Annotated in this window: 44 protein-coding genes; 10 read left to right on the top strand and 34 right to left on the bottom strand. The window is 64.4% G+C overall.

Features of this window, described 5'->3' with window-relative positions; translation table 11 throughout:
- Positions 1-153 precede the first annotated feature (153 nt).
- From NKJ20_RS27805 to NKJ20_RS27785, 5 genes are all read right to left on the bottom strand, one after another.
- On the bottom strand, positions 154-1,092 hold the full coding sequence (locus tag NKJ20_RS27805; RefSeq protein WP_352748472.1) for an ABC transporter substrate-binding protein: 939 nt from the start codon (positions 1,090-1,092) through the stop codon (positions 154-156).
- 86 nt (positions 1,093-1,178) lie between these two features.
- A complete protein-coding gene (locus NKJ20_RS27800; protein ID WP_502894527.1) occupies positions 1,179-2,156 on the bottom strand; it encodes an ABC transporter permease subunit in 978 nt (325 codons plus the stop codon).
- Positions 2,157-2,176: 20 nt separating this feature from the next.
- Complete coding sequence (locus tag NKJ20_RS27795; protein WP_352748469.1) at positions 2,177-3,721, bottom strand: sugar ABC transporter ATP-binding protein; 1,545 nt, start codon at positions 3,719-3,721, stop codon at positions 2,177-2,179.
- Positions 3,718-5,097, bottom strand: a complete 1,380-nt coding sequence (locus NKJ20_RS27790) for an FGGY-family carbohydrate kinase (RefSeq protein WP_352748466.1) — start codon at positions 5,095-5,097, stop codon at positions 3,718-3,720. Before NKJ20_RS27790 ends, NKJ20_RS27795 begins: the two co-directional genes overlap by 4 nt.
- Positions 5,094-5,876 (bottom strand): DeoR/GlpR family DNA-binding transcription regulator, encoded by a 783-nt coding sequence (locus NKJ20_RS27785; RefSeq protein ID WP_352748463.1) that lies wholly within the window; start codon positions 5,874-5,876, stop codon positions 5,094-5,096. Before NKJ20_RS27785 ends, NKJ20_RS27790 begins: the two co-directional genes overlap by 4 nt.
- Before the next feature lie 228 nt (positions 5,877-6,104).
- On the opposite strand from NKJ20_RS27785, the gene NKJ20_RS27780 reads away from it, so the two are divergent.
- The 3 genes from NKJ20_RS27780 to NKJ20_RS27770 are packed head-to-tail and all read left to right on the top strand — an operon-like array spanning position 6,105 to position 9,284.
- On the top strand, positions 6,105-7,148 hold the full coding sequence (locus NKJ20_RS27780; protein ID WP_352748461.1) for a class II aldolase/adducin family protein: 1,044 nt from the start codon (positions 6,105-6,107) through the stop codon (positions 7,146-7,148).
- Between the two features lies 1 nt (position 7,149).
- On the top strand, positions 7,150-8,436 hold the full coding sequence (locus NKJ20_RS27775; protein WP_352748457.1) for an FGGY-family carbohydrate kinase: 1,287 nt from the start codon (positions 7,150-7,152) through the stop codon (positions 8,434-8,436).
- Positions 8,433-9,284, top strand: a complete 852-nt coding sequence (locus NKJ20_RS27770; protein WP_352748454.1) for a TIGR01459 family HAD-type hydrolase — start codon at positions 8,433-8,435, stop codon at positions 9,282-9,284. The genes NKJ20_RS27775 and NKJ20_RS27770 overlap by 4 nt, the downstream gene beginning before the upstream one ends.
- A gap of 20 nt (positions 9,285-9,304) precedes the next feature.
- Here NKJ20_RS27770 and NKJ20_RS27765 read toward each other — a convergent pair whose 3' ends face one another.
- The 6 genes from NKJ20_RS27765 to tesB form a co-directional block, all read right to left on the bottom strand.
- On the bottom strand, positions 9,305-10,111 hold the full coding sequence (locus NKJ20_RS27765; protein ID WP_352748451.1) for an exodeoxyribonuclease III: 807 nt from the start codon (positions 10,109-10,111) through the stop codon (positions 9,305-9,307).
- Positions 10,112-10,432: 321 nt separating this feature from the next.
- Positions 10,433-11,116, bottom strand: a complete 684-nt coding sequence (locus NKJ20_RS27760) for an outer membrane lipoprotein carrier protein LolA (protein ID WP_352450147.1) — start codon at positions 11,114-11,116, stop codon at positions 10,433-10,435.
- 134 nt (positions 11,117-11,250) lie between these two features.
- Complete coding sequence (locus NKJ20_RS27755) at positions 11,251-13,908, bottom strand: FtsK/SpoIIIE family DNA translocase (protein WP_352748448.1); 2,658 nt, start codon at positions 13,906-13,908, stop codon at positions 11,251-11,253.
- A gap of 340 nt (positions 13,909-14,248) precedes the next feature.
- Complete coding sequence (locus NKJ20_RS27750; protein ID WP_352540949.1) at positions 14,249-15,571, bottom strand: ammonium transporter; 1,323 nt, start codon at positions 15,569-15,571, stop codon at positions 14,249-14,251.
- 49 nt (positions 15,572-15,620) lie between these two features.
- Positions 15,621-15,959, bottom strand: a complete 339-nt coding sequence (locus NKJ20_RS27745; RefSeq protein ID WP_023679755.1) for a P-II family nitrogen regulator — start codon at positions 15,957-15,959, stop codon at positions 15,621-15,623.
- 219 nt (positions 15,960-16,178) lie between these two features.
- Complete coding sequence (gene tesB / locus NKJ20_RS27740) at positions 16,179-17,054, bottom strand: acyl-CoA thioesterase II (protein WP_031212697.1); 876 nt, start codon at positions 17,052-17,054, stop codon at positions 16,179-16,181.
- A gap of 100 nt (positions 17,055-17,154) precedes the next feature.
- Between tesB and NKJ20_RS27735 the strand changes: the two genes are divergently transcribed.
- A complete protein-coding gene (locus NKJ20_RS27735) occupies positions 17,155-18,399 on the top strand; it encodes a ubiquinone biosynthesis hydroxylase (protein ID WP_352748475.1) in 1,245 nt (414 codons plus the stop codon).
- A 138-nt stretch (positions 18,400-18,537) separates the two neighbouring features.
- Here the strand turns inward: NKJ20_RS27735 and NKJ20_RS27730 are convergent, their stop codons facing one another.
- The 3 genes from NKJ20_RS27730 to NKJ20_RS27720 all read right to left on the bottom strand — a co-directional run bounded on the left by NKJ20_RS27730 (position 18,538) and on the right by NKJ20_RS27720 (position 19,808).
- Entirely contained in the window at positions 18,538-19,065 is a 528-nt protein-coding gene (locus NKJ20_RS27730; protein WP_352748445.1) for a hypothetical protein, read from the bottom strand.
- 144 nt (positions 19,066-19,209) lie between these two features.
- The gene (locus NKJ20_RS27725; RefSeq protein WP_352748442.1) at positions 19,210-19,566 is read right to left on the bottom strand and encodes a YciI family protein; all 357 of its coding nucleotides are present in this window, start codon (positions 19,564-19,566) and stop codon (positions 19,210-19,212) included.
- A gap of 2 nt (positions 19,567-19,568) precedes the next feature.
- Positions 19,569-19,808, bottom strand: coding sequence for a hypothetical protein (locus NKJ20_RS27720; protein WP_352450153.1), 240 nt, complete (start codon positions 19,806-19,808; stop codon positions 19,569-19,571).
- A gap of 222 nt (positions 19,809-20,030) precedes the next feature.
- On the opposite strand from NKJ20_RS27720, the gene NKJ20_RS27715 reads away from it, so the two are divergent.
- Positions 20,031-20,456 carry an OsmC family protein gene (locus NKJ20_RS27715; RefSeq protein WP_352748439.1) on the top strand — a complete coding sequence of 142 codons (426 nt, stop codon included), beginning with the start codon at positions 20,031-20,033 and terminating at the stop codon, positions 20,454-20,456.
- 214 nt (positions 20,457-20,670) lie between these two features.
- Here NKJ20_RS27715 and NKJ20_RS27710 read toward each other — a convergent pair whose 3' ends face one another.
- The 7 genes from NKJ20_RS27710 to NKJ20_RS27680 all read right to left on the bottom strand — a co-directional run bounded on the left by NKJ20_RS27710 (position 20,671) and on the right by NKJ20_RS27680 (position 26,054).
- The gene (locus tag NKJ20_RS27710; protein WP_352748436.1) at positions 20,671-21,312 is read right to left on the bottom strand and encodes a YceH family protein; all 642 of its coding nucleotides are present in this window, start codon (positions 21,310-21,312) and stop codon (positions 20,671-20,673) included.
- A gap of 238 nt (positions 21,313-21,550) precedes the next feature.
- Positions 21,551-22,330, bottom strand: a complete 780-nt coding sequence (locus NKJ20_RS27705; RefSeq protein ID WP_292663232.1) for a succinate dehydrogenase iron-sulfur subunit — start codon at positions 22,328-22,330, stop codon at positions 21,551-21,553.
- Positions 22,330-22,770: a DUF3052 family protein gene (locus NKJ20_RS27700; RefSeq protein WP_352685320.1), complete on the bottom strand. Its 441-nt coding sequence runs from the start codon at positions 22,768-22,770 to the stop codon at positions 22,330-22,332. Before NKJ20_RS27700 ends, NKJ20_RS27705 begins: the two co-directional genes overlap by 1 nt.
- Before the next feature lies 1 nt (position 22,771).
- The gene (gene sdhA / locus NKJ20_RS27695; protein ID WP_352748433.1) at positions 22,772-24,610 is read right to left on the bottom strand and encodes a succinate dehydrogenase flavoprotein subunit; all 1,839 of its coding nucleotides are present in this window, start codon (positions 24,608-24,610) and stop codon (positions 22,772-22,774) included.
- A 4-nt stretch (positions 24,611-24,614) separates the two neighbouring features.
- Complete coding sequence (sdhD, locus tag NKJ20_RS27690) at positions 24,615-25,010, bottom strand: succinate dehydrogenase, hydrophobic membrane anchor protein (RefSeq protein WP_292663226.1); 396 nt, start codon at positions 25,008-25,010, stop codon at positions 24,615-24,617.
- 1 nt (position 25,011) lies between these two features.
- Positions 25,012-25,431, bottom strand: a complete 420-nt coding sequence (sdhC, locus tag NKJ20_RS27685; protein WP_292663224.1) for a succinate dehydrogenase, cytochrome b556 subunit — start codon at positions 25,429-25,431, stop codon at positions 25,012-25,014.
- A gap of 242 nt (positions 25,432-25,673) precedes the next feature.
- Complete coding sequence (locus NKJ20_RS27680; protein WP_352470792.1) at positions 25,674-26,054, bottom strand: hypothetical protein; 381 nt, start codon at positions 26,052-26,054, stop codon at positions 25,674-25,676.
- Between the two features lie 255 nt (positions 26,055-26,309).
- Here NKJ20_RS27680 and NKJ20_RS27675 point away from each other — a divergent pair, with 255 nt between their 5' ends.
- Positions 26,310-26,669 (top strand): hypothetical protein, encoded by a 360-nt coding sequence (locus NKJ20_RS27675; RefSeq protein WP_352450158.1) that lies wholly within the window; start codon positions 26,310-26,312, stop codon positions 26,667-26,669.
- On the opposite strand, the gene NKJ20_RS27670 is transcribed toward NKJ20_RS27675, so the two are convergent.
- Positions 26,653-27,873, bottom strand: coding sequence for a GGDEF domain-containing protein (locus NKJ20_RS27670; RefSeq protein WP_352470793.1), 1,221 nt, complete (start codon positions 27,871-27,873; stop codon positions 26,653-26,655). The two genes, NKJ20_RS27675 and NKJ20_RS27670, sit on opposite strands and share 17 nt — an antisense overlap.
- Positions 27,874-27,949: 76 nt before the next feature.
- The gene (locus tag NKJ20_RS27665; RefSeq protein ID WP_352748429.1) at positions 27,950-29,146 is read right to left on the bottom strand and encodes a GGDEF domain-containing protein; all 1,197 of its coding nucleotides are present in this window, start codon (positions 29,144-29,146) and stop codon (positions 27,950-27,952) included.
- A gap of 161 nt (positions 29,147-29,307) precedes the next feature.
- Here NKJ20_RS27665 and NKJ20_RS27660 point away from each other — a divergent pair, with 161 nt between their 5' ends.
- Positions 29,308-29,619 (top strand): hypothetical protein, encoded by a 312-nt coding sequence (locus NKJ20_RS27660; protein WP_352748426.1) that lies wholly within the window; start codon positions 29,308-29,310, stop codon positions 29,617-29,619.
- 58 nt (positions 29,620-29,677) lie between these two features.
- On the opposite strand, the gene leuC is transcribed toward NKJ20_RS27660, so the two are convergent.
- The 5 genes from leuC to rplS all read right to left on the bottom strand — a co-directional run bounded on the left by leuC (position 29,678) and on the right by rplS (position 34,857).
- Positions 29,678-31,087, bottom strand: coding sequence for a 3-isopropylmalate dehydratase large subunit (gene leuC, locus NKJ20_RS27655; protein WP_023679774.1), 1,410 nt, complete (start codon positions 31,085-31,087; stop codon positions 29,678-29,680).
- Between the two features lie 406 nt (positions 31,088-31,493).
- Positions 31,494-32,129, bottom strand: a complete 636-nt coding sequence (locus NKJ20_RS27650; RefSeq protein ID WP_352680587.1) for a class I SAM-dependent DNA methyltransferase — start codon at positions 32,127-32,129, stop codon at positions 31,494-31,496.
- A 52-nt stretch (positions 32,130-32,181) separates the two neighbouring features.
- Entirely contained in the window at positions 32,182-32,997 is an 816-nt protein-coding gene (locus tag NKJ20_RS27645; protein ID WP_352748423.1) for an amino acid ABC transporter permease, read from the bottom strand.
- A gap of 266 nt (positions 32,998-33,263) precedes the next feature.
- Positions 33,264-34,061 (bottom strand): transporter substrate-binding domain-containing protein, encoded by a 798-nt coding sequence (locus NKJ20_RS27640; RefSeq protein WP_031212709.1) that lies wholly within the window; start codon positions 34,059-34,061, stop codon positions 33,264-33,266.
- A 256-nt stretch (positions 34,062-34,317) separates the two neighbouring features.
- Positions 34,318-34,857, bottom strand: a complete 540-nt coding sequence (gene rplS, locus NKJ20_RS27635) for a 50S ribosomal protein L19 (protein WP_023679779.1) — start codon at positions 34,855-34,857, stop codon at positions 34,318-34,320.
- A gap of 382 nt (positions 34,858-35,239) precedes the next feature.
- Here rplS and NKJ20_RS27630 point away from each other — a divergent pair, with 382 nt between their 5' ends.
- Positions 35,240-35,992, top strand: coding sequence for a sulfite exporter TauE/SafE family protein (locus NKJ20_RS27630; RefSeq protein ID WP_352456323.1), 753 nt, complete (start codon positions 35,240-35,242; stop codon positions 35,990-35,992).
- Here NKJ20_RS27630 and trmD read toward each other — a convergent pair.
- Positions 35,974-36,672 carry a tRNA (guanosine(37)-N1)-methyltransferase TrmD gene (trmD, locus tag NKJ20_RS27625; protein WP_352748420.1) on the bottom strand — a complete coding sequence of 233 codons (699 nt, stop codon included), beginning with the start codon at positions 36,670-36,672 and terminating at the stop codon, positions 35,974-35,976. The two genes, NKJ20_RS27630 and trmD, sit on opposite strands and share 19 nt — an antisense overlap.
- On the bottom strand, positions 36,669-37,268 hold the full coding sequence (rimM, locus tag NKJ20_RS27620; protein ID WP_352748417.1) for a ribosome maturation factor RimM: 600 nt from the start codon (positions 37,266-37,268) through the stop codon (positions 36,669-36,671). The genes trmD and rimM overlap by 4 nt, the downstream gene beginning before the upstream one ends.
- A gap of 115 nt (positions 37,269-37,383) precedes the next feature.
- On the opposite strand from rimM, the gene NKJ20_RS27615 reads away from it, so the two are divergent.
- Together NKJ20_RS27615 and NKJ20_RS27610 are read left to right on the top strand one after the other, a co-directional pair.
- A complete protein-coding gene (locus NKJ20_RS27615) occupies positions 37,384-38,322 on the top strand; it encodes a tyrosine recombinase XerC (protein ID WP_352456326.1) in 939 nt (312 codons plus the stop codon).
- A gap of 85 nt (positions 38,323-38,407) precedes the next feature.
- Positions 38,408-39,475 (top strand): TraB/GumN family protein, encoded by a 1,068-nt coding sequence (locus tag NKJ20_RS27610; RefSeq protein ID WP_352748414.1) that lies wholly within the window; start codon positions 38,408-38,410, stop codon positions 39,473-39,475.
- 929 nt (positions 39,476-40,404) lie between these two features.
- Here the strand turns inward: NKJ20_RS27610 and lpdA are convergent.
- Genes lpdA through odhB form a run of 4 tightly spaced genes read right to left on the bottom strand, consistent with a single transcriptional unit; the run spans position 40,405 to position 44,431 of the window.
- Positions 40,405-41,811, bottom strand: coding sequence for a dihydrolipoyl dehydrogenase (gene lpdA / locus NKJ20_RS27605; RefSeq protein ID WP_352748411.1), 1,407 nt, complete (start codon positions 41,809-41,811; stop codon positions 40,405-40,407).
- Between the two features lie 18 nt (positions 41,812-41,829).
- Complete coding sequence (locus NKJ20_RS27600; RefSeq protein ID WP_352450168.1) at positions 41,830-42,585, bottom strand: SDR family oxidoreductase; 756 nt, start codon at positions 42,583-42,585, stop codon at positions 41,830-41,832.
- A complete protein-coding gene (locus NKJ20_RS27595; protein WP_352450169.1) occupies positions 42,582-43,109 on the bottom strand; it encodes a hypothetical protein in 528 nt (175 codons plus the stop codon). The genes NKJ20_RS27600 and NKJ20_RS27595 overlap by 4 nt, the downstream gene beginning before the upstream one ends.
- Before the next feature lie 23 nt (positions 43,110-43,132).
- Positions 43,133-44,431, bottom strand: a complete 1,299-nt coding sequence (gene odhB, locus NKJ20_RS27590; RefSeq protein ID WP_352450170.1) for a 2-oxoglutarate dehydrogenase complex dihydrolipoyllysine-residue succinyltransferase — start codon at positions 44,429-44,431, stop codon at positions 43,133-43,135.
- Between the last annotated feature and the right edge of the window lie 227 nt (positions 44,432-44,658).

Here is a 44,658-nt window from a genome sequence, read left to right as displayed (position 1 = left end):
CCCGCCCCCCGGCGCGCCCGCGGCCGCGCGGCCCCCCCCCCCCACCTCCACCACCCCAAATTCCTCTCCATAACCCGCGTCCCCCCCCCCGCCCCCCACCCCCCCCCCGGCGCGGCCCGCCCTCCCCCCCCCCCCCCACCAGGCTTGGGAGGCTTAGCGAGCCGCGGTCCAGCCCTTGTAATCCTTCAAATTGTCGGCCGTGATCAGCTTCGGGTCGAGCAGCACCGTCGGCTCGGCCGGCTTCTTGCCGGCAAGCAGGTCAGCCGCCATCGTCAGCGACTGGCCGGCCATCACATAGGGATCCTGCGAAGCCGAGGCCTTGATCATCGACGTGCCGGAGGCGAGTTCCTTCTCGATATCGGGTGCACCGTCGACCGCGGTGAAGATGAACTCCGAGCGGTTGAGCTGCTTGGCCGCAAGCTGGGCGCCGATCGCCGTCGGATCGTTGATGGCGAAGACCGCGTCGACCTTGTCGAAACGCGTCAGCAGCGACTGGAACACTTTCAGGCCGCCGTCACGCGAGCCTTCGGCGTTCTGGTCGTCGGAAAGGATCCTGATGTCGGGGTGCTTTGCCAGCACGTCCTTGCAGCCCTTGACCCGCTCCAGGATCGACGACGAGGCCGGGCCATTGAGGATGACATAGTCGCCCTTGCCGCCGGTATGATCGACCAGATACTGGCACGCCTCTTCGCCGGCCTTGACGTTGTTGGTCATCACGGTGACGTCGGCGCCCGGCGCCGAAACGTCGAAAGCGGCAACGACGATGCCGGCCGCCTGCGCCTTCTTCACCGCCGGCGCGATCGCCTTGGCATCGACTGCGTTGAGCATGATGACGTCGACACCGGCAGCGATGAAGGAATCGACCTGCGATACCTGCTTGTTGAGATCGTAGTCGGCCGATACCGAGGTCACCTGCACATTCGGGTTGATCTTCTTGGCCGCGTCCTCGATGCCCTTGATGGTGGCGACGAAGAACGGGTTGCCGAGCAGTCCGACCGAGATGCCGACTTTGTTCAGATCCTTTGCCGATGCCGGCGCGATGACGGCGGCCGCAAGGGCGACGCCGCAGAGCAGTTTAGCGATGGTCTTCATTGTTTTATTTTCCTCCTGATGCCCCGCGCCTCTCACGGTGCGTTACACATGAAACCGGCTCGTTGGATGCCGGCGACTAAGGGCCATCACGTTCTTGCTCCTGCCTGGAGCCGGTAACGGTCGAGGGCGACCGCCACGATGATGACCAATCCCTTGATGATGTACTGCCAGATGTCCGAAACACCGGCGAGGATGAGCCCGTTGGACAGCACGGCGATGATCAGGCCGCCGATCAGCGTGCCCCAGATCGAGCCGACACCGCCGACGAAACTGGTGCCGCCGAGGATGACTGCGGCAATGGCGTCGAGTTCGTAGGACTGGCCGAGCTGAAGCCCGTTGGCGGCATAGAGCCGGGCCGCCGACATGGCGCCGCCAAGGCCGGCCAGAAGGCCGGAAACGCCGTAGACGAAGAGCAGCACCAGCGGCACCTTGATGCCGGTCAGCCTGGCGGCCTCGGCGTTGCCGCCGACGGCGTAGATCCAGGTGCCGAGCACGGTGCGCTTGAGCACCAGCCAGGACAGGACGACGACCGCCAGCGCGATGATTACCAGCCACGGAATGCCGAACAGCGAACCGTTGCCGATGAAGTCGAACGGCAGGTCCGCGTTGAACACCGTCGTGTCCTGGCCGAGCAGGCGGGCGACGCCGCGCACGGCGGTCAGCGATCCCAGCGTGACGATGAAGGGCGGCAGCTTGATATAGGCGATCAGCAGCCCGTTGATGACGCCGAAACCGAGCCCGACGAGAATGGCCGCAGGCACGCCCAGCAGTCCCCAATCGGGCACCAGCGACACCATCACCGCCACCATCGCCGAGGCGGCAAGGATCGAGCCGACGGACAGGTCGATGCCGCCGGTCAGGATGACGAAGGTCATGCCGGCGGCCAGCACGATGTTGATCGACGATTGCTGCATGACGATCAGCAGATTGGTCTGGGTGAAAAAGCGCGGATTGATGAACTGGAAGCCGACCGCCAGCAGGATCAGGATCGGCAGCATGCCGAGTGCGGCGATGGCGGTACGCCATCTCGTGCTCCTGCCGACCGCCCGGTCGTCCGCTTTCATCGTGTCGGCCACCTTGTCGGTCATCGCTGAGCCGCTCCCGTTGCAAGTTCCATGATCGCTTCCTGCCGCAGCGGCTCGCCCTCCGACGCCGTCACCTCGCCGGCAATGGTGCCGTCGCGCATCACCAGCACGCGGTCGGCGATGCCGATCACCTCCGGCAGTTCGCTGGAGATCATCAGGATGGCGATGCCTTTCTTGGCCAGATTGTCGATCAGCCGATAGATTTCCGACTTCGCCCCGACATCGACGCCGCGGGTCGGCTCATCGAGGATGACGACCTGCGGCTCGGTTTCCAGCAGGCGGGCGAGCAGCACCTTCTGCTGGTTGCCGCCCGACAGCGAGCCGGCATTGGCCTGCACCGAGCTGGTGCGGATGGAGAGGTCTGACACCGCCTTGGCGGCGCGCTTTTCGGCAGCCGTGAAGTCGCGCAAACCGCCGGCCTTCGCGTCCTTTGCCAGCACGCCCATGCTGATATTGTCGGAGATCGACATGTCGAGAAACAGGCCAAGTTGCTTGCGGTCCTCGGTCAGGTAGGCGATGCCGGCATCGAGCGCCTCGCTCGGCGAACCGATGGATATCGGTTTGCCGCCGAGCTCCAGCATGCCTGATGTGTGCCTGTCGGCGCCGAAGATCAGCCGTGCCAGTTCGGTGCGGCCCGAGCCGACCAGGCCGGCCAGTGCCAGCACCTCGCCCTTGTGGAGGTCGAAGGAACAATTCTTTATGAGATTGCCGTCCGACATGCCGCGCACCGACAGCGCGATGGCGCGCTTGCTGTCCGGCGGACGGTGATCCTTCTTGTAGAACGTCGACAGATCGCGCCCGACCATCATCGATACCAGGCGCGAGGCGTTCAGGTCGGCGCGGTCGAGCGTGCCGACATAGCCGCTGTCGCGTAGCACGCTGACGCGGTCGGCGAGCTGGTAGACCTCTTCCATGCGGTGGCTGATGTAGATGATGGCGATGCCTTGCGACTTCAGCGTCGCGATCACGTCGAACAGCCGGTCGGTCTCACGCGAGGTCAGCGACGTGGTCGGCTCGTCCATGACGATGATACGCGCATTGGTCGACAGCGCGCGGGCGATTTCCACCAGCTGTCGCTCGCCGAGCGACAGGCTTGCGACCGGAGTGCGCGCCGAGAAGGTCACGCCGAGCCGCGCGATGATCTCGCTGGCGCGCCGATTGCACTGCTCGCGGTCGACAACGCCGAACCGTCGCGGCTCGTTGCCGAGAAAAATGTTCTGCGCTACCGACAGATTAGGCGCCAGCGACAGCTCCTGATATATGACCGCAATGCCGGCGGCGCGCGCCTTGATCGGGTCGCCCGTCGCGGCCGGCACGCCGTCGATCAGGATTTCGCCGCCGGGGTCCGGCCGGTAGGCGCCGGACAGCACCTTCATCAGCGTCGACTTGCCGGCACCGTTTTCGCCCATCAGCGCGTGCAGCTCGCCGGCGTGAACGGTCAGCGACACATCGTGCAAGGCGCGGATCGCAGCGAACGTCTTGGAGATGTGGCGCATCTCCAGCACCGGCTGGCGCACCGTCTCGATCCGGGCGGCGGCGCTCATCGCGCACCTCCTGCAGCTGCGCTGGCCACAGCCCGGTCGGCGGCAAGGCCGCGCCAGTCGTTGCGATAGCCGGCAAGGCCGCTGAAACTTGCCGCATGCACCGCCTCCGGCGCTTCGGTGGCAAACTCGCGTCCGACGCTTTCGAAGGCAAGTGCGGCAGCACCGGTGGCGCTGCCCTCCAGCGTTGCGCCCTGCAGGAAAGCCTGCCCGGGCCGCAACTGCGCCAGCAACGCGGCAAGCAGCCCGCCATTGTTCAGGCCGCCGTCGACGATCACTGTGTTGTCCGAATGGATCAACTCGAGGCACAGATCGACCATCAGCGCGACATAGAGCAGCGCCATGGCCGCGCGTTCCTCGGCATTGGGCGTACGCCCGACCAGTTCGCCGCGGCGGTGCGGCATCGGGCCGCCGGGCGCGAAGCTCGGCAGCGCCATAATGCCGGCGTCGATCACCCGTTGTATCGATGACGGCGCGATTGCGCCCTGCCAGCCGGCGCTGATCGTGGCGAATTCGCGCCCGCCCATGAAGCGGACGGTTGGCACCGGGCCGCCATCGACATCGACATTGACCAGCATGTCGCGCTCGCCGTCGAGTGCGTCGAGCGGGCAGTCGGGATTGAGCACGACCACCCAGGTGCCGGTCGAGACCACGGTCACCGGCCCGAGCTGCTGCCGGCGGTAGGCATGGAGCGCGGCATTGCTGTCGTGGACGCCATTATGGATGGCGACTGGCTTCGCGGCCTGGCCGAAGCGCTGCTCGCCGATCACCGCGCCGGCGCGCTCGAAGGCGGGCATCTGGCCGCGCCAGCCCTCGGCATCGACCAGCGAGCTGAAATCGCGTTTGCGCGGCGCCCATAAATGCGAGTGGCAGCCAAGATACGACACTTCCGATACCGGCCGGCCGCCAAACCGCCAGCTCCAATATTGGGGGTAGCCGAGGATCGATCTCGCTGCGGCGAAGGCACCGGGCTCCACCTCGTTCAGCCACAACATGTGGCGGCCGTAGTTGAAGCCAAGCGGCAGGCGCGGCGAAAAGGTCTCGGCAAAATCCGGAATGCGGCGGTCGATCTGCGCGGCGATTTCAGCTGGCGGTTCCTGCTCGTAATCGAGGATCGGATGCGTCAGCGCGGCTTCGTCGACCAACGCGAAGGTGCAGCCATGGCCGGATACCATCAGCCCTTCCACGCCATGCGTGTCGACTGCAGCATCGATGGCGCGAGCCGCCCAGTCGTGCAGCGCTGGCTCGTTGAGCACGCTGAAGCCGCCTTTGTGGATCCAGCTCGGCTGGCTGCGGCGCTCGTCGAGGATCTGTCCGTCCTGGCCGAAGACGAACAGCTTCGAATTGGTCTTGCCGAAATCGAGGACGGCGATGTTCACTGGGCGCCTCCCGAGGAAGCCGCGATCCGCACCATGACGCCGGCATCTTCGAGCATGCGGGCATCTGTCTCGGACAGGCCGTCATCGGTGACCAGCGTGCCGATCCGCGACAGCGGCAGTGCCACATTGCGCGCGTGGATCGACAGTTTTCGGCTGTCGGCCAGCACGACGATCTGGTCGGCGCAGAGGCTGAGCTCGACGATCGAGCGGACCAGCAGCGGGTGCGATTCCAGAAGGCCTTCCTGGCCGATGCCTTGCGCGCCGAGAAAGAACTTCGAGGCGTAGAACGGCACCGTCTGCGTCAGCGAATGGATGATGCCCGGCTCGCGGTGCAGTTCGCCGCCGGCGACGGTGAGGCCGCAATGGCCGTGGTCGCTGAGATAGGCCGCGAGCGGCATCGAGTTGGTGTAGAGCCGGATGTTGCGGTCGGCGAGCTTGACGCCGAGATGGAAGCAGGTCGAACCGCCATGCACGATGACCGCGTCGCCGTCGCGCACCATGGTGACGGCGAGAGCGGCGATCTGCCGCTTGGCCTCGACGGCGAGGTCGCGGTTCTCGTCATAGGGCCTGGCATAGGCGACGCCGGCTTGCGAAGCGCCATCGAGCGCCGAGATGCCGCCATAGACCTTGCGCGCTTCGCCGGCCTCGTCGATCTTGTCGATGTCGCGCCGCACTGTCGCCGCCGACACGCCAAGCCGCTCCTGCAGCTCGCGCACCGATGCGAAAGGCCGGTCCCGCAAAAGCTCGACAATCTGGCGCTGGCGGCCGGAGTCGCTCAACCCTTACCTCCCAATGCGCTTGCCTCCCAAGCATTTTGCACGGCATTGCCATTTTGCACGGCAATTGGTGCAACTTACTCAACACGCCTCGGATTGCAAGCCTGATCTGACGCGATAACATCACTGTTGACGTAACTTACTCGCATCTGCGATACCAGCGTCGGTCTTCGTCCCGGCACCGGGACGTCCAAAGCCGTGGCCACGCGGCCGGTTTGTGGAGGAATTTCGATGACGATCAGTGCGGATGCGCAGGAACTGGCAGCGCTGCGGTCGCTTTCGGCCGCCATCGGCAGCGACCCGCATCTGACCCAGGCCGCCGGCGGCAACACCTCGCTGAAAGCCGGCGACACGCTCTGGATCAAGGCCTCCGGCACCTGGCTGAAGGACGCGCTCATCGCGGACATCATGGTGCCGGTCGGCATCCCGCCATTGCTCGACGCCATCGAACGGCGCGACCCGGCCGCCGAACAGCCGCAGGCCTTCACTGTCGGCGCCCTCAACGCGCGCGGCTTGCGCCCGTCGATCGAGACCACCGTGCATGCGCTGATGCCGCAGCGCATCGTTCTGCATGTTCACTGCGTCGAGACCATTTCGCTGGCCGTGCAGGCCGACTGCGAGGCCGAGGCCGCCAGGCGGCTCGACGGCCATCAATGGGCGTATGTTCCCTATCGCCGGCCGGGACTGCCGCTCGCGCAGGGTATCGCCGAGCGCCTTCGGCCAGGCGTGGATATCCTGATCCTCGGCAATCACGGCCTGGTCGTTGCAGCCGAGACCGTCGCCGCGGCCGACATGCTGCTGCGGCGCGTGACACGACTGTTGGCGCGGCCGCCGCGCCGGGTGGCGGAACCGGACATCGCGGCATTGACGGCGCGCGCCGGCGACAGCGACTACAGATTGCCGGCGGACGTTGAGGCGCATGCGGTGGCGATCGACCCCGAAAGCTGCCGCATGGCTTCGGGTGGCAGCCTCTACCCCGACCACGTCATCTTTCTCGGCGAAGGCTCGGTCGTGGCGAGACCGGACGAGGGTGTGAAGCGCGTCATCGAGCGCTGCGGCGCCGCACCCGTGGCGATCCTGTTTCCTGGACTCGGCGTGTTGATGCGCGGCGACGCCGGCGCCGGTGCCGACGCCATGCAGCGCTGCCTTTCCGACGTGACAGCGCGGATCGATGTCGCGGCGAAGCTGAATTATCTGACAGCGGCGGAGAATGACGAGCTGATCAACTGGGACGCCGAAAAATATCGCCAGAAACTCAATGCCGGAGGCAGCTGACATGCCGCGTTCGTCTGGTCCGCTTGCCATCGGCATCGACATCGGCACATCCGGCGCGCGCGCCGTCGCCATGCGTCCGGACTTTTCCATTGCCGCGCATTCCGCTATTGCCCTCGAGCGATTTGGGCCGAACGGCCGCGACCCCGCCATATGGTGGGAGGCGGTCGGCGCGACGTTGGCGGAACTGCTCAAATGTATCGATCGCGCGGCAGTGCGCTCGATCGCCGTCGACGGTACGTCGGGCACGCTGCTGCCGGTCGACGGCGCCGGGCGGCCGCTGGCCGAACCGCTGATGTACAACGACAAGGTCGCTGACGACACTATTCTGACAGCAATAGCCGGCGCGGCACCGGCAACGAGCGCTGCACTTGGGGCGACCTCCGGTCTCGCCAAGGCGCTGTCTTTCCAGCACCTGCCCGGCGTCGCCACTGTGCTGCACCAGGCAGACTGGATCGCCGGACAGTTTTCCGGCCGCTTCGATGTCAGCGACGAGAACAACGCCCTGAAGACCGGCTACGACGTCGAGGCCCGGCGCTGGCCGGACTGGATCGCGGCGACCGGCGTGCGCATGGAATTCCTGCCCCGCGTCGTGCGGCCGGGCGATGTCACGGACACGCTCACCGCCAGCGCTGCGAAAATGTTCGGCCTGCCGCGCGACGTGGTTATCGTTGCCGGCACGACGGATGGCTGCGCCTCATTCCTGGCGACCGGTGCGAGTGCCGCGGGCGACGGCGTTACCGCGCTCGGCTCGTCGCTGACCATCAAGATCCTCTCCGACCGGCCGATCTCGGCGCCGCAATTCGGCATCTACAGCCATCGGCTGGGTGACACCTACCTGGCGGGCGGCGCCTCGAACTCCGGCGGCAAGGTGCTGGCCCAGCATTTCCCCGTCGCCCGCATTGTCGAACTCAGCAAAAAAATCGACCCGGCGACGAAGACCGGCCTCGATTATTACCCGCTGCCGGCGCCGGGCGAACGCTTCCCCATAGCCGATCCGGCGCTGCCGCCGCGCCTCGAGCCGCGGCCCGCCGACGACGCCGACTATCTGAAAGCGATGTTCGAGGGTATTGCGGCGATCGAAGCGCTCGGCTATCGCCGGCTTGCCGAACTCGGCGCCCCCCGGCTGACATCGGTCAGGAGCGTCGGCGGCGGTGCGGCCAATCCGGCCTGGACAGCGATCCGGCAGCGCAAGCTTGGCGTCGCTCTCGTGCCGGCTCTTTCGGAGGAGGCCGCTGCCGGCACGGCGCGGCTGGCGCTGATGGGCGCAAGCGCAGCGGGGCTTTTATGACGGCCAAGGCAATTCAACACCTCGACGGCATCGCCGCGCTGACCGACCGCTATCAGGTGTTCCTGCTCGACCAATTTGGTGTGCTGCACGACGGCACCAGCGCCTATCCAGGTGCTGTCGAAGCGTTGTCGGCACTCAAGCGCGCCGGCAAGACCATCGTACTGATCTCGAATTCCGGCAAGCGGGCGCAACCCAATGAGCGCCGCCTGCTGAAGCTCGGCTTCGAACCGGGAAGCTGGGATCACTTTGTCTCCTCCGGCGAGGTGGCGTGGCGCTCCTTCCACCAAATGGCAGCATCCGGAGCCCTGCGCCCGCAGACAAAATGCCTGCTGATCCGCCGCGACAATGACCGTTCGGCTGTCGACGGCCTGCCCTTCGTCCTGGCCAAGGACGGCGACGATGCCGAACTGGTGCTGATTTCCGCCAGCGAGGGCGATCGCTACGACCTCGACCATTATCGCCGGCTTCTTGGTCCGGCGGCGGCGCGGCGGGTGCCATGCTTCTGCACCAATCCCGACAAGATCATGCTGACTGCCGTCGGCCCTCGCTTCGGCGCCGGCCGGCTCGCCGATCTCTATGAGAGCCTCGGCGGCAGCGTGGTGCGCATTGGCAAGCCCAATCCGCAGATATTCGAGGCAGCGCTGGCACTGGCGGGCCACCCGGAGCGCGACAGCGTGATCTGCGTCGGCGACAGCGTCGAGCACGACATCGCCGGCGGCAACGGCGTCGGCGTCGCGACGACGCTGGTCCTGTCGGGCATATTGGCGGGGGCGCCTGACCTGGAGGACGTTTTCGCCACGCTGAACGCCCGTCCCGACTACATCGCGGATAGCTTCAGGTTTCGCTGAGTTGTTAGGGCGAGACAAAGCTAATCCAGGTTGAAACGCCCGATCACCGGCACATGGTCCGAGGGCCGCTCCCAGCCGCGCGCCGGCCGCAGGATTTCAGAGCCGGCAAAATGCGGCACCAGGTTTGGCGACGACCAGACATGGTCGAGGCGGCGGCCGCGATTTGAGGCCTGCCAATCCTGGGCGCGATAGCTCCACCAGGTGTAGAGTTTCTCCTCGTAGGGCACATTGAGCCGCATCAGGTCGATCCAGTCGCCGGCGAGCCGCATTGCCTCGAAGTTTTCCGTCTCGACCGGCGTATGGCTGACGACATTGAGGAGCTGCTTGTGCGACCAGACATCGTGCTCGAGCGGCGCGATGTTGAGGTCGCCGACCAGGATCGAGCCGGAGTGCTCGTCATGCTCGGCGCGGACGGCGTTCATCTCGGCAACGAAATCGAGCTTGTGCTTGAACTTGCGGTTGACGGCCGGGTCGGGCTCGTCGCCGCCGGCCGGAACGTAGAAATTGTGCAGCAGGATCGTTTTGCCGCCGGCGTTGACGGTGACCGACAGATGCCGGCTGTCGTCGATCTCGCAGAAGCGGCGCTTTTCGACCACCTCGATCGGCCGCCGCGCTATGGTGGCAACGCCGTGATAGCCCTTCTGGCCATGGAAGGCGATGTGCTCGTAGCCGAGCTTGCGGAACGCCTTCTCCGGAAACAATTCGTCCGGAACCTTGGTTTCCTGCAGGCAGAGCACGTCCGGCGCCTGCTCGACCAGCAGGCGTTCGACGATCGGCATACGTAGCCGGACGGAGTTGATGTTCCAGGTAGCGACTGAAAACGGCATGTGGGTTCCGGACAACGCGAGATCCGCCGGATGGGTCCGGCGGAAGTCAATCGCGGAAACTACTGCCAGCCGCGCACCGCAAAGACAAGCCGGCGCTTGGCCGAGCCTGTCATGGTCGAGTCCGGTGCTGCCCCTCATCCGTCTGCCGACACCTTCTCCCCGTATAGTGACGGGGAGAAGGGGCTGGCCGCACGCTTGGTGCTCTTTTTGCAATGCGAAAAATTGGCGAAACCGACGATGAGAGCGCCCCTCTCCCCGTCACTATACGGGGAGAGGATGCCGGCAGGCAGGTGAGGGGCGGCGCTGACGCCCGAAGAGAATTTACCGCGTCTTGGTGTTCAGCTCGCGGTTCGCCGTATAGTCGATGGCGAAGGTGTCGGGGGCGAAGCTGACGCCCTCCTTGGTGTTGAAGATCATCACCGTCGTATCCTTGCCTTGCGCATCGGTGATGGTCCACTGCCGCAATTCATAGGATTTCGGATCGAACATCATGGTGATCTTCGAATTGCCGAACACCGATTTGTCGGCAAGCTGGATGGTGGTGAGATCGTCCTCTTCCTTGACGCTTCTGACGCGTCCACCCGACAGATCGATCTTGTCGTCGAGCAGCAGCTTCAGCGGCGTCTTCGACAGCGGATAGAGGTCGGAGGTCCGCAGCTTCTTGTTGAGGATGACCACCGACTTGCCGTCGGAAATCACCCTGAAATTCGAGGCGCCGTCATAATTGAAGCGTATCTTGCCCGGTCGTTCCAGAAAGAACTTGCCGCCGGTCTGCTCGCCCTTGGGCCCGAACTGCACAAACTCGCCGCTCATCGATTTGACCGAGGAGAAATGATCGGCGATCTTCTGCGCCGTCGCCGGAACCGCTGCTTGCGCCGACGCCAGCAGCTGGAAGCCGGGCACGACATTGGCGGCCGCCGCACCGGCCAGGACCAGGCCGAGGCCGAGCACCTGCCGGCGGGTTGGGGCGAAATCCCTGCTTTGGGCGAGAGTTGCGTTTTTCATGCCGGTCACCATCATCTGATTGCTTGCTCGTTATATTGGTCTGGCCCCCCAGTTGGGCTTAAGTTTGGCGGACCGCACGGCGCCCGTCCGTTGCAACGCGCCAAAAGGTTCAAAGTTGCCGGCGCGGATGCGCTCTAGAACTTGTCGTCCTCCGTCGGCACCAGGATTTCGCGTTTTCCGGCATGATTGGCCGGGCCGACAATGCCTTCCTTCTCCATCTTCTCGATGATCGAGGCGGCGCGGTTGTAGCCGATGCCGAGCCGGCGCTGGATGTAGCTGGTCGAGGCCTTGCCGTCCCGCAGCACCACCGCAACCGCCTGGTCGTAGGGATCGTCGGAATCCTCGAAATTGCCGCCGTCGCCGCCGCCACTGCCTTTGCCCGACGGCTCATCGTCATCCTTGTCGTCGTCCTCGGTGATGGCGTCGAGATATTCCGGCACGCCCTGCAATTTCAGATGCGCGACGATCTTCTCCACCTCGTCGTCGGAGACGAAGGGACCGTGCACGCGCTGGATGCGGCCGCCGCCGGCCATGTAGAGCATGTCGCCCATGCCGAGCAGCTGTTCGGCGCCCTGTTCGCCCAGGATGGTGCGGCTGTCGATCTTCGATGTCACCTGGAAGGAGATGCGGGTCGGGAAATTCGCCTTGATGGTGCCGGTGATGACGTCGACCGACGGCCGCTGCGTCGCCATGATGACATGGATGCCGGCGGCGCGCGCCATCTGCGCCAGGCGCTGCACCGCGCCTTCGATGTCCTTGCCGGCGACCATCATCAAATCGGCCATCTCGTCGATGATGACGACGATGTAGGGCATCGGCTCGAGGTCGAGGTTCTCCGTCTCGTAGATCGCCTCGCCGGTTTGGCGGTCGAAGCCGGTCTGCACGGTGCGCGAGATCCTTTCGCCCTTTTTCTCGGCCTGCTGCACGCGCGCGTTGAAGCCGTCGATGTTGCGGACGCCGACCTTGGACATCTTGCGGTAGCGGTCCTCCATCTCCCGCACGGTCCATTTCAGCGCCACCACCGCCTTCTTCGGATCGGTGACGACCGGCGTCAGAAGATGCGGAATGCCGTCATAGACCGAGAGCTCCAGCATCTTTGGATCGATCATGATCAGCCGGCAGTCCTGCGGCGTCAGCCGGTAGAGCAGCGACAGGATCATGGTGTTGATGGCGACGGACTTGCCCGAGCCGGTGGTGCCGGCGACCAGCACGTGCGGCATTTTGGCGATGTCGACGATCACCGCCTCGCCATTGATGGTCTTGCCCAGCGCCAGCGCCAGCTTGGCCTTGGTGGTTTCGAAATCGCGGCTGGCCATGATCTCGCGCAAATAGACCGTCTCGCGCCTGGCGTTCGGCAATTCGATGCCGATCGCGTTGCGGCCGGGCACCACGGCGACACGGCAGGCGATGGCGCTCATCGAGCGGGCGATGTCGTCGGACAGGCCGATGACCCGCGACGATTTGATGCCGGGCGCCGGTTCCAGCTCGTAAAGCGTGACGACCGGACCCGGACGGACATGGATGATTTCGCCCTTGACGCCGAAATCCTCCAGCACGCCCTCGAGCAGGCGGGCGTTCTGCTCCAGCGCGTCCTTGGACAGGCTGGCGTCGCGCACCACGTTCTTTGGTTCCGACAGGAAGTGCAGCGACGGCATCTCGAATTTTTCCGAGCCGATCAGCGAAGTCTGCGCCTCGCGCTGGACGCGGGCGCCGGGGGCCGGCCGCGGCGCCGGCGCCTCGACGCGTGTCGCCGCGTCGGAACGGAAGTTCTGCACCTTGACCGTTGGCGCGGCGCGGCGCTGGCCGGCCGGCTCGGGCGCGAAATCCATGTCGTCGTCATTGTCGTCGTTATCGAAGACGTCGGCATCGTCAGGGTCGATCGAGGCACTGCGGTCGTTGACCATGGCGGCGAAGAATTCCGGCTCGACGCGGGCGCGCCCGCCCGGGCTCATCCGCGCCTCGGCGAACTCGGCCGATTCGACCCGTTCGGCCGCCCGCCGCCAGGCGCTGGGGCGCGGTTCCATCTCCGGCTCGAAATCGTCGCGCTCGCGCCGGCGCGCGGCGCGGCGGCGCAGATAGGCCCGCAGCGACAGCCACCAGTGGGTGATGGCGCCAAGCGCCAATATACCTTCGTCGCCCTCGTCCTCTTCATTGTCGAAAAGCAGGTCGTCCTGCGGATCGGGCACTGCAGGCTGTTCGAGGACGGCAAAACCGTTCTTGCGCGAAATCAGCGCCGAGCCATACAAGAATACCCACAGCGCCGGCGCTGCCAGGAGCACGGCGAGCACGCTGGCGACGAGGCCGGTCGGATAGCCGCCGATGACCAGGCCCGGGATATTGAGCACCATGTCGCCGAAGACGCCGCCGAGGCCGGTCGGCAGCGGCCAGGTCTTGGGCGGCACGACGCAGCCGGCAATTGCCGCGCCAAGCAGCGAAAACCCGAACCAGGCCAGCGCCCGTTTCGGCAGCCGGTCGACGCCGCGCGCGGTAAACAGCAGAAATCCCCAGATCACCGCCGGCACCAGCGCCGCAACGGCGGCAAGTCCGAAGAACTGCATGGCAATGTCGGAAAAGACGGCGCCGGCATAACCCATTGCATTGGTGACGATATTGTCGGTGGCGTGCGAAAAGCTCGGATCGGCGACGTTCCAGGTGGCAAGGGCGGCGACGCCGAAACCAACCAGAGCAAACAGCCCGGCACCGACCAGCCGCCCGACCTGGCGCCTCGCGAACGACCGGATGCCGTGCTCCGTATCGGCCAGCGCAAGCGGTGCTGAAGCCCCTAAACGCATGCTCTTCCTCGTCTGTCGTTGCCCGGCCGGGCGCGGACGCGCAACACGGCAGATTCGGCTGTCAGACTAGCGGCGGGAAGGTTAAGGGCGCATTAACCATGGGCATTCTGCGTCACCGGAACGGGCGACCGCCACCACAGTTCGGAGCCGCTGCGGCCGCTGTTGCACGCCGCCGGCGGATCGAGCACCTTGGTCAAGCGATCGTGATCGAGCCATAACGGCCGCCTACGCACAAAAAAGAGGCCCGGAAGGTTTCCGGGCCTCAAGGCGTGAGCCCTTTCGGGAGCATCACGACGGGATCTTCCCGGCACCGGCAAACGCCGGTGCCAGCCAATAAACCTCACGGCACCACTTCGCCGTGCTGGCTGATGTCGAGGCCTTCGACCTCTTCCTGGGTCGAAGGACGCAGGCCGACCAGCGCCTTGACGATATAGAGGATCACGAAGCTCGCGATCGCCGTCCACAGGATGGTGAAGACGATACCGTAGAGCTGCTTGCCGACAGAGGCACCCGAGCCAAGGCTGTTGATCGCCGGATCGGCGAGCACGCCGGTCAGCAATGCACCGATGATGCCGCCGATGCCGTGCACGCCGAATGCATCGAGCGAGTCGTCATAGCCGAAGGCGTGCTTGAGCTTGACGGCCGAGACGTAGCAGAGCACGCCGGCGACGATGCCGACGATGAAGGCGCCGGTCGGATTGACGAAACCGGAAGCCGGCGTCACCGCGACCAGGCCGGCGACAGCGCCCGAGATGATGCCAAGCACGCTCGGCTTCTTGGCGACGATCCATTCGGCGAACATCCAGGCGAGCGCCGCAGCGGCAGCGGCAACCTGGGTGTTCAGCATCGCGGCACCGGCAAGGCCGTCGGCGGCCAGTTCCGAGCCGGCGTTGAAGCCGAACCAGCCGACCCACAGCAGCGAAGCGCCGATGACGGAGTAGACGAGGTTGTGCGGCGCCATGTTGGTGGTGCCGTAGCCTTCACGTTTGCCGAGAACCAGCGCGCAGACCAGGCCGGCAACGCCGGCGTTGATGTGAACGACCGTGCCGCCGGCGAAATCGAGAACGCCGGCTGTGCCGAGGAAGCCGCCGCCCCACACCCAGTGCGCGATCGGGGCGTAGACCACCAGCAGCCACGCGCCCATGAAGATGAGCAGCGCCGAGAACTTCATGCGTTCGGCGAAGGCGCCGGCAATCAGCGCCGGCGTGATGATGGCGAAGGTCATCTGGAACATCGAGAAGACGAACTCAGGAATGTTCGCCACGCCCGGCAGCCACAGCGAGGAGGTGGTGATGCCGTTGTGGAAGAACTTCGAGAAGCCGCCGAGATAGGCATTCATGCCGCCGCCATCCGAGAAGGCCAGCGAGTAGCCGAACATGAACCACAGCACCGTCACCAGGCAGGTGATGGCAAAGCTCTGCATGATGGTGGCGAGCACGTTCTTTTTGCGCACCATGCCGCCATAAAACAGCGCCAGGCCCGGTACGGTCATCATCAGCACCAGCGCCGTCGAGGTCAGCATCCAGGCTGTGTTGCCGGTGTCGAGCGCGGGCGCAGGGGCAGCCGGCGCCGCCGGTGCCGCTTCCTGCGCGAACGCAGCAACCGTGCCCAGTGCAGCGAGAGCGAGCGAACCTAAAACGGCCGCGCGTCCCGTTATCTTCAAGGTGGAAGGAATATTCATTGAACTCTCCATTGGAATACGTATCCGCAGCTCAAAGCGCGTCGGTGTCTGTTTCGCCGGTGCGAATGCGCACCGCCTGGTCGATGCCGAAAACGAAGATCTTGCCGTCGCCGATCTGGCCGGTCTTGGCCGCCGCGGTGATGGCTTCGACGGCCTTGTCGACCATGTCGACAGCGACCGCGACTTCGATCTTGATCTTCGGCAGGAAGCTGACCGCGTATTCCGCCCCGCGATAGATTTCCGTGTGCCCCTTCTGACGTCCGTAGCCTTTTACTTCGGTGACGGTCAGGCCCTGGATGCCGACTGCGGTGAGCGCCTCGCGCACCTCGTCGAGCTTGAACGGCTTTATGATTGCCATCACGATCTTCATAAGGTTTCACCCTTTGCTGTTGCGGGTCCCCGCGTTTGCACGACTTCGCCGATCCCCATGAGAGCCGGAGAGTGCCCGCTAGGATTCAAGCTCCGTGCCAATTGCCGAAGCAGGGTGTTAAGCTGTTGTTAAACAAGGAAATCGGGAAGGTCTGTCGACTGCCTGTTCACAGGCGGGGCAGTGCATATGCTTAAAAAATAGGCAAATTTCGAAAAATGCCTACTCCGCAGGCGGCCGCTTCAGCCGGATGAGTCCTTCTTGGGCAACCGAGGCGATCAAGGTGCCGTCGCGGGCAAACAGCGAGCCGCGGGTAAAGCCACGCGATCCTTGCGTCGACGGGCTGTCTTGCGTGTACAGCATCCAGTCGTCGAGCGGATGGCTGCGGTGGAACCACATTGCGTGGTCGAGGCTGGCTGCCTGGATATCACGATCGAAAATGGCGCGGCCATGGGCAAAGGTCGAGGTGTCGAGCAGCGTCATATCCGAGAGGTAAGCGAGCACGGCCGCCTGCGTGGCGCGGTCGGCCGGCACCGGGCCGGTGGTGCGGATCCAGATGTTCTGCTTCGGCTCGAGCTTTTCCCGGCTGGTATAATGCTTCAGCATCACCGGCTTCATCTCGATCGGCCGGTCGCGCTCCCAATAGCGCTTGATGCCGTCGGGCACGGCTTCGCCGAACTTGCCCAGCAATTCGCGCTGCGACAGCAACGTGTCGGGCGCCGGCACGTCCTGCGGCATCGGCACCTGATGTTCCAGGCCGACCTCATCCTGCTGGAACGAGGCTTCCAGCGAAAAGATCGCCTGGCCGTGCTGGATCGCCACGACGCGGCGCGTGGTGAAGGAGCCGCCGTCACGGATGCGGTCGACCTCGTAGATGATAGGCACCTTGGTGTCGCCCGGCCGCATGAAATAGCCATGCAGCGAATGCACGTGGCGCTCGGGCTCGACCGTTCGCTGCGCGGCGACCAGCGCCTGGGCGATGGTCTGGCCGCCGAAGATGCGCTGCCAATCGAGCTTGGGGCTGCGACCACGATACAGGTTGTGTTCCAGCTGCTCGAGGTCGAGAATGCCGAGAAGCTCGTCCATGGCTGCCGTCATCTTGACCTCGCCGAAAAATTGCCATGGCGGTTTCCGACAGGAACAGCGGGCAGTCAAGGGCGGAATGCCCGGCGACAGTCAGGCTGCGAAAGGAATTGCCATGGTCGACAGCAAGAATTCGCTCGACGTTCTGGTCGCCGGCGCCGGTTATATCGGCCTAGCCGCCGCCGTGTCGCTGAAGCAGGCGCGGCCGAGCCTCGCCATCGCCGTCGTCGATGCAGCACCTGCCGGCGCCTGGCAGAAGGACGGCCGCGCCTCGGCGATTGCCGCCGCCGCGTGCCGCATGCTCGACCAGCTCGGCGTCTGGAACGAGATCGCGCCGGAGGCGCAGGCAATCACCGAAATGATTGTCACCGATTCGCGCACATCCGATCCGGTCCGCCCGGTGTTCCTCACCTTCGACGGCGAGGTCGCGCCCGGCGAACCCTTTGCGCATATGGTCGCCAACAAGGATTTGAACGGCGCCTTGCGCCGGCGCGCCGAACAACTCGGCATCGGCATCATCGAAGGAGTCGCCGTCAGCGCCTTCGACATCAACGGCGCCGGCATAACCGTGCATCTTGCCGATGGCGCGACGCTGAAGGCGCGGCTGCTGGTTGCCGCCGACGGCGTCAATTCGAAGCTGCGCGACATGGCCGGCATCAAGACGGTGAAATGGGAGTATGGCCAGTCCGGCATCGTCTGCACGGTGGCGCACGAGCGGCCGCACAACGGCCGCGCCGAAGAGCATTTCCTTCCCGCGGGCCCGTTTGCCACGCTGCCGCTCAAGCCGGGCAAGGACGGCACCAACCGCTCGTCGATCGTCTGGGTCGAACGGTCGCAGGATGCCGAGAAACTGGTCAGTGGCGACACGCTGGTCCTGGAATATGAGCTCGAGCAGCGCTTTGGCCTGAAACTCGGAGAAATCCATATCGCCGACAAGCCGCGTGCCTGGCCGCTCGGGCTGATCATTGCGCGCGCCTTCGTCGCGCCGCGCATCGCCTTGGCCGGCGACGCCGCCCACGGCATCCACCCGATCGCCGGCCAGGGTCTCAATCTCGGCTTCAAGGACGTGGCGGCGCTGGCCGAAGTGGTGGTCGAGGCCGACCGGCTCGGCCAGGACATCGGCGCGCTCGACGTGCTCGAGCGCTACCAGCAATGGCGGCGTTTCGATACGGTGCAGATGGGCATCACCACCGATGTGCTGAACCGGATGTTTTCCAACGATTTCGGCCCGCTGCGCACTTTGCGGGACATCGGCCTCGGCCTCGTCGAGCGCATGCCCCGGCTGAAGGGGTTTTTCATCCGCCAGGCGTCGGGTCTGTCCGGCGACACGCCGAAACTGTTGAAGGGCGAGGCGATCTAAACAGGCCCTGAAGCTTCCCCAACTTCGTCATCCTTGGGCGTAGCGACGCGAAGCGGAGAGAAGACCCCAGGATGACGAAGCGATCAGGCGTCTCGGCTTAATCGCCATGCGGTCTGCCAAATTTCCGTGTCAGGGAACTTAGTTGACCTCGAAGCCCAGCTTCTGGCGCAGCCGCAGCATGCGCTGGTCGGGAATCTGCAGGTTTTGTCCGCCGGCTTCCGCCGCACGGCCGACCATCCGCAGCAGATCGCTCCTTTCGGCCGCGTCGAGCCGTTCGCGCAGGAACGGTGCCAGCTTGTCGATGACGACCGTGGCGTCGTCGATTTGCGATGCCGCCCATTTGGCGTAGATCACCGCTTCATCGGTCTGTTTTTTGTCGGCAATCTCCGAGATCACCGATCGAATGGCAGCTTCGCGTTGCGGCAGCACAGGACCATGTTCGGAAACGATGGCGGTGATCAGCGTCGCGGCGGCGACGACCGGATCGTCGATCGCCGTCAGCGGCGAGAGCGCCGCCTGCTTGCGCAGTTTCTTGCGGCGGACGTTGCCCTGCACGCGGCCAACGACGTCGGCAACCTCACGCGCCGCGTCGTTCATGGTCTTCAGCCGGTACCACCAGAACGCCGCTGCCCCGAGCAGGCCGATTGCTGCAATCAATATATGCATGCCCCGAAATCCCCCGATCTCGGCGACCATAGGAGAAGTATTGCTTCGCTTCAACACGCAAAAGTTGCGTCCGATGAGGAAAACGAAAGCCCGCGCCAGTCGTTGGTCGCCACCGCTCCGCGGAGGAAACTTATCGAGAGATCTCTATGACCCGGGCACCTTGTAGATCGCCCGCACCTCGATCGTGCCGATTTCGGCCAGCGGAATCTCGCCCGCGATCTCCAGCGCCTCGTCGAGGCTCTCGGCCTCGATCATGACGAAACCGAGCAACTGCTCCTTGGTTTCGGCGAAGGGGCCGTCGGTGACCAGCCGCTTGCCCTTGCGCCTGCGAACGGTTTTCGACGTTTTCACCGATTGCAGCGCCTGCGCGATGATCAGCATCCCGCGTTGGTCCAATGACCGGTCATGGGCCATCGAATCGGCGTCGAGCTTGGCCAGCCTCTCGGGGGTCATTGCGTGGAGATCTTTTTCTTCACCATAGACCAGGCAAACATACTTCATTTTTATCTCCATTCCTGGCTTGAAGCCGAAGACGAGGCTACGGAAATCTCCGCGGAGCCCTTGCCTGCCGCAGAATCGAGACCGGCCGCAGCATAGTCGAGAAGAGATACCGCAATCCCAATGATGGCAATCGCCGCAAGCAGTCGGCCGAAGCCGGAAGGCTGCAGGCGCGACCAGTCGGCTTGTTGTTCACCGGCCCTGTGGCCGGTGCTTGTCCAGTGAGCAGAAAACAGATTGTTCATGTGGTCCTCCATCCGGCCACCAAGTCCATGGCCGCCCGCAGGACGGCCGGGACAGATGGAAGTCGACATTTTTGCACGCAGATTTTTTTCGAATTTTTTTCGCTCGACATGATGTGTCACGCCGCCGCCGATACGAAAGCGTGGGTGGCCTTCGCTCCCGCGCGCGCTATAGTCGACTGGATGCCGATCACGGGCTCAATCACGACAATCAAGGAGGAATTGATGGACCGCACCGCCAACGCCGTTTGGAAAGGCAGTTTCAAGGAAGGCAAAGGCACGCTCGATACACAGAGCGGGACGCTGAAGGGCACGCCCTATTCCGCCAAGATGCGTTTCGAGGACGAGAGCGGCAAATCCGGCACCAACCCGGAAGAGCTGATCGCCGCCGCCCATGCCAGCTGCTACGCCATGCAGCTTTCGCATTTCCTCGCCGAGAACGGCACCCCGGCTGCCGAGCTCGACGCCAAGGCCGTGGTAACGCTGGTCCCCGGCACCGGCATCACCGGCAGCGCGATCACGCTGGTCGGCAAGGTGCCGGGCATCGATGCCGCCAAGTTCAAGGAATTGGCCGAAAAGGCCAAGGCCGAATGCCCGGTCTCGAAGGCGCTCGGCGCCATCAAGGTATCGCTCGACGCCAGGCTCGGGTGAGAGCTGGTCTGCGGAAAGCGGGCGATCCTTCGCGCCCCCCTCTGCCCTGCCGGGCATCTCCCCCACGAGTGGGGAGATTGGCCGTCATCCTGCCTTTCGCCAATCTCCAACGCTGAATGAGAGGCGGGACGGCGAAGCTGCCAATCTCCCCCCTCGTGGGGGAGATGTCCGGCAGGGCAGAGGGGGGGCGCTGTCCCGCCAACCTCTCGAATGATTATTGGCTTTTTTCGTCAACGAGCGCGTCGAGACGGGCGCGCAATGCCGCGACCTCTTCCTCGAGGGCCTGCACGCGCGTCTCCAGATCCGACGCCGGCGAGGACGACTGCAGGGGCGCTGCGGCAGCCGACAGCTGCGGCGGCCCGCTGAGCAGATGGACATAGCGATCCTCGCGCTGGCCTGGGCCGCGATCGATCTGCTGGACCAGCGGTGGCCGGCGGCCGATCAGCAGATCGAGATTGCCGCGAAGCTCGTCGATCGACGGCAGCCGCGCCATGCGCTCGCTTCGCGCCAGCAATTCATAGGCCGTCTGCGGGCCGCGCAGCAGCAACAGGCCGAGCAGCGCGATCTGCGCCGAGGTCAGGGAAAAGCGCTGCGCCACCACATGCTCGTAGCGCTCGACGCGCGACGCGAACACCTGCCTGACTAGGCCCTTCTGCTCGAGCTGGCCAAGCGCTCGTCTGACCTCGGCAAGCTCGACCGACATCACCGGCTCGCGCGCCGTCTTCTGGTTGGCCGCCGCATGTGCCGCATTGAGCGTCAGCGGATAGACGTCCGGCGTCAGCTCCTTCTTCTCGATAAGGCAGCCGAGCACGCGGGCTTCGATGGGAGAGAGGATGGGAAGGTCGATATCGGTCATAAGTTTGCTATCCTTTCGAACTCGGCGGGACAGCGCCCCCCTCTGTCCTGCCGGACATCTCCCCCTCTAGTGGGGAGATTGGCTGTCATCACCGCTTCGCCACTTTCAAGGCTGCAGAAAGGGCGCTGTCCTCCAAGCTGCTAATCTCCCCCCTTGAGGGGGAGATGTCCGGCAGGACAGAGGGGGGCGCGAAGGATCGCTGCGGACGAGACGATCTCGGCTGCAACCCGCCCGCCGCCTAAACCCGTCGCTCCACCATCATCTTCTTGATCTCGGCGATCGCCTTGGCCGGGTTGAGCCCTTTGGGGCAAGTCTGGGCGCAGTTCATGATGGTGTGGCAGCGATAGAGCCGGAACGGGTCTTCGAGATTGTCGAGCCGCTCGCCCGTCGCCTCGTCCCTGGAATCGATCAGCCAGCGATAGGCCTGCAGCAGCGTCGCCGGGCCGAGATAGCGCTCGCCGTTCCACCAGTAGCTCGGGCAGGAGGTCGAGCAGCAGGCGCATAATATGCACTCGTAGAGCCCGTCGAGCTTTTCGCGGTCCTCATGGCTCTGCAGCCATTCCTTGGCCGGCTCGGGCGACACCGTCTTCAGCCACGGCTCGATCGAGGCGTGCTGGGCGTAGAAATTGGTGAGGTCGGGCACCAGGTCCTTGACCACAGCCATGTGCGGCAGCGGATAGACCTTGATCGCGCCGGAAATGTCGTCGCAGCCCTTGGTGCAGGCCAGCGTGTTCGACCCGTCGATGTTCATGGCGCACGAGCCGCAAATGCCTTCGCGGCAGGAGCGGCGCAGCGTCAGCGTCGGATCGATCTTGTTCTTGATCCAGAGCAGCGCGTCGAGCACCATCGGCCCGCAATCGTCCATGTCGACGAAATACGTATCCATGCGCGGGTTCTCGTCATCGTCCGGCGACCAGCGGTAAATGCGGTATTCGCGCAGGTTGGTCGCGCCCTCCGGCTTCGGCCAGGTTTTTCCGGCCATGATCTTCGAGTTTTTCGGAAGCGTGAGTTCGACCATTACCTCAGGTCCTTTCGGATGACGAGCTTCAGCCCGGACCAGATCTCGTTCACGGCGGCGACCTTGACGTCGACGAGGTCGAGCTTCAGCGCCTCTGTGCGGATAACGTCCTCGGTGACGTCGGTCGGCACTTTCGATGCCTTCTTCGGCCATGACACCCAGACCATGCCGTCCCGCTTGATCGCCGCTTCGACGTCGCCTAGACGGTCCTCGATCTCGATACGCTGCCGGGTGAAAGCATGTACGGCATCGTATTTCTCATGAACGCCCGAAATCGCCGACCAGTTGGCCAGCCGGTCGAGCTCGGCAAAATCCACGGCTTCGGTCAAATCCTCGAGTTCGGCCGGCAAGGCGACGAAAGCGGCAATCATCCCGTCCTTCAGGCCGAGCTTGGCCGGAAGGGGCGTGCCGGAATATCCCGCAACCGCCAGCAGCCTCATCTCAATACACCCTGGCCTTTGGCGCGATCTTGGCCGGGTTGATGCCGCCGTCTGCCTCCTTGAGCAGCGTTTCGGTGTGCACCGGCCGGTAGCTGAGCGCCACCTCGCCGGCCTCGTTGAGCCGAGCCAGCGTATGCTTGCGCCAGTTGGCGTCGTCGCGGGCCGAAAAGTCCTCCCGCGCGTGCGCGCCGCGGCTTTCCTTGCGCGCCTCGGCGCCGTAGACGGTGGTGATGGCGTTGGCCATCAGGTTTTCCAGCTCCAGCGTCTCGACCAGGTCGGAGTTCCAGATCATCGAGCGGTCAAACACCTTGACGTCGCCGAGTTCACCCCAGATCTGCGAAATGCGCCTGCAGCCGCTTTCCAGCGATTCCTGGGTGCGGAACACCGCCGCGTCCTCCTGCATCGCCTTCTGCATCTTTTCGCGCAAAACCGCTGTCGGCGTCGAGCCGTTGGCGTGACGCAGCCGGTCGAAGCGGTCCATGATCTTTTCGACGGCGGCCTCGTTGGGCGAAGGGATCGCCGATATGCGGTCGATCACCTGGCCGGCCCGGATTGCCGCCGCACGGCCGAACACCACCAGGTCGATCAGCGAGTTGGAGCCCAGCCGGTTAGCACCGTGCACCGAGGCGCAGCCGGCTTCGCCGACCGCCATCAGCCCGGGCGACACCTGGTCCGGATTCGACGCCGTCGGGTTCAGCACCTCGCCCCAGTAATTGGTCGGCACGCCGCCCATATTGTAGTGGACCGTCGGCAGCACCGGGATCGGCTCCTTGGTCAGGTCGACGCCGGCAAAGATCTTTGCCGATTCCGAAATACCCGGAAGTCTCTCGTGCAGAACGGCCGGGTCGAGATGGTCGAGATGCAGGAAAATGTGATCCTTCTTCGGGCCGACGCCGCGGCCCTCGCGGATTTCCAGCGTCATGCAGCGCGAGACCACGTCGCGCGAAGCCAGATCCTTGGCTGACGGCGCGTAGCGCTCCATGAAGCGCTCGCCCTCGGAATTGACGAGATAGCCGCCCTCGCCGCGCGCGCCCTCGGTGATCAGGCAGCCGGCGCCGTATATGCCGGTCGGGTGGAACTGCACGAACTCCATATCCTGCAGCGGCAGGCCTGCGCGTGCGGCCATGCCGCCGCCATCGCCGGTGCAGGTATGCGCCGAGGTGGCCGAGAAATAGGCGCGGCCATAGCCGCCGGTCGCCAAAACCACCATCTTGGCCGAAAAGCGGTGGATGGTGCCGTCGTCGAGGTTCCAGGCGACGACGCCGGTGCAGGTGCCGTCCGGCTCCATGATCAGGTCGAGCGCGAAATACTCGATGAAGAACTGCGCATTGTGCTTCAGCGACTGGCCGTAGAGCGTGTGCAGCATGGCGTGGCCGGTGCGGTCGGCGGCCGCACAGGTGCGCTGCACCGGCGGCCCCTCGCCGAAATTCATCATCATGCCGCCGAACGGCCGCTGGTAGATTTTCCCGTCCTCGGTGCGGCTGAAGGGAACGCCGTAGTGCTCGAGCTCGTAGACCGCCGCCGGCGCTTCGCGCACCATGTATTCTTGAGCGTCGGTGTCGCCCAGCCAATCTGAGCCTTTGACGGTGTCGAAGAGATGCCACTGCCAGTTGTCGGGACCCATATTGGCGAGCGAGGCGGCGATGCCGCCCTGCGCCGCAACCGTATGCGAGCGCGTCGGGAACACTTTGGTGATGCAGGCGGTGCGCAGGCCCTGTTCGGCCATGCCGAGCGCGGCGCGCAGGCCGGCGCCGCCGGCGCCGACGACCACGACGTCGAATTTGTGATCGACATAGCTATAGGCGGAAGCCGTGTTGGCGTTCTTCGCGTCCTTGGCCAAAAAATCAGCCTCCAAATGCCAGTTTAAGCAGGGCGAAGACCGAAGCGACGCCGACGACTACGGGAAAGAATGTGTTGAGGGCGAGCAGCGCCAGCCTGGTGCCTTCGCCATGCACATAGTCTTCGATGATCGCCTGCATGCCGAGCCGCATGTGGTAGAGCACTGACAACAGCACCAGCGCCAGCACCAGTGCAACGAACGGATTGGCAAGTGCGGCGCGCACCTCGAGATAGCTGGCGCCGTTGAGTGCGATCAGGAAGCCGACGAAGAACAGGACCAGCGGGATGTTGGAGATCGCCGTCAGCCGCTGGCGCCAGAAATGGCCGGTGCCCTCGCGGGCGGAACCGAGGCCGCGGACCTTGGCCAGCGGCGTGCGCATGTCGGTGTTCTTGCCGTTCATGTCAGGCTCCCCGCGCCATGTAGCCGGCGATCCAGATCAGCAGCGTCAGCGTGACCGAGCCGGCAAGCGTCGCCCAGGCGATCCTCGATGCCGTATGCTTTTCCAGCCCTGCCCCAGTGTCCCAGATAAGATGGCGCACACCGCCCAGCATGTGGTGCATCAGCGCCCAGCTGTAGCCGAACAGCACCAGCCGTCCCAGCCACGAGCCGAAGGCCCAGTTTACGGCGTTGAAGGTCGCCTCCGAGCTCGCCGCCGCCATCAGCCACAGCGCGACCAGCAGCGTGCCGAAATAGAGCGCCCCGCCGGTGATGCGGTGGACGATCGACATCGTCATGGTGATCGGCGGCCGATAGACGGTCAGATGCGGCGAAAGCGGCCGTTCACGCCTGGCAAATTCGCGGGTGGCTGGTGATTTGCTCATGGCTCCCCCAGTTCGGCGTCTCTGGAGCCTCAGGTGGGAATGCGGCATTACCGCTTCCGGTTGCGACTTCGGACAGCCGGTTTCTAATGCTCTTTTTGCACCGCGTCAAAGCCGGAAAACCGTTTCGAAAACGTAATTTAGTCTGATGAAAGCCAGGCTTTCAGCTTCAATCGATTAGGGCTGTCGCCTTGCGCCGGCACAATGTCGCCGCACTGCAAAATATGGCTGGCGCAAGGGGCGGATCAGCGCTTGCAGGCCAGCGGTGGTGCACCGCCCTTCATCACCAGCGCCTCACGCCCATCGATCACGATTGCGTCATGCGCCTCGCCGTAACGGCTGGTCTGATTGGCCGGTGAGGCCGGCAGCTCGGCGCTGGCGCCGTTCTGGCCGAGGACGCGCACCGACGTGCCGAGATTCTCGATGGTCATCACGCTACCGTCGGCGCAGTTGTAAGTAGCTGTGCGCGGCTGCGGTGCCGTCGGTTCACTAGCGGCGGGAGCAAGCGACACGGAAGCGGCGGCCGTGTTGCCGAGCTTGGGCGCGCTGGTCTGCGGCGCGCAGGCGGCTGCAGCCAGTAGCGGCGGAATGGCTAGCGCCATCCGAAACGTGCGGCGTAATCTCATTTGCTGCTTTCCCCACCGCGTATCGAGCCCGCCGCGATGCTCCGGCAAGGCACCGGATTTCATGCTTTTTGAGTCGCGCCCGATGCTGGGGATGGTGGAAACAAGGCATGGCCGAATGATGGCCGGTGGGCGATCGGGTATTAACCATATTTTCCGAGACCTCGCCCCTGCTGCGGTTGCCCTCTTAACAAAGGTTAATAAAAGGTTAATTTCTGATTCGAGGAGGCTTGCCTCTCAGCAATGGAGTAGCACGCCATGCATTCGAATTCAGCAGGATCGCGCCTTCCCTGGTTCCTATTGGCGGCGCTCGCCGTCGGCGTCGTCGCACCGGCATTCGCCGGGACGCGCCATCATGACCGCGTCTATGCCGATTCCTTCGGCAATCTCGTCATCGACAGCGCCGCCGGCTACAAGCGTATCCTCGTTGGCGAGGGCAAGCTGGCCAAGGAATTGTCCGACTACACCAGCGCCGGCCAGCCCGACGTGATCTACGAAAACGAATCGGACGATGTCCGCGGCGGCGACTGCTATAGGCCGCCGGTTTTCGTCAAGGGCCGCAGCTATATGTACGGCCTCTCCGACGGCGAAATGCCGGAGCTCAGCCCCTGCCGCTGACGGCCACGCCGCCCTTGGTTGACGGCGCCGGCAGGGCAACAGCCGGCCCCACCGAGACACGCACGCAATCGCGACCGCTGCCCTTCGCCTGATAGAGCGCTTTGTCGGCGCGCCGCAACAGGTCGGAAAAGCTTTCGCCCGGACCAAGCTCGGCAACGCCGAAGCTGGCGCTGCAGCGGTGATCCGCGGGCAGGCAGTCGATCGGCGTGGCACCGAAGGCGCTCCGCGTGCCCTCGGCAAAGAGCCGGGCGGCGGCTAGATTGGTCCCCGGCAGGAAAATCGCGAATTCCTCGCCGCCGATGCGGCCGGCGACATGATGGTCGGCCGCGGCATCGCGGAGAAAACCGGCAAAGGTCTCGATGACCCGATCGCCCGACGCGTGGCCGTAAGTATCGTTGATGCGCTTGAAATGGTCGAGATCGGCAATGACCAGTGCCGCTGGAACGGCGCGCCGCATGGCGTCACGCAGTGCGATCTCGGCATGGCGCTCGAAGCCCCCACGGTTGAGCAGCCGCGAAAGCGTGTCGGTTTCCGATTTCGACGTCGCCTCGGCGAGCACGTCGCGGACCAGGATAGCCAATGTCACCAGCGCAAGCGCCAGGCCGAACACGGTGCCGACCGACTGCGACACCAACGCATAGCTGGTCTGCGCATAAGATTGCGGGTTGGCGCCCCAGCCACCAAGCGCATGGGCGATGAAGGGTTTGCTGGCGAACTGCAAGGTGCTGGCCGCAAGGACAGCCATCAGCATATAGTCGAGCCGCTCGCGTCTTTGCCTGGACGACAAGACGATCGCCAGCCCGGTGAACTGCATGGCCGCATAGGGAAGCTGGTAGGCCGCCATTCGCACGAACGATTGGCGTGGCAGGTCCTGCACGAAGTAGACCGCGAGGGTGGCGAAGACCAGGAAGAACAGCATCGGCGGCCAAGGCGGCGAAACGCGGTATTTATGGGCAAGCCCGCCATTGAAGGCGACGGTAGCGCCAAGGAAGGCGGCAAAGGCGGCGACAACCACGGGGCGCGCATTGTCGAAGGCAGGAATGCTGAACTCGATCGCGAAATAAGCCGTGCCGAGCACATAGCCGAACGCCAGCCAGCGTGCCGACACCCGGCCGGCGTCATAGACCGCGATCGTCATGAAGGCCGCCGCCAGCAGCCCGGCAACGAACAGGTTGATCAGCAGGATGAAATTAGCGCTGCCCATGGCGTTTTGGCACTCCCCCCGAACAGCAAATCACCAACGCGCGAAAAAGACGTTAATTCGAAGCCGCCGCTGACGCTCAGCCAGCACTGGTCCGATTGGGAAGGACGACCGTTTCAGGCCGCTGATAGGACAGGCATACGCTGTCGCGGCCACTCCTTTTGGCTTTGTAGAGCGCTTCGTCGGCGCGGCGCATCAGCGGGTCCAGCCCTTCGTCGCTGGTGCGGGCGGCCACGCCGAAGCTCGCGGTCACTCTTGTGTCGGACGGAAGTCCGTCGATTCTGTCCGCCGAATAGACCGTGCGAATGGCTTCGGCAAACAGTCTTGCCGCGCCAAGGTCGCTGAGCGGCAACAGCACGGCGAACTCTTCGCCGCCGATACGGCCGGCAACGCCGCGCGTACCTGCAGCCGACAGAAGCTTGGCAGCGAAGTCGGCGATAACGCGATCGCCGGCCGCGTGGCCATGCTGATCGTTGAGCGCCTTGAAATGATCGAGATCGGCAAGCACCAGCGCAACCGGCAATTGCGCCGTGGCACAGTGCTGCAGGACAAGCATGGCGCGCTCCTCGAAGCCGCGGCGGTTGAGCAGGCCCGACAGCGGGTCTGTCAGAGTTTCGGTCTTCAGGGCCTTCATCACATCGAGCGCGGCGGCGCCGAACAGGCAAAGCGCAATAAGCAGCGACAGCAATGCATGCGACAGCAGAGCCGTCGTCCAGTAGGACGAGGAGTAAAGCCCTTCATAGCTGGTGAACGGCCCATGCGCGATGACGACGGCAAGCGTCCGCGCCAGGAAGTTCAGGCCGGAAAGCAGCGACAGCACGAACAGGATCATTTCTGTCGGGCCGTTGTTGCGCACCACGCGCAACTCGGCGGCGACAACCAGGCTGATGCCGCCGAAGCTGAAATTGATGGCAAGGATGCGCCAGGTGAGATCCGGCCGGGCAAAAAGAAACCACGAAAACGCGGCCAGGCCGCCGCAGGCCAGAATGCCGACCGCCGGGTAAGGCACGCGCCGCCCATAGCGCGCAATGACCGCGCCGGCGAGACAGCAGGTGGCGAAGGTGAAGCACAGGATCGAGATGAGCTTGGTCGGTGCCATGCCGACCGGCAGCGTGAAATACTGGAGCAGGAAGCCTGCGGCCGAGGCCGAGTAGCCCGCCGCCAGCACGCCCAGATAGGGACGGTGGCGCTGATAGAACCACAGCACGAGAAATGCCGCGCCGAGTGTGAGGGCGATGCCTGGATTGAGCAGCGCTATGAGCAGGCCGGTGTCCAAGCGCTGTAATTTCCCCTCGCTTCCCCTTGGAGGACCTTAGAGCGGAAGCCCAAACAAGCGGTTAAGCGAAAGCGAATATACGACAGGTGCGTCGACAAAGCCGCTGGGCGGAACCGCGAACGGCGAGCGGCGTTTCACGACGGCAACCAGGAGACGCTCCGATGGCCGACACGATCATGCTGACCGATCACGATGCAATTCGCTCATGGGCCGCGGCACGCGCCGGCTTTCCGGCGATCGTCGACGTGTCGCCCGAAGCCGGAACGCAGCCCATGCTGAGGCTGGTCTTCGGCCAGCATGCCTACCAGGACCAGGATGAGGCCGAACGCCCGGTCAATGCCGGCGGCTACGAACTGGTCGAATGGGACGAATGGTTCAAACTCTTCGACGAGCGCCAACTGGCGCTGCTCGTCGCAAAGGACCAACCCGGCCGCCGTGAGGGATTCCACGAATTCGTCAGGCGGCCCGACTGAAGAATGCCCGAACCGCATTGCGGCTCGGGCTCCTCATATCCGACTGCGCGCGCCTGCCCTATTTCCACTCGCGGATGTCGACGAAATGGCCGGCGATCGCCGCCGCCGCGGCCATTGCCGGCGACACCAGATGCGTCCGGCCCTTGAAGCCTTGGCGCCCCTCGAAATTGCGATTCGAGGTCGAGGCGCAGCGCTCATGCGGCTTCAGCCGGTCGTCGTTCATGGCAAGGCACATCGAGCAGCCCGGCTCACGCCAGTCAAAGCCGGCGGCGACAAAGATCTTGTCGAGGCCTTCGGCCTCTGCCTGTTCCTTGACGAGGCCGGAGCCCGGCACGATCATCGCACTGACCCGCGGATTGACCTTCTTGCCCTCGATCACCTTGGCTGCGGCGCGCAGATCCTCGATGCGGCCATTGGTGCAGGAGCCGATGAAGACGCGATCGAGTTCGATATCGGTGATCTTGGTGCCCGGCTTCAGGCCCATATAGTCGAGTGCGCGCTGCTTGGAGGTGCGCTTGTTCTCATCAGTGATGTCGTCCGGGTTCGGCACGATGCCTTGCACCGAGACCACGTCCTCGGGCGAGGAGCCCCAGGAGACGATCGGCGGCAGCTTTGCCGCGTCGAGCACGACCACCTTGTCGAAATGCGCGCCTTCGTCGGACTGCAGCGTCTTCCAGTAGGCGAGCGCGGCGTCCCAGGCTTCGCCCTTGGGGGCGCGCGGCTTGTCCTTGACATAGGCGAAGGTGGTCTCGTCGGGCGCGATCAGGCCGGCGCGGGCGCCGGCTTCGATCGACATGTTGCAGATCGTCATGCGGCCTTCCATCGACAGCGCACGGATTGCCTCGCCGGCATATTCGATGACATAGCCGGTGCCGCCGGCCGTGCCGATCTCGCCGATAATGGCGAGGATGATGTCCTTGGCGGTGACGCCTTCCGGCAGTGCGCCGTCGACGCGCACCAGCATGTTCTTGGCCTTGCGCTGGATCAGCGTCTGCGTCGCCAGCACATGCTCGACTTCAGAGGTGCCGATGCCATGCGCCAGCGCCCCGAACGCGCCATGCGTCGAGGTGTGGCTGTCGCCGCAGACGATGGTCATGCCGGGCAGCGTAAAGCCTTGCTCCGGCCCGATGATGTGGACGATGCCCTGGCGGATATCCTTCTCGGAATAATATTCGACGCCGAAATCCTTGGCGTTTTTGGCCAGCGCTTCGACCTGGATGCGGCTTTCCTCGTTCTTGATGCCGAACTTTCGCTCCGGCGAAGTCGACACATTGTGGTCGACCACGGCCAGCGTCTTTTCCGGATGCCGAACCTTGCGGCCGGTTATGCGCAGGCCTTCGAAAGCCTGCGGGCTGGTGACTTCGTGGACCAGATGGCGGTCGATATAGAGCAGGCAGGTGCCGTCGTCCTGGCGGTCGACAACATGGTCGTCGAAAATCTTGTCGTAGAGGGTGCGCGGTGCGCTCATTTGCGTAAATCCGTCGATTTAAAAAGGGAAAACGACGCCGGTCGGACCGGCGAAACAGCCTGGCGAGTCTGCCCTAGCTAAGTCGGCTGGTCAGCGCCCCGCAGACGCGCGCGGAAAATCGCGACGGCAGGCGTTTCCTGTCCTGCAGCACGAAACCTTTATAGGCCGGATCGCCAAAAAGCTCTTCCATGGCGCTGCTCATATCAATGTTTTGGCTTTTCGGCAATTGGCGGGTTGTGGCGCGGCTTCCCCTTCTCCCCTTGTGGGAGAAGGTGTCGCCGAAGGCGACGGATGAGGGGTGCTCCAGGGAACGCCAACGCCTCATTCCGTCCAACACCCCTCATCCGTCTCGGCACTGCGCGCCGATCCACCTTCTCCCACAAGGGGAGAAGGAAGAAGGCGCCACTCAAACCACCTCGAACACGAAGGTCTTCACCAGCGCGTCGGGCTCGGCGATTGCGTAGCAGCGGAACCACGGGCTCTCCTCGACCGGCTGCCATTTTTTCGCCTGCTCCAGTTCGCCAAACACGGCTTGAAACCCGCCGCTTTCAAACACCTGGTCGCGAACCGTGAAGATGGCGTGGCCGCCCGTCCTGGTGATGCGTACCAGTTCATGCAGGCCCGACGCCGGTGCGTGGCTGATGGTGAACACGCCGGTCGAGAAAAAGGCGCGGAAATACCCGTCCGCCCAAGGCAATGGCCCGCCGAGCATCGCCTGTTTCAGCTCGCTGTAGGCCTGCCGGCTGCCGGCGATTTTCAGCATGTCCTGCGACAGGTCGAGCCCGGCAATATCGTGGTAGCCGAGTGCCTTCAGGGACGGCCCCGACAGGCCGGTGCCGCAACCGGCGTCGAGCAGCGGCCCTTCGCCCGCCGGCACATGGCGCGCCACCCAGGCGGTGATCAGGAACGGCAGGAGATAGCCGAGCGCCGCGGTTTCGCCGTCATAGGTCGCGGCCCATTGCGCATAGGCCTTGGCGAGCGTCTCAGGCGTGTCGGCCGTATAGACCGCTTCCAGCGCCGCATTGGCCTTGTCGATGATCATGGGTCCTCCCCGGTCGCGTCCGCTCGATGGTAGCGCCGTTTTCGCCTGCCTTCTATTCCCCATGCTGGTGGCGGAGCCGCTTCTCCAGCGCCCGCAAGGCTAACGACAGGCCGACGGTCAGGATGAGATAGATATAGGCGACGATCGAATAGGTTTCGAAGAAGCGGAACGAGCCGGCGGCGTAGATCTTGCCCATCTGGGTGATGTCGGCGACGCCGAGCACCGAGACCAGCGAGGAATCCTTGACCATGGCGAGGAAATCATTGCCGAGCGGCGGCAGGATGGTGCGGATCGCCTGCGGAAAGATGACCAGCCGGAAGCGCTGGGTGCGCGTCAGCCCGAGCGCCTTGGCCGCCTCGATCTGCCCCTTCTCGACCGCCTGGATACCGGCGCGGAACACCTCCGAGATGAAGGCGGAATAGCCGATGGTCAGCGCCATGACGGCGCGCCAAAGCAACGACACGTCGCGTACCAGCAGCTCACCGAAGAGGCCGGCGCTTTGCAGCGGCGCCGTCAGCGCGTTCCATGCCGCGACGAAGGCCGGCGCCCCGGCAAAGGCGATCCAGAACAACAGCACCAGCATCGGCACGCCGCGGATGATCTCGACGTAGAAGCGGCCGATCTGGCTGAGCCAGCGTGAGCCCGACAGGCCCATCAGCGCGACGCCGAGGCCGATCGCGCAAGCCAGCGCGAAGGCGACCACCGTGACGAAGATGGTGACGCCGATGCCCTTGGCGACGGTTGCGAAGACCTGGGCATAGAGGTCGCTGGCAGCGATGAAGATGGCGGCGGCCAAGGCGATCGCCACGGCCACGGCAAGCCACCACGGGAAGTCGGATTTGGCTGAGGCGGGAGGCGCCGACGGCATCAAGCGGTACCGATAACAGAGTCACGAAGGCAGCGTTCTGTCACACCCCCCTCTGGCCTGCCGGCGATCTCCCCCTCCAGGGGGGAGATCGGCAGCTTTGACCTCGCGGCCCGTTCTGCAACACTGAAAATTGGCGAAAGCCGATGCGAAATCCGATCTCCCCCCTTGAGGGGGAGATGTCCGGCAGGACAGAGGGGGGTGTACGAGCGCAGAGTCAGCGCGAGTTCCCGCGCACAATCGTCATGAAATGCGCGCAACAAGCGGGCCTACTGCCCCATCTTGTAATCAAGGAACCACTTCTTGTTGAGCGCGTCGAGCGTACCGTCGGCCTTGAGCGCGGCGATTGCCGCGTTGACCGGCTTCACCAGGTCGGAGCCCTTGGGGAAGATGAAGCCGAAATCCTCGGTGCCGAGTGGGCCGCCGATCAGCTTAAGGCCGCCATTGGACGCATCGACATAGCCCTTGCCGGCAGTGCCGTCGGTGAGCACGACGTCGACGTCGCCGGCCTTCAGTGCCTGCACCGTCGCGCCGAACGTCTCGAACAGCTTGATGCGCGGGTTCTGCTCGTTGCCGTCGAGCACGCTGTAGACGGCGGTGTAGAAGGGCGTCGTGCCGGCCTGCGCGCCGATCAGCCCGTCCTTGAAGGCGGCGAACGTCTTGGCATCGGTGAAGCGCTTCTCGTCGCCGCGCACCAGCATGAACTGTTCCGAGCGCATATACGGATCGGAGAAATCGACCTTCTGCTTGCGGTCGTCCTTGATGGTGATGCCGGTCATGCCGATGTTGTACTGATTGTCGGAAACCGCCTGGATCATCGCGTCCCAAGAGGTATTCTGGTACTCGACCTTGAAATTCAGCCGTTTGGCGATCTCGTTCATCGCGTCATATTCCCAACCGATCTGCTTGCCGGTCTTGGCATCGATGAACTGCAGCGGCGGATAGGCGTTTTCGGTCACCACCACCACCTTCTTGCCGCCGAGGTCGGGCAGCGCCTGCGCCAGAGCCGCGACCGGCACGAGAAGGCAAGCCAGCAGGCCGGCCAGCAGCAGTTTCGAATTGATCATGACTATGCTCCCCAGGAACTGAACCGCCTCGATCGACCGAGGCATGCAGGAAATCCGGCGCCGACTTTAGCTTTCCGCAGGCGCCTTGCAAGCCGCTCTGATGCGCCGCTCGGCACGAAAATGAATTCCAATGCTTTCAACGGCGGCAATTACAGAACGATCCGTATCGATTGCGGACCGGCAAAATCGAATCCACCTCGTGAAATAAAAAGGCGGCCGAAGCCGCCTTTCCAAAACCATGAGTTTTGAAGACGCCTTATTCGGCGGCAGTTGCTTCCGCGGCCTTGGCGGCCTCGTCGGCGGCCTTCTTCTCGGCGGCGTCCTGCGCGGCCTTCTCGGCGGCCAGCGCCTGGGCGGCGGCCACTTTCTCGGCCTCGATGCGCGCCTTCTCGGCGTTCAGCGCATCGCGCTCTTCGTCGTTGAGCTTGCGGGCGCGCACGCCGGTGTTTTCCGAAATGCGGGCCGATTTGCCGCGACGGTCTCGCAAATAGTACAGCTTGGCGCGACGCACCTTGCCGCGGCGCACGATCTCGACGCCCTCGACCATCGGCGAATAGACCGGGAACACCCGCTCCACGCCTTCGCCGTAGGAGATCTTGCGGACGGTGAAGTTTTCCTGGAAGCCGGCGCCGGCGCGGGCGATGACGACGCCCTCATAGGCCTGGACGCGGGTGCGGGTGCCTTCGGTCACACGGACCTGGACGCGCACGGTATCGCCGGGCTGGAATTCGGGGAGCTTGCGCTTGGCTTCGATCTTGGCGGCCTGCTCGGCCTCGAGCTGACGGAGGATGTCCATCTCAAAAATCCACTTCTTGTTCTTCCGACAGTCAGAGCGCCCGACACTCGCCTTGCAGTCGCATCGACCGCTCGGCTATGCCCTTCGTTCGAGAACGTCTGTTCGAGAACATCGGGCAGGGGCGACTACACCGTCATTGTTGACGGGCCAGAAGATCGCTCTTGGCAGATTTTTCTTCCGGTTCGGCGCGCACATACAGCTATTTCGGCGCTTTGTCACGTCTTCGCCGTTTCTTTTTTGGGCCGTTTCTTTTTTGCACTGCTTCTTGGGCTGGCGCCCGCTGTGGCAATCCCGTGATCGCTTGTGGTCCAGGGGGTTGCGCCCGCGCGTCAAGCTTCCTAAGCCGGAAGACAGGCATTTTCCTCCAGCGACGACACCCCTCATGCCAATCTTGGACGCGGTCCTGCTCTTTCTCGCCGGCTTTGTATCAGGCGCGGTCAACGCCGTTGCCGGCGGCGGCACGTTCATAACCTTTGGCGCCATGACCCTGGCCGGCCTGCCGCCGATCGTCGCCAATGCGACATCGTCGGTGACGCAATTTCCTGGCTACATCACCTCGACGCTCGCCTATTGGCACGACATCAAGCATTTCTGGCGCGGCGCACTGCTGCTCAGCCTCATTTCGGCTCTCGGTGCGCTGTCTGGCGCGCTCATCCTTCTAGGGCTCGACAACCCGTCGTTCCGCGCCTTGGTGCCGTGGCTGCTGCTGGCGGCAACCGCATTGTTCGCTGCCGGGCCATGGCTGAAGCCGGCGCCCAAGCCGGAGCATGAGGCCGCGGTAGGTTCGCTGGTCGGGTCGCTGGCGCAGTTCGCCACCGCCGTCTATGGCGGCTTCTTCGGCGCCGGCATGGGCGTCATGATGCTGGCGACGCTCGGTCTCACCCAGTCCGGCGACTATCACCGGCTGAACGCACTGAAGAACATGCTGGCCGTGGTCATCGCTGCGGTTGCCATCCTCGTCTTCGTCTCGGGCGGCGTCATTGCCTGGCTGCAGGCGATCATCATGATCCCGGGTGGCGCGCTGGGCGGCTATGCCGGCGTCTGGATCGCCAGGCGCGTGCCGCAGAACGCGGTGCGCGGCTTCGTCATCGCCGTCGGCCTGTTCCTGGCTTTCTACTATTTCGACAAGGGCTGAGCGGCTGAAAGATCCGGCCGTCGCTCCTTCGTCAGCCTCTCCGCTTCGGCCCGCCGCCACGCCGCGATCTTCCTGTGATTGCCCGAAATCAGCACTTCGGGAATCGGCCGGCCCTCGAACTCCTGCGGCCGCGTATAATGCGGATGTTCGAGCAGGCCGTTTTCAAAGCTCTCTTCCTCGCCCGATACCGCATTGCCCATGACGCCGGGCAGCAGGCGCACCACGGCGTCGAGCAGCACGAGTGCCGCCGGCTCGCCGCCGGACAGGATGAAGTCGCCGATCGAAACTTCTTCGAGGCCGCGCGCCTCGATGACCCGCTGGTCGACGCCTTCGAAGCGGCCGCAGACGATCACCGCACCCGGCCCAGCGGCGAGTTCGCGCACGCGTGCCTGGTTCAGCGGCTTGCCGCGCGGGCTCATCAGCAGGCGCGGACGTGGATCGGCTGCCGGCGAGGCATGGTCAATGGCGCTGGCCAGCACGTCTGCCCGCATCACCATGCCGGCGCCGCCGCCGGCCGGCGTGTCATCGACGGTACGGTGACGATCGCTGGCAAAGTCGCGGATCTGGATCGTTTCGAGCGACCAAATGCCGGTCTCGAGCGCGCGGCCGGCCAGCGACAGGGCAAGCGCGCCGGGAAACATCTCGGGATAGAGCGTCAGCACCGAAGCCGAAAAACTCACCGGTTGCCTCCGGCGTCCCTCGGCCCGCGCGGCCTGCCCTTGGGGTCGAAGCTGTCGCGGTCGGCAGACTCTCCGTCCTCGTCCTCGACCAACCCTGCGGCGGGTGGATCAACGCGGACAAAGCCGCCGGCGATCGACACTTCCGGAACAGCGGCCTGCGTGAACGGGATGAGCACGCCTTTGCGCCCCGCCAGCGTCACGTCGAGAATGTCGCCGCCGCCGAAATTGTGCACGGCGACGACCTTGCCGACGACCGCACCGGTGTCGTCCTTGACCTCCAGTCCGACGAGGTCGGCATGGTAGAATTCATCCTCTTCGCCCTCGTCGGGCAACACCGAACGATCTACGAACAATTCGGTGCCGGCCAGCGCCTCGGCGGCATTGCGGTCGTTGACGCCTTTGAACCGCACCACCACCACGGTGTTGGCGGGCCTGATGTCGACGATCTGGAAGGCGCGGCCATCCCTAGCGTAGAGCGGACCGTAATCGGCCAGCGCCAGCGGGTCGCCGGTAAAGCTCTTGACGCGCAATTCGCCCTTGATGCCATGCGCGGCACCGATCACGGCCATCTGGACGGGGTTTTGCGGCTTGATCATCTGCGGAAAATCCTTTGCCTTGCTCTAACCCCAGCCCGTGGTCATTTCAATGACGCCGCTCTTCACCGCTTCCTAACCCGCGTGCCGGAAGATGGCGGGGAACTGGAAGAGTGCAATGCAGGAATTCCTCATACCGGCAAAACCCGACCTGCAGGCGGCGCGCGAGGCCTGGCTGAAGATGCTGGCGCGCGAACGCCGGCTATCGCCCGAAACCGTCGAGGCCTATGAGCGCGACACGCGCCAGTTCCTGCATTTCCTGACCGGCCATTGCGGCGGCTCGCCCGGCATTTCCGACATCGCCGATCTGCGCCCCGCCGATTTGCGCGGCTTTCTCGCTGCCCGCCGTGCCGAGGGCGCCGGCGCCCGCACGCTCGGGCGCGGGCTGGCCGGCATCCGCTCGCTGCTGCGTTTCCTGGAACGGCGCGGCCTCGCCAATGCGGCAGGTGCGACAGCCTTGCGCGCGCCGCGGCAGCCGAAATCGCTGCCCAAGCCGCTGACCGCAAGCGATGCAAAACACGTCGTCTCGGTGGAAGGCCAACTGGCGGAGGAGCCGTGGATTGCCGCGCGCAACGCCGCCGTGCTGACCCTGCTCTATGGGTCCGGCTTGCGGATCTCCGAGGCGCTCGGCCTGTCGGGCGCCGATCTTTCCTCACCTGGTGATACCGTGCTGCGCGTCACCGGCAAGGGTGGCAAGACCCGGCTGGTGCCGGTGCTGCCGGTGGCGCTGCGGGCGATTGCCGAATACCGCCGCCTCTGCCCTTGGCATCTCGATCCCAAGGGCCTGCTGTTTCGCGGTGCCCGCGGCGGCCCGCTCAACCCGGCAATCGTCCAGCGCGACATGGCCAAGCTGCGCTCGGCGCTCAACCTGCCCGACACGGCGACGCCGCATGCGCTGCGCCATTCCTTCGCCACGCATCTGCTAGGGCGCGGCGGCGACCTGCGCACCATCCAGGAGTTGCTCGGCCACGCCAGCCTGTCGACAACCCAGATATACACCGGCGTCGACACCGCCAGGCTGCTCGAGATTTACGAAGCAGCTCATCCTCGTGCGTGATCGATGCATGTGTCGGTGGCCATCTCGCAACAATTTTGATGCGCCGGTTAACCGTTTTGCCGCTTTTTGCGCCTAGAACCGCAGCATGAAACGCCTCATCGCCATCGCCGACCGCGCGACCCATATGTCGCTGAAGCTGCTCGTCGCGCTCAACGCCCTGTTTTTCCTCTCTTTCCTCATCGTCGCGCTGCTCGCCGCGGGCAAGGCACGCGCCGAGACTTCGGCCTGCGCCGGTAGCGATATGCTGAGCGCGCTGCAAAAGGACGACCCGGCGGCCTACCGCAAGATCGAGGCAGACGCGGCAGCAACGCCGAACGGCAAGGGCCTGCTGTGGAAGCTCGAAAAATCGGGTGAAAAACCGTCCTTCCTGTTCGGCACCATGCACGTTACCGACCCGCGCGTCACCACGCTGCCACCCGCCGCGCAGAAGGCATTCGATGCGGCTGGCACCGTCATCATCGAGACCACCGAAGTGCTCGACAAGCAGAAGATGATGGCCGCACTGCTGAAAGAGCCGGATCTGATGATGTTCACCGACAAGACGACGCTTTCGTCGCTGCTGTCGCCGGAGGATGCGGCGGTGGTCAACAAGGCGCTCGATGCGCGTGGCATCCCGCCAGCGACCGTCGCCAAGATGAAACCCTGGTTGCTGTCGGCGATGGTGGCGCTACCTGTATGCGAAGTCGCCCGCCAGGCTGGCGGTGCGCCGGTGCTCGACGTCAAGCTTGCCAAGGACGCCGAGGCTTCGGGCAAATCGGTCGAGGGGCTGGAGACAATCGCCGACCAGCTGCGCGCCATGGCTTCGCTGCCGATCGCCTTTCACCTGAAGGGGCTGGTCGATACGCTGAGGCTTGGCGACAAGGTGAACGATGTCAACGAAACCATGATCGTGCTTTACCGGCGTGGCGACACTGGCATGTATGTACCGCTGTTTCGGGCCGTCATCCCCGAACAGGTCGACGATCAATCGGGTTACGCCGAATTCGAGCAGACCATGATTACCAGCCGCAACAAGGTGATGGTCGATCGTGCAGCGCCGATCCTCGCCCACGGCAATGTCTTCATGGCGGTCGGCGCCATGCACCTTCCCGGAGCGCAAGGCTTGGTCGAGGGTTTCCGCAAGACCGGCTATACGGTGACCGCCGTCAACTGAACGACACGGCGGAGTTGCACACCGAATCATTGCCGAGGCGGGATCAGCCCTTACTCGTGGCGCGACGGCGGACCAGCCGCGCTTCGTGCCAAGGAACTGAAAAAGGTTCGGTTTGGCTCGATCGAAACCCATTTCGCGGTGGAAATGCATGCCTGCAAGCGATTCTGGATCAGAATTGCCCTGTTTTCGGCGTTTTCAACGCCTAATGTGAAACCGATTCAACGATTGTACGTTGATGGCTATTACTTGATGTTTTTCATCCACGGAGGACACTTTTATGGCGAACACACCCAATCCGAACGACCCATTCACCTCACCGGGTACCGCACGGCCACGCGGCGGCGGCAGCGGCTGGCTGATTGCACTGGTCGTCGTTATCCTGGCAATTGTCGCCTATTATGTTTTTGGAAGACGTAGCGAGGCACCTGCGCCTGCCGAACCGCCCGCAGCCAGCACACCGGCTCCGGCCCCAGCACCTGCCGAGCCGATGAAGCCAGCCGAACCGGCTCCTGCGCCAGCTCCGGCGACACCCGCTCCGGCTCCCGCTCCGGCAGAACCTGCACCCGCTCCGGCCCCTGCGCCAGCCCCGGCTCCGGCTCCCGCACCAGCACCGGCCCCGGCTCAGTGATCAGACTGCTGATTTAATATATGAACGGTCCGCTGAAAGGCGGGCCGTTTTTTTGGGGAGCAGCAGTCGATGGTCTGAGCTGCGATTAGCCATGGGCTAACTTCATCTTCGTCATCCAGCGCGGAGCAGGAGCGAAGCGACATCGCGGAGACCCTGGAATCCATCTGCGGTTCAGAATGGAAGCCGTCTGTGGTGATCCTTCGCGCCCCTCTCTGTCCTGCCGGACATCTCCCCCACTTGGGGGGAGATTGGCTACCAGCCCGCTTTCGCCAATCGCCACCGTCGCCTGCGATTCAACCGCTCAGATATGGATCGGCTTGAAGAACGTCGCCAATGCCGCCTCCTTTACCGCTTCCGACATCGTCGGATGGGCGTGACAGGTGCGGGCTAGGTCTTCCGACGAGCCGCCAAATTCCATCAGCACGGCCGCCTCGTGGATCATCTCGCCGGCGCCGAAGCCGACGATGTGGACGCCGAGCACACGGTCGCTGGCCTTGTCGGCCAGGATTTTCACAAAGCCGTCGGTGTGCAGCATGGCGCGCGCGCGGCCATTGGCGCTGAACGGGAATTTTCCGGCCTTGTAGTCGACGCCGGCCTTTTTCAATTCTTCTTCGGTCTTGCCGATCGAGGCGATTTCCGGCGTGGTGTAGACGACGCTCGGAATCACGTCATAGTTCACATGACCGGCCTGGCCGGCGATGGTTTCGGCCACCGCCACGCCCTCGTCCTCAGCCTTGTGTGCAAGCATCGGCCCGGCGATGACATCGCCGATGGCATAGATGCCATGCACGTTGGTCCTGAGATGGCCGTCGGTCTTGACCCGGCCGCGCTCATCGACGTCGACGCCGGTCTCCTTCAGCCCGAGAGCGTCCGAATAGGCCCGTCGTCCCGTCGCAATCAGCACCGCGTCCGCCTCGATCGTCTCGGCTGCTCCGCCCTTGACCGGCTCGAAGGTAACCGTCGCCCCCTTCTTGGCCTTGGCGACGCCAGTCACCTTGGCGCCCAGCCTGAACTCAAAGCCCTGCTTCGACAGCAGGCGCTGGAACTGCTTGGAGACCTCGCCATCCATGCCGCCCAGGATGGTGTCGAGGAACTCGACCACGGTGACTTTGGCGCCGAGCCGCGCCCAGACCGAGCCGAGCTCCAGACCGATGACACCACCGCCGACCACCACCAGATGGCCCGGCACCTTGTCCAGCGACAGCGCGCCGGTCGACGAGACGATCACCTTCTCATCGAAATCGACCTCGACGCCGGGAATGCCGGCGACGTCGGAGCCTGTGGCGATGACGATGTTCTTGGTCTCGATCTCCTCGACCTTGCCGTCATCGGAGGTCACCGACACCTTGCCGGCCGCAACCACCTTGCCGGTGCCACGAAAACTGTCGATCTTGTTCTTCTTGAACAGGAAGGCGACGCCATTGACATTGGCCGTCACCGTCGCATCTTTGTGTGCCATCATCTTCCCAAGATTGAGCTTGGGCGCGCCGATCTCGACGCCGAGCGCCTCGAAGGAATGGCCGGCCTCGGCAAATATCTCGGACGCATGCAGCAGCGCCTTTGACGGGATGCAGCCGATGTTGAGGCAGGTACCGCCGAAGGTCGGGTTCTTTTCGACTACCGCCGTCTTCAGACCGAGCTGCGCCGCCTTGATGGCGCAGACGTAGCCGCCTGGTCCCGATCCGATGATAACGACGTCATAGGCCATGATACTGTCCCTTTTGCTTTAGCGGCCGCCGCCGATTTCCAGATTGGCGCCTGTTGTGTAGGACGCCTCGTCCGACAGCAGCCAGAGAATTGCGGCTGCGACCTCCTCGGCGGTGCCGACGCGCTGCATGGGCACCACCTTGCGCATTCTCTCGACGCGATCCGGCTGCCCGCCGGAGGCATGAATTTCGGTGTCGATGATGCCCGGGCTGACCGCGTTGACACGAATGCCTTCACCGGCCACTTCGCGGGCAAGCCCGATGGTGAAGGAATCGACCGCGCCCTTCGAGGCGGCGTAGTCGACATATTGACCCGGCCCGCCAAGCCTTGCCGCGATCGAAGAAACATTGACGATGGCGCCACCCTTGCCGCCATGCCTGGTCGACATCCGCTTCACCGCCTCGCGGGCGCAAAGCATCGGCGCGATCACATTGATGCGCATCATGCGCTCCAGCCTTGCAGCGCTAAGCTCGTCGACGCGCGCGCTCTGGTCGACCACGCCGGCATTGTTGACGAGCGCGTCGAGTCGACCGAAACGGCCATCGACAGCCTCGAACATGGCCAATACGTCCGTCTCGCTGCCGACATCGGCCTTGACGGCGAAGGCTTCTCCGCCAGCGGCATCGACGTCGGCGACCACCGCTTCGGCGGCTTTTGCATTCGACGCGTAATTGACCGCAATGCGATAGCCGGCCTTGGCGGCAAGCCTGCATGTAGCGGCGCCGATGCCGCGGCTGCCGCCGGTCACCAGCAGGATTTTTCCGCTCGCGCTCATTCCTGACATCCCTTCAGGGCAAAGACGTCCCAGGGCACCTTGGAAAAGCCGTTGGCGCCATAGGCCGCCGACATCTGCAGCGACGCTCCCAGATCGGGCAGGATCAGCTTCTTCGGCGCATCCTTTCCTTCGCCCGGCAGCAACGCGATATTGCCCTGGTCGTCGGCAGTGTAGATGACGCCCTCCCACACAGTGCAGGCGGCGAGTTCGTCGCCGGTGACGTCGCCGGCCGGGCATTTGTACATCAGCGAGCCATGCGGCCGCGCCACGCCCTCCGTCCACATGACGATGCCGTCGAGCACGACGCCCTTGTCGAGCACCATCTTGAAGCTGTTGGTGACGGCGGCCGACTCGCCGGTCGGCCTGAAATCGATCTCGGCGGCGTTTTCAGGATCGCCATAGACGGCGAGCTCGAGCGGGCAGGCGGCATGGGCGGCGGAGACCGTCTGCACGCCGAGTGCGCAGATTGTGACAAACAAACCGGACCGGAAACGAGACGAACTCATCCGGCGGCGCAGATCCATGCTCCGGCTCACGTCGGCTGCCCCTAGAGGTCGAGCACCAGCCGCTCAGGATCCTCCAGGCTTTCCTTGACGCGGACCAGGAAGGTCACCGCTTCCTTGCCGTCGACGATGCGGTGGTCGTAGGACAGCGCCAGATACATCATCGGCCGGATGACGATCTGGCCGCCGACCACCATCGGCCGCTCCTGAATCTTGTGCATACCCAAAATGCCCGACTGCGGCGCGTTGAGAATCGGCGTCGACATCAGCGACCCGTAAACGCCACCGTTGGAAATCGTAAACGTGCCGCCTTGCATATCCGCAACCGACAGCTTGCCGTCGCGCGCCGCAAGCCCCAGCCTGCCGATGTCCTTCTCGATTTCGGCGATCGACATCTGGTCGGCATTGCGCACAACCGGCACGACAAGGCCTTTCTCTGTACCGACGGCAACGCCGATATGAGCGTAGTTCTTGAAGATGATGTCGGTGCCATCGATCTCGGCATTGACCGACGGGATCTCCTTCAGCGCATGGGTGACGGCCTTGGTGAAGAAGCCCATGAAGCCGAGCTTCACGCCGTGCTTCTTCTCGAACACGTCCTTGTATTTGCCCCTCAGCGCCATCACCGCGCTCATGTCGACCTCGTTGAAGGTGGTCAGCATGGCGGCGGTCGATTGCGCTTCCTTGAGGCGGCGCGCGATGGTCTGGCGCAGCTTGGTCATGCGCACGCGCTCCTCGCGCGACGCATCGTCGGCCGGGGACGGCGCGCGCGCGGCAACGGGTGCCGGTACAGGCGCTGCCTTCGGCATTTCGGCCGGCTGCGACGGCGCGCCCCTGGCGATCAGGTCGAGCACGTCGCCTTTCAGCACCTGGCCGCGCTTGCCCGAGCCCGACACCTGGTCGACTGCGAGATTGTGCTCGGCCAGCAGCTTTGCCGCCGACGGCGCCGGCGGCATGGTGCGCGTCTCGATTGCGCCGGCGTCGCCGGCGATCTTGGCCGTCTCGGCAGCGGCCTGCTTGACGCTCGAGGCCGCAGTCGGAGCCGAGGCCTGCGACACCGCCTCCTGCTTCGTTGCCGGAGCGGCGGCATTGGCTGCCGCGCCGGCGCCTGCCGAAATCGTGCCGAGCAGTGCGCCGACGCCGACCGTCTCGCCTTCCTTGACGGCGATCTCGGCGAGCGTGCCCGCGGCGGCGGCCGGCACTTCCACCGTCACCTTGTCGGTTTCGAGCTCAACCAACGGCTCATCGGCGGCGATCGCGTCGCCGACCTTCTTGAACCATTTGCCGATGGTTGCCTCGGTGACGGATTCACCAAGTGTCGGGACGCGGATTTCGGTTGCCATTGTGCCTGTCCGTTTCTTTCGGTTCTGTTCTATTCACCAAGCGCGTCGTCGAGCAAGGCGGCAAGCTGGGCGAGATGCTTCGACATCAATCCGGTCGCCGGCGAGGCGGCGGCCCGGCCGCCCGGATTGAGCGCCCCCGGATTCTTTGCGGCGAAATTGGCCCCCCCCCAATAGAGATAAGGCTAGAATAACACCCAGGCCCCCCAGATGTTTGGGTACGCCAGGGA

It is taken from the genome of Mesorhizobium sp. M0185, assembly GCF_040322175.1.
Taxonomy (GTDB): Bacteria; Pseudomonadota; Alphaproteobacteria; order Rhizobiales; family Rhizobiaceae; genus Mesorhizobium.
The sequence above is the reverse complement of the archived record's forward strand: the minus strand, read 5'-3'. Positions and strand labels throughout refer to the sequence as shown.

What these genes read in the sequence shown, in the direction of transcription:
- NKJ20_RS27805 (WP_352748472.1), bottom strand. Translation starts at nt 1,092, where the DNA reads ATGAAGACCATCGCTAAACTGCTCTGCGGCGTCGCCCTTGCGGCCGCC.
- NKJ20_RS27800 (WP_502894527.1), bottom strand. Translation starts at nt 2,156, where the DNA reads ATGAAAGCGGACGACCGGGCGGTCGGCAGGAGCACGAGATGGCGTACC.
- NKJ20_RS27795 (WP_352748469.1), bottom strand. Translation starts at nt 3,721, where the DNA reads ATGAGCGCCGCCGCCCGGATCGAGACGGTGCGCCAGCCGGTGCTGGAG.
- NKJ20_RS27780 (WP_352748461.1), top strand. Translation starts at nt 6,105, where the DNA reads ATGACGATCAGTGCGGATGCGCAGGAACTGGCAGCGCTGCGGTCGCTT.
- NKJ20_RS27775 (WP_352748457.1), top strand. Translation starts at nt 7,150, where the DNA reads ATGCCGCGTTCGTCTGGTCCGCTTGCCATCGGCATCGACATCGGCACA.
- NKJ20_RS27770 (WP_352748454.1), top strand. Translation starts at nt 8,433, where the DNA reads ATGACGGCCAAGGCAATTCAACACCTCGACGGCATCGCCGCGCTGACC.
- NKJ20_RS27765 (WP_352748451.1), bottom strand. Translation starts at nt 10,111, where the DNA reads ATGCCGTTTTCAGTCGCTACCTGGAACATCAACTCCGTCCGGCTACGT.
- NKJ20_RS27760 (WP_352450147.1), bottom strand. Translation starts at nt 11,116, where the DNA reads ATGAAAAACGCAACTCTCGCCCAAAGCAGGGATTTCGCCCCAACCCGC.
- NKJ20_RS27755 (WP_352748448.1), bottom strand. Translation starts at nt 13,908, where the DNA reads ATGCGTTTAGGGGCTTCAGCACCGCTTGCGCTGGCCGATACGGAGCAC.
- NKJ20_RS27745 (WP_023679755.1), bottom strand. Translation starts at nt 15,959, where the DNA reads ATGAAGATCGTGATGGCAATCATAAAGCCGTTCAAGCTCGACGAGGTG.
- tesB (WP_031212697.1), bottom strand. Translation starts at nt 17,054, where the DNA reads ATGACGGCAGCCATGGACGAGCTTCTCGGCATTCTCGACCTCGAGCAG.
- NKJ20_RS27735 (WP_352748475.1), top strand. Translation starts at nt 17,155, where the DNA reads ATGGTCGACAGCAAGAATTCGCTCGACGTTCTGGTCGCCGGCGCCGGT.
- NKJ20_RS27730 (WP_352748445.1), bottom strand. Translation starts at nt 19,065, where the DNA reads ATGCATATATTGATTGCAGCAATCGGCCTGCTCGGGGCAGCGGCGTTC.
- NKJ20_RS27725 (WP_352748442.1), bottom strand. Translation starts at nt 19,566, where the DNA reads ATGAAGTATGTTTGCCTGGTCTATGGTGAAGAAAAAGATCTCCACGCA.
- NKJ20_RS27720 (WP_352450153.1), bottom strand. Translation starts at nt 19,808, where the DNA reads ATGAACAATCTGTTTTCTGCTCACTGGACAAGCACCGGCCACAGGGCC.
- NKJ20_RS27715 (WP_352748439.1), top strand. Translation starts at nt 20,031, where the DNA reads ATGGACCGCACCGCCAACGCCGTTTGGAAAGGCAGTTTCAAGGAAGGC.
- NKJ20_RS27710 (WP_352748436.1), bottom strand. Translation starts at nt 21,312, where the DNA reads ATGACCGATATCGACCTTCCCATCCTCTCTCCCATCGAAGCCCGCGTG.
- NKJ20_RS27705 (WP_292663232.1), bottom strand. Translation starts at nt 22,330, where the DNA reads ATGGTCGAACTCACGCTTCCGAAAAACTCGAAGATCATGGCCGGAAAA.
- NKJ20_RS27700 (WP_352685320.1), bottom strand. Translation starts at nt 22,770, where the DNA reads ATGAGGCTGCTGGCGGTTGCGGGATATTCCGGCACGCCCCTTCCGGCC.
- sdhD (WP_292663226.1), bottom strand. Translation starts at nt 25,010, where the DNA reads ATGAACGGCAAGAACACCGACATGCGCACGCCGCTGGCCAAGGTCCGC.
- sdhC (WP_292663224.1), bottom strand. Translation starts at nt 25,431, where the DNA reads ATGAGCAAATCACCAGCCACCCGCGAATTTGCCAGGCGTGAACGGCCG.
- NKJ20_RS27680 (WP_352470792.1), bottom strand. Translation starts at nt 26,054, where the DNA reads ATGAGATTACGCCGCACGTTTCGGATGGCGCTAGCCATTCCGCCGCTA.
- NKJ20_RS27675 (WP_352450158.1), top strand. Translation starts at nt 26,310, where the DNA reads ATGCATTCGAATTCAGCAGGATCGCGCCTTCCCTGGTTCCTATTGGCG.
- NKJ20_RS27670 (WP_352470793.1), bottom strand. Translation starts at nt 27,873, where the DNA reads ATGGGCAGCGCTAATTTCATCCTGCTGATCAACCTGTTCGTTGCCGGG.
- NKJ20_RS27660 (WP_352748426.1), top strand. Translation starts at nt 29,308, where the DNA reads ATGGCCGACACGATCATGCTGACCGATCACGATGCAATTCGCTCATGG.
- leuC (WP_023679774.1), bottom strand. Translation starts at nt 31,087, where the DNA reads ATGAGCGCACCGCGCACCCTCTACGACAAGATTTTCGACGACCATGTT.
- NKJ20_RS27650 (WP_352680587.1), bottom strand. Translation starts at nt 32,129, where the DNA reads ATGATCATCGACAAGGCCAATGCGGCGCTGGAAGCGGTCTATACGGCC.
- NKJ20_RS27645 (WP_352748423.1), bottom strand. Translation starts at nt 32,997, where the DNA reads ATGCCGTCGGCGCCTCCCGCCTCAGCCAAATCCGACTTCCCGTGGTGG.
- NKJ20_RS27640 (WP_031212709.1), bottom strand. Translation starts at nt 34,061, where the DNA reads ATGATCAATTCGAAACTGCTGCTGGCCGGCCTGCTGGCTTGCCTTCTC.
- rplS (WP_023679779.1), bottom strand. Translation starts at nt 34,857, where the DNA reads ATGGACATCCTCCGTCAGCTCGAGGCCGAGCAGGCCGCCAAGATCGAA.
- NKJ20_RS27630 (WP_352456323.1), top strand. Translation starts at nt 35,240, where the DNA reads ATGCCAATCTTGGACGCGGTCCTGCTCTTTCTCGCCGGCTTTGTATCA.
- rimM (WP_352748417.1), bottom strand. Translation starts at nt 37,268, where the DNA reads ATGATCAAGCCGCAAAACCCCGTCCAGATGGCCGTGATCGGTGCCGCG.
- NKJ20_RS27615 (WP_352456326.1), top strand. Translation starts at nt 37,384, where the DNA reads ATGCAGGAATTCCTCATACCGGCAAAACCCGACCTGCAGGCGGCGCGC.
- NKJ20_RS27610 (WP_352748414.1), top strand. Translation starts at nt 38,408, where the DNA reads ATGAAACGCCTCATCGCCATCGCCGACCGCGCGACCCATATGTCGCTG.
- lpdA (WP_352748411.1), bottom strand. Translation starts at nt 41,811, where the DNA reads ATGGCCTATGACGTCGTTATCATCGGATCGGGACCAGGCGGCTACGTC.
- NKJ20_RS27600 (WP_352450168.1), bottom strand. Translation starts at nt 42,585, where the DNA reads ATGAGCGCGAGCGGAAAAATCCTGCTGGTGACCGGCGGCAGCCGCGGC.
- NKJ20_RS27595 (WP_352450169.1), bottom strand. Translation starts at nt 43,109, where the DNA reads ATGGATCTGCGCCGCCGGATGAGTTCGTCTCGTTTCCGGTCCGGTTTG.
- odhB (WP_352450170.1), bottom strand. Translation starts at nt 44,431, where the DNA reads ATGGCAACCGAAATCCGCGTCCCGACACTTGGTGAATCCGTCACCGAG.